This window comes from Segatella copri (assembly GCF_015074785.1).
Lineage (GTDB): Bacteria > Bacteroidota > Bacteroidia > Bacteroidales > Bacteroidaceae > Prevotella.
On record NZ_CP042464.1, the window covers coordinates 2681714 to 2739384 of the forward strand.

Sequence of the window (57671 nt, forward strand, 5' to 3'; positions counted from 1 at the left end):
CATCGGTCAGACTGTTCACCATATAAAGTGTAACCTTCAATCCACCCTCGGCTGTACCCAGAACCATGGTTCCGTTGCTGTTGTAAGCCGGACTACCAATCAGGTGGATTACTCTTGGCACATTGTGCTTCACGAAATCAGGTCCCAACACCTCGGCGTATGAATCGAGCCAAAGATACTTGATGATGATAGCCAACTTGGCAGACTTTGCCGAATCAGCTGGTGTCAGGGTATATTGATAGTCAGACTCGATGTCCTCCATCTTATACTTGAAATCGATGTTGTAAGGACTGGTGTAGTTCTTCTGCAACCACAAGTCCAGGTCGTCTCTCTGCGGAGAGGTAACAGGGAAGATGGTTGGATCGTCCGGGTCATTGTCTGAGCAAGACACGAAGCCCAGGCCCATCACCAATGCCAACATCAACATATATATATTATGTTTCATTTCTTACTATTACTTTATGATTTTTTACTTATTGCGAGGGTTTGGTGTAACACCTGCAGTGATTACATCCTGTGGCAACTGGATGGCAAGACGTGGGTCACGAGCCTCCATGGTGTCGGTTATGCCTGTAATCTTGTAGTTGCTCTTCACGTCACGGCGATAGATGGTGATGCCGTAGCGCTTCACATCCTGCATGCGCAAACCCTCGTGAACGGTCATGATTCGGCGCAGGTGAAGAATGCACTGCAACATAGGCTCCTCTGTATCCTTGTCGATAGCGAAGGTTGTGTGGAATGCCTTACGTGGAGTTGGCTTCTCAGGAGTATAATAAGCGGTAACATCATCGCTATAGAACTTCTTCACCTCATCCAGGGTAAGCTGCACGCCAGTCTTGGAGAAGGCAGCCAACTCGGTGTTCAAATCGTTCAAAGCCTCAGTGTAATGACCGAGCAAAGCCTGAGCCTCAGCTCTTACAAGCAAAGTCTCATCAGCCGTAAACTCTGCAAACACGGCGTGAGGAGTACCGATACCAGCCTGGATATCAGCATACTCAAAATCATAAGGAACCTTACGAAGGATGTACTTAGAAAGAGAGCCTGTATAGAATACAGTATAATTGAACACCTTGTCGCTAACTCCCCAAGGACCCTCAGACTGAATGGTCTCTTTGCTTGAAACGATGGCACTATGTGCATACTTGTCACCATACTGGAACGGACCTCCGATGGCTCCCCATTCAGAAGCAACCACCTGCAGCAGCAGATTTGCCTTCACAGATGAGCCGATGTAGGCATTAGGCTGAATCTGCTTGTTGGCAGAAAGAGCACCCCAGGTGTTCCAGTCTCTCAGCATACCCTTGGCGTTGCTGCCCAATACCTTGTTGGCATACTCCACAGCCTTGTCATACTTCTGGTAATAGAGGTAGAAACGGGCTGCGAAAGCGGCAGCAGAGGTTGATGTGAAGTGGAACTTAGGCTTATCGTAGGTAGAACCTACCAGCTTCAAGCCTTCCTGCAAGTCCTTGTCAATCTTGGCATAGAGTTCTGCCAGGGTACCACGGTCGTACTTCACGTGTACATTGGTCTCAACCACCTCAGGGTAAGGAAGACCCAGGTCTGTGGCAGCAGTGGTCTCGTCGTAAGCCATGCAGAATACGTTGGCCAACTGGAACATGGCATAGGCACGGCAGATGAGCGCCTCGCCCTTCTGGGTAGAATAAGAGCTCTGGTCTGCCTGACTGTTGATGTACTCCAAAGCGATATTGGCTGTGGTGATGGCCTCATAGTAGGTTGACCAGTAAGTAGAAGGAGCCTCGTAAGAACTGGTCTCAGTGATGTCGGCCCATTCGTATGCCTGCTGCTGAAAGCGGTCGGCAGCATCCCAACCGGTGTTCAGGTTACAATCGGTATTGTCAGAATACATCTCCAGCAGATAGGCAGGATGCACCTGTGGGTAGGCATTAACCAGAAGCTTCGACACATCGGTAGGGCTCTGCAGGTCCAGACGGCTATCTGGCTGCTTGTCCAGATAATCGTTGCAGGAAGTCATGCCAGCCGACAGTGCCAACGCTACAATGGCGATATATAATTTCTTTATTTTCATTTTTATTTTCTACAATAATTAAAGTCCAAGTTTCAATGTAAGAGTAAACTGCTTTGGCATTGGCGAAGCCACACCACCCGCATTCATGAACTCAGGATCCTGACCGTTCAGCTTCTTGTCTGCATAGAGCAGCATGAGGTTGGTAGCCTGAAGCTTCAATGAGATGTTGTTCACTGGTGAGTTCTCCAACCAGCGGTGTGGGAAGTCGTATGCCAGTGAAATCTCCTTCAGGCGGATGAAGTCACCCTTGGCTGTGCGAACAGAAGTATAGTTGTAAGCATTGTAGGCAGTGTTCAGCAATGTACGGTTCAGCTCATACTCATAACGGCTCACTACACCAGGCACATTGGTAGCATTCTCATCACCAGGCTGCATCCAGCGGTTCTTGAAGTCGTGGGTCATTGATGTCAAGTCGTTATACTTGACTTTGAAAACCGGGTCAAGGCGCACCACGTTGCCGAAGGCGTATGTAAGGAACAGGTTCAGATGGAAGCCCTTATAGTTAAAGGTGTTACCCAGGGAGCCATTGTAGATAGGGTCTGTAGAACCCTCATAAATCAGATAATCTGTATTATCACGCTCCTGGAAGTCCAGGTCACCCACAGTAGTCTGACCCTTCTCGTTGATGCATACAGGATAGCCCTTCTCGTTGATGCCCACGAATGGGATGGAGAACAAGGCACGGGCTGGATAACCCTGCTTCGCAAAACCGGTACCCTGTACCAGGTCGATGACGCGACCCTGATTGTAGAGGTCGGTAATCTCCGTGCGGTTGTGAGAGTAGATCAGACTGGTCTGCCAGCTGAAATCGTTGGTCTTCACGTTGGTAGAAGAGATGCTCAACTCCTCACCCCATGACTTCATGGAACCCACATTGGCATAGGCTTTGCCATAAAGCTGGTGAACGGCAGGAGCAATCTCATCGAAGTTGCGACGCTGATATACATCGAAGGTCACGTTCAGACGGTTATTGAAGAAACCTGCATCCACACCGAAGTTGAACTCGTGCTTCTTCTCGTAGGTAAGCTCATCATTTCCGAGTGCTGCCACTACGAATCCCAACTCCTTGTCGGAAGTAGTAGGACGATAAAGGGTATTCATCGAGAGCTTGGTGAGCGCACTGCAGTAAGATGCATCAGGAGGAGTACCAGTCAAACTGTAAGACACACGGAAGGTGAGGCTTGACAATGGCTTGAGCTTAGGGAAGAAGCTCTCCTCGTGTACGTTCCAGGCACCAGACACGTTCCAGGTAGGCATCCAGCGTGCCTTGGTGGTACGGCCCATCTGGTTAGAACCTTCATAGCGGAATGTTCCGTTCACTACATACTTGCCGTTGAAAGAATAGGTTGCATTGGCATAGAATGCGGCACTACGTGAATCGGTGTTGCGCAAGCTGTAATAGTTTGAGTTCTCCTGGTCCAACTTCTTGAAATAGAGATACTCGAAGTAAGCTGTCTCACCACGGTAGTTCATACCCCAACCGTTAAACCAACTGCGGTTACGGCTGATGCCGGTAGTTTCAAGACCACCAAAGAGGTTGACGATGTGCTTCTGTGCAAAAGTATGGTTGTAGTTGGCTGTGGCACGGAAGTCATAGTCCACCATACGGTTTTCTGTACGCTGATAGATACCACCCTGTTTCAATACTGATACTGGCAAGGCATAGAGGTCGGTCTTATCAAGGAAGAGCAGTTTGTTGGCATCACGGATCAGTGCGTTGTCCATGGCGCGATAAGCCAAAGCTTGGTTGGAATCTTCCAGAATGTTGTGCTCCTGTGAAGAAGTGCTATACTTGATGGCACCCAGTGTAGAGAGTTCCAGATCCTTGAAAGGCTTCCACTTCAACTCCAGCTGGAACTTGGCATCAGCCACGTTCAGGTCGATGTAGTTGCTCTCCAGCTCATGCAGGATATTGAATGCAGCATAGTTGGCATGATAATAAGTATAAGGATCGAGCGCACGTGATGTGTTCAGGGCGTAAGAATATGGGTTGATATCGAAGTCACGCTTCACCTGACCAGATACCACATCCACATCCTGTCCCAAAGTTCCAGGTGCTCTCTGCTTACGGTAAGAGCCACCACCAATCAAGTTAACTGAAAGATTATCAAGAATATGATGGGTCATATTCATGCTCACGGTATAACGGTTCACCTTGCTATCCTTGTACCATCCTGGGTCAACCATAGCAGAAAGTGAAGCATAATAGTTACTCTTCTCGGTACCACCGCTCAAGCTTACAGAGTGGTTCTGCATGATGGCAGAAGAGAAAAGCTGCTTGAACCAGTTGGTATTGCGATACTCAGCCTGCTGGAGATAAGCATTCTGAGACTCCTGATTGTTGGCAAGTCCGAACATACCAGAAGTACTGTTGTAGGTATTGATGAGCTCATACATCTTTCCATATACACCATAGTCGCTACCATTGAGAATATCAGAAAGATTGAGCCATCCCTTATCCCTCAACTCCTTGTAGATGGCCATCTGGTCCTGAGAGTTGAGAATATCAAAATTGTCATAAGATGGAATCAGGCGGGTAGTAAACTCACCGGTATAGTTCAGATGAGCCTGTCCCTGCTTACCCTTCTTGGTAGTAACGACGATGACACCTGCCATCGCGCGCGCACCATATATAGATGTAGCGGAACCATCCTTCAGGATCTGGAAACTTTCGATATCATCAGAGTTCAATCCTGCGATGGCAGAAGAAATCAGGGTCTCCGGATCACCGGAAGCCAAATCATCTGCGCTCACATCGGATACGTCCTCCATGATAACGCCATCCACCACCCAGAGAGGCTTGGATGAACCATAGATAGATGTTGCACCACGCACACGGATCTTCGGAGCAGAACCAAAGGTACCACTCACGTTCTGCACAGACACACCGGCAGCACGGCCTTCCAAAGAACGGCTGATGTCAGCAACACCATTCAATTTTGCTTCCTCGGCATTAACACGGTCGGTAGCACCGGTAAATAAGCGTCGGTCTGTTTTCTGTAAACCAGTAACAACTACCTCCTGCAACTGCGCTTCTGGATGAAGCACCACCTTCATGTGGGCAGAGGCAAGCACTGTCTGACTTTTCATTCCCACGTAACTAAACACGAGTTTAGTTCCATTAGGAACGTTCAATTTAAAGTTACCGTCAATATCTGTGACTGTACCCTTAGTGGCTGCCCCCCCCAGAAATTAAAACAGAGGCACCAATAATCGGTTCGTTGTCATCCGCAGATATTACGGTTCCAGATACATCAATCTGGGCAAACGCTGCTCCGATGCTCATCAAGAGACAAACAAAGAAGAGCGAGAGTCTTTTTTCCATAATTTCTCGTCTTAATTTAAAATTATTATGTAATAATGTGATATCGGCTGCAAAATTACAATAAAAATATGAAATATTATCTTTTTTTTGCATAAAATCTGCAAAAATATTCCATTTTTCCTATTTTTAGTAAGATAAATCGAGAAATTAATAAAAAATAGATAGCATAAAGCCGCAATAGGGCAACAAAGTATCATCTTGTCATTATACATTCGTTAAAAGCAAAAAGTATGCTGAGTGCCTTCCTTCACCATGATACCCTTTTCGCAGAAATGGTTGAGCCACTTCTGAGCCATGTATGGAGTCAAGCCGAAGTGGATGCAAATGTCGTATTTCAGTTCCATATTTCTTGTTGTTTGATGGTTCGTTGTTTTCTATATTCTTTGTCTTCTATGAAAGATGATGCAAATATATATAATGATGATGCAAATCATATATAATAATGTGATAACTTGTATCTTTTGGTGTAAAATATTAGGCAGGGCAAACGCATTAAATTGCGCTGCCCTCCAAAAGTTTTGACAGGTACTCTTCATCCCAGCCTGCCTTCAATCTTTTCAGGTTGAGACTTCCCTTGGTCGTCTTGTCATTTTTCAAGATGGAGAGGACCATTTTGCTTATGGTAGAGAAGTTCCTCGCTGCATTTTTGACTTTCTTACTTTCGTCTTCTCTGAAAGTAATGTCCAATTGCCAATGCAAGTTGTTTTCTATGGACCAATGTTGCCTAATGGCGCTTGCTATCTTTTCGGGGTCTTCATTACTTAAGGAAGTTATATAGTATCTTGTTTCCTCAGATGTTTCACCAGATGTCGCAACAGATCTTCTTGAGGTAATCCCGACAACAGACCTTAACCCAACAAACCTGTTCTTAAACATTCTCTGCATTATGTCCCCATAGCTTACAACAATGCAGGTTCTTTCTTCCTGACGACCATGTCCCTCATTAAAGGAATAATGTTTTGTCACTACATTACAATTGCCTCTATACTCATGCTCGTAAATCATGTCCTTAGCAAATTCGTAACTTTTCTTCTGATTTTCCTTCAAGGCGATAATATAGTCCCCCTTGCCTTCTATGATTTTCTCTGTTATAGAAGTTTGGCATCCCATAGCATCTATTGTCACAATGGCATTTGACACGTCTATAGCACTAAGCAACTTGGGAACGACCGTGATTTCATTTGTTTTTTCACCGACTTTCTCTTGCCCAAGTGATATGCTGTTGTCTGCTGACCAAGCAGATACGATCCATGTGCGGAAGTCAGCTTGACCAATAGTGTGCTCGGCATCACACTTGCTTGATCCACGCATAAGCTTGCCATCAATGGCAACAACACCTTTGACTTCCCCTACAATTTCTCTAACCCAGTTTCTGAAGATCTCTTCAAATCCTTTTGGATCAAAGATAGAAAAGAAACGATTGAAGGTGTCATGGCTTGGAATAGTCTCCAACCCCTGCAAACGCTTTTTGAAGAAGTCTAACTTACTTTTTCCAAACTCTGCAATTTCGTTCCAAGATTGAGCTCCTGCAATTACCGCAGCGATTGTAATGTAAATGATATGTTCCATTTTATGGACAGTTCGACCCGCAACTCGTGGGTCGGCTATTTGTTTAGATAACTTAATAATGCTCATTTTGTACCTTTTATTTGTTAATTATTTCTTTACAAAGGTACAAAAAATATTTCATATATACAAATATATAATGTTAATATTCAGTAAGTTACAACTGCACAACGCAGATGTTAACGAATAAAATATTTAATGCGTCTGCCCTGAAATATTAGGTTTATTTAAACATTGGTATATGTCATGTGATTATACGGCATTTGTCATACGACCGTATGATAAGTGTCGTATAATCGCATGACAAATGTCACGCAATCGATATAATTGCTTCCTTGCATCGTTATAATTGCTTCCTTGCATCATATAAGTCACAACATTACCTCAGTTCGGGATAACGAACTGAGGTATTATTTTATACCTCTTTTGTGTAATTCTCCACATTTTCCACACTTGAGTCCATAATTATGGGGCAAAAATACTAAAAAAACAAGCAACGAAACAAACTTCCTCACGTTCTTTATATTACTTTTAACCTACTTTACCATATTCCCGGAACAAAAAAAGAGTGCACTGTAACAAACAATGCACTCTTTTTTATTATATCAATTCCTTATCCAGGAAATATTATCTGATAAACAGCAGCTCACGATACTTTGGCAATGTCCAAAGTTCATCGGCTACGAGAAGCTCGAGCTTGTCTATCTGATAACGGATTTCCTCCATCTTTGGAGCTACCGTGTCGTGATATGCTACTGCCTTCTCGCGCTCGCTCTCTATCTTGTTGGCTACCTTGCGGGCATCTACCAATGCCTCTACACCACGCTCTATTGCCTCGGTGCGCTCGGCTATCTCACGGATAATCTTCACGTTGCGGGCTGTCAGCTTCTTGCCTTCCTCGCCACCGAAGATGTGAATCATGCCCTCTACGTTCTTTGCCAGACGGCTCTGATAGTGGGTTGCCACAGGGATGATGTGGTTCATGGTCAGGTCGCCCATCACACGAGCCTCAATCTGAATCTTCTTGGTATAGGTCTCCCACTTCACCTCGTTACGCGCCTTCAACTCGCTCTCGCTCATCACGTTGGTCTTGGCAAACATCTCGATGCTTTCCTTGTCCAGGTAACGGTCGAAGACTACCGGGCAGGATGCCTCGCAGTCCAAGCCTCGCTTCTGAGCCTCTTCCTTCCACTCATCTGAATAGCCGTTGCCGTCGAAGCGGATAGGCTTGCAGGTCTTGATATCCTCGCGTACAATATCTATAATAGCCGATGTCTGGTCCTCGCCCTTTGCTATCAAGGCATCCACGCGAACCTTGAAATTTTCGAGAGCCTCAGCTACGGCAGCATTCAGTACGATGAGAGATGACGCACAGTTGGCCTCTGAACCTACGGCACGGAACTCGAAACGGTTTCCGGTGAAGGCGAATGGAGATGTACGGTTGCGGTCGGTGTTATCGATCATCAGCTCCGGAATCTCAGGGATATCCAGCTCCATACCCTTCTTGCCAGCCAGGGCGAAGAGTTCTTCCTTGTCTGCCTTCTCGATATGGTCGAGCAGGTCGGTGAGCTGCTTTCCGAGGAATGAAGAGATGATGGCTGGTGGTGCCTCGTTGGCTCCCAAACGGTGCGCATTGGTAGCACTCATGATAGAAGCCTTCAGCAGTCCATTGTGCTTGTAAACGCCCATCAGGGTCTCTACGATGAAGACTACGAAGCGGAGATTGTCCTCCGGTGTCTTGCCTGCTGCATGGAGCAGTACGCCGGTATCGGTGCAGAGACTCCAGTTGTTGTGCTTGCCCGAACCATTCACACCAGCGAATGGCTTCTCGTGAAGGAGCACACGGAAACCGTGCTTGTGAGCCACACGCTTCATCAGACTCATCAGGAGCATATTATGGTCTACGGCAAGATTGCACTCCTCATAGATAGGTGCCAGCTCAAACTGGTTTGGTGCCACCTCGTTATGACGGGTCTTGCAAGGGATGCCGAGTTCGAGCGCCTGTACTTCCAGATCCTTCATGAAAGCCTGCACACGCTCAGGGATTGTTCCGAAATAGTGGTCGTCCATCTGCTGGTTCTTCGCAGAGTCGTGTCCCATCAGGGTGCGGCCTGTGAGCATCAGGTCAGGGCGAGCCGAATAGAGACTCTCATCTACCAGGAAGTACTCCTGCTCCCATCCGAGATTGGTCTGCACCTTCTTCACCTGAGGGTAAAAATAGTGGCACACCTCAGTAGCCGCCTCACTCAGGGTATGGAGCGAGCGGAGCAATGGAGCCTTGTAGTCCAAAGCCTCACCGGTATAAGATATAAAGATGGTTGGGATACAGAGGGTATCGTCGATGATAAACACAGGCGATGTAGGATCCCATGCAGAATAGCCACGAGCCTCGAAGGTGTTGCGGATACCGCCGTTAGGGAATGAGCTGGCATCAGGTTCCTGCTGGACAAGCAATTTGCCAGAGAATTCCTCAATCATACCACCCTTTCCGTCATGCTCCACGAAGGCATCATGCTTCTCGGCAGTACCTTCTGTCAATGGCTGGAACCAGTGAGTATAATGTGTTACCCCGTTTTCCTCAGCCCAGAGCTTCATGCCGGCAGCCACGGCATCAGCGATGGAACGGTCCAGACGAGTACCGTTATCTATCACATCGATGAGTTTCTCATACACATCAGATGGCAGATACTTGTACATCTTCTGGCGGTTGAATACATACTTGGCGAAGTACTCCGAAGGGCGCACCTTGGGAGCCTCTACCTCTACAGGTCTTTTCTTAAAGGCCTCGGCTACAACCTCAAATCTCAAATTAGCCATTCTTTCTTTTATTATTAATTATAAGTTTGCGGGTGCAAAGTTACGAAATAATTGGCTAACTGCTACCATTTTGCCCGTTTTTTTATGTATAATTCAAACTTTTCTTATTCTTTGTACTTCCCTGAAAAAGGTTGTCACTTAGGAACAAACAGAAGTGACAATGAAACGTAAGACAAGAATTGAACGTGTGTATAATGAGGACACAGGTTGGTTTGAGACCCGTGAGGTAGAGTTGAATAGCTACTCTTTTACAGATGATGATCGTATCATGATAGTTCGAGAGTATATGGAGAGTGGGCTCCCAGCAGAAGAAATCATCAAGAAATACTATATAAGCAGTCGTACAGTGCTATTTTCTTGGATGGATAAGTTCTTAAATGAAAAAGATTTGTTATCTTTGCCGCCAGAAGACCAAAACCGTGACGATATGGCAAAGACAACAAATGAACAGTTGAAAGAGAAAGATGCAGAGATTAAGCGTCTCCGCAAGGCTTTGGAGTTAGAGAAGCTTCGCTCTAAGGCATTCTCCACCATGATTGACCTCGCAGAAGAAACCTTCAATATTCCTGTGAGAAAAAAATCTGGTACCAAACAGTAAGCTTGCTCCGCACAGAGTGCCAGAGCCAAGGTTTAGGCACTCTATGCGGGCTGTTTGGTTTCACCCGGCAAGCATATAATAAGCGCAATGTCTCTGACGGCTTTGCTGAAGAGGCCATTGAGTCTATCATCATTGAAAAGGCACGTGAGTATCGTAAGTCGAATCCTGGCTTAGGAGCTGCAAAGTTGCATGCCATATTGAAACAGATGTTTGAGGATACTGGCTGCTTCCCTGGTCGTGACGCATTTATTGAGATGCTGCGTAAGCATGGACTCATGGTACGTATAAAGCGCCGTAGGCGCTATAAGACAACAGATTCCGACCATAATTATCGCAAATATCCAAACCTGATTAAGGGAGTAGTTCCTACCCATCCGAACCAGATTTGGGCAAGTGACATCACCTATGTTGAAACCAATGAAGGTGTGTGCTATCTCTCGCTTATAACAGATCTGTATTCCCATAAAATCGTTGGATGGGCTGTTGGTCCAACATTAGAAACTGTATATCCATTAGAAGCGCTTAAAATGGCATATAAAAGCATTGATGAAGAAACTGCAAAAGGACTCATTCATCACTCTGACAGAGGAAGCCAGTATTGCAGTCAGAATTATGTATCTATCCTAAAAAGTCATGGCTCACAAATAAGTATGACTCAAACAGGAGATCCTTTGGAGAATGCTATAGCAGAACGTGCAAACGGCATTTTAAAAACAGAATGGCTTTATAGAATGACAATTCCTACTCGTAAAGTATGTAAGAAGGAACTGACCAGGATTATTGCGTTTTATAACGACGAAAGACCGCATATGAGTATCGGTAATCAAACACCATCAGTTGCACATACTCAAGTGGGGCCACAGCAGAAAATGTGGAAAAATCCTTGGGAAAATTCTTCTAATTAGTTGAAAATGTGTATCTTTGCATTTGAAAGAATATCATCACCGTAACCTTTCTAGGGATAGCTCCTTAAAAAGAGTAACCTAGTTAGGTATAATGGGTATTCGCTGACAACCCATATAGTGATAAAATTAAAAATGCGTAACTCATTTAGTGATACAAAAAATAGATAGTAACAAATTTAGTTTAACCATCCTAAAGGTGACAACTTTTTCACGTATAAGACACTTAGCCTGCAAAAGATAAGACAATTCACGCATATTATTTCTCGGATTTGAGTATTTTATCGCCGATTATTTCTCGGATTTGAGTATTTTAACGCGATTTATTTCTCGGATTTGAGTATTTTCGCTATATTTGCACCTGTTATTCAAACAGTTACGATTATGGAAGAATATATACATAGAAACATAGACTCAGAACTCATCGCCTGGAAGGAAGATTCCATGCGGAAACCCTTGCTGCTTCGTGGTGCCCGTCAGGTTGGGAAGTCATCAGCAGTTAAAAACTTGGGAAAGCAATTCGAGTATTTCGCCGAGGTAAACTTCGAACGTAACAAGGCAATCAAAACCTTCTTTCAGGGGGATATTGACGTACGATTGATTGCTAAAAAAATCAGTAGCTATATCAATGTCCCTATAGAAGCAGGTAAGACGCTCCTCTTTCTCGACGAAATCCAGGAATGCCCTGAAGCCATCATGGCACTACGCTTCTTCAAGGAAGATTATCCTGAACTGCATGTCATAGCCGCAGGATCACTTCTGGAATTTACGCTTCAGGAACTCCCTACTTTTGGAGTAGGAAGGATTCACTCGCTCTTCATGTACCCGATGACTTTCGATGAATTCCTGTATGCCAATCACGAAGAAGGACTCATTCTTCTCCGTAATGAAGCATACGGAAACCAGTCTTTAGATCAAGCCTTCCATGATAAACTCGTGGAATACTTCCGCACCTACCTGCTGGTTGGAGGCATGCCGGAATCTGTTCTGGCATGGACCAAGACACACGATTTCAACCGATGCAGAAACATCCAGGAAGACATTATTCTGACATACGAAGATGATTTCAGCAAGTATAAAAAGAGAGTCAACCCAGATTTACTGCGCACAACGATGCGTGGCATCTGTCATCAGGCAGGAGAGAAGTTGACATACAAGCAAATATCAGCAGATTATCAGAGTTCACAAATCAGAGAAGCCCTCCGCCTGTTGACACTTGCAGGAATCGTTACTCCTGTGGTCGCTACCTCGGGCAATGGTATTCCGCTGGATGCGGAAGCTGACGAGAAAAACATGAAGGTCCTCTTTCTGGACCCAGGATTACTGTTAGCCGTGCTTCAACTGGAAGGCGACCTGTCTCAGCAGCTCATAGAACTTATTTTAGCCGGCACTCCTCAGGAACTTGTCAATAAGGGAGGCGTAACAGAAATGGTTGCCGGACTCGAGATGATGCGTTACAAACCATGCATCCAGCGCCAGAAGATGTTTTATTGGGAGCAGAAGGGGAAGAGTGTTGCCGAGATAGACTATCTGGAAATCCACAACATGAAGATTACCCCTATCGAAATCAAATCGGGCACTCAGGGCGGCATGAAGAGTCTCTGGCTATTCATGAGAGAGAAAAAGCTCACCGAAGCATTCCGTTGTTCCTTAGAGAATTTTGGATCATTTGATTACATTGACAAGCAGGACGATAATGCCATAAGGCATGTCACCATACTGCCTCTCTATGCATTATCCCTATTGAGAAGCCGTTGATAGTCTGCCAACAAGCAGGATTAGGAATAAAAGTGCCTTTTTCCTACATGACGACGTAATCTTTCCTACGTCCTGACACAAAAACTCCTGCGTCGCCATGTAATTTCAAGGGCATTAGAAGAGAAAAAATCCCTTGCAACCACTAGAGTCGCAAGGGATTCACATTATCCACTTATCTATTTGTACCTTAAGGGTTTATTGAAGATTGGAGGTAGGCAATTAGAAACGGTATACAACAAAGCTGTTTGGCTTCATCTTCACGTTCAACACATTGCCCTGAACCTGTGCATCTGATACTACAGGAACAACCACATTTTTATTGTCTATCTTGTTTTCTGCCTGAATATCGTCGGCATGGAGAACGGTTACCTTACCTGGGTTCAACTTCTTGATACCATTGAAGGTAACGTTGATTTCCTTCTCCTCCTTAGAGGTGTTGGCAATCTTAACGATGTAGCTCTTGGTTGTCTTATCGAAACAAGCGGTGGCATAGAGGCCGTTCTCACCTGCTACAGCTTTGCCGTTCTCGGTAAGCTTCAACACATTGGTACCCTTGTTCTCGCCGTAGAGCTGCTGAACATAGTAGTTGGCAGAACGGACAGAGCTGAGGTTATCGAACCAGATGAGGTCCGGACGCCACTGCCATCCCTCTACATGAGCGAAGAGAGGTGCATAGGTAGCCTGATAAACCACATCAGCATTACGCTCCAAACCGGTCATGAAAGCTGCCTCAGAAAGGGCTGCCTCCCAAGAGTTTGGATCATTCTCGGCATGAGCAGCATACTCACCGGCAAAGACCTTAGGACCCTTGCGGTCGTACTTGTCGTAACGGCTGGCATTGCTACGGAACCATTCTGGACTCTTGTAGTAGTGCTCATCCACCATGTCTACGCCCAACTTGCGCATCTGCTCCCAACCGTAGTCGAAGTCCTTTCCATCAGCAGATGGACCTGATGAACCGCAGATCTTGATCTTTGGATACTTGGCATGAATCTGCTCCATGAACTTCTGCAGACGCTCAGGGTACATAGGTCCCCACTGCTCATTACCGATACCAATCTGCTTCAGATTGAATGGAGCAGGATGACCCATATCGGCACGGAGCTTACCCCACTTAGAGGTGACAGGACCATTGGCAAACTCGATGAGGTCGAGTGCATCGTCGATATAGCTCTGGAGATCCTTGACTGCTACATGTGCATTAGGATCCTTATCATCGTTCTGATACTGGCAAGCCAGACCTACAGAGAGAATAGGCAATGGCTCAGCACCAATCTTCTCAGAAAGGAGGAAATACTCATAGAAGCCCAAGCCCAATGACTGATAGTAGTTAGGGAAAAGGCGATGTGGGAAGGTATCTCTCCAGCGGTTCTCGTTCAGAGGACGGTTCTCAGGAGCACCCACAGAGTTCTTCCACTCATAACGGGTATCGAGGTCGGTTCCCTCTACGATACATCCGCCAGGGAAACGGAAGATGCCTGGCTTCAGGTCAGCAAGATCCTGTACGAGGTCGGCACGGAGACCATTCCAGTTGTCCTCAGGGAAGAGAGAGAGATGGTCGAGGTCTACGCTCTCAGAACCCTTCTCCAGATAAACACGCATCAAACCCTTGGCATCGGTCTGAGGAGAAGTAAGGGTAGCAGTAAGCTTCTGCCATTTATTATTGGTGATGTTGATGACCTGCTTGGCTATGACATCATTCTTGGAATTGACGAGTTCTACGCGAATCTTGCCCTGCTTGCCATCGATGAGATGAAGACGGCCATATACGGTGAAATCGTACTTCATATCCTTCTTCAAGCCCATGCCGAAGAAACCGCGGTTCTCCAAACCGGTCTGCTTCTCACGTGCGCCTGCGCTCTCAAGTGTTACATAATGAGGATTGCGATCGAAGGCAGGTTTAACATCGCTGAGGGTTACATTTCCGAATGTATTCCATCCCATCAGGCGCTGTGGGAATTCGAAGGAACGGTTCTCTACCATCTCTGCATAGAGTCCACCATCGGCACCGAAGTTGATATCCTCGAAGAAGATACCATACATGGTAGGCTGGATTTCTGCTCCAGGCTTGTTAGCCTGAACAGTAAACTGATGCTGTGCGAAAGCTCCGAGTGAAGACATCGCCAGCAATGCTGCTGCGAAAAATTTTGCTTTTCTCATATTGTTTGTTATTGTTTTATTTTTAGGCTGTACCTACACTTTTCCGTGATAGGTGGTGCAAAGATAAAAAAATCCACCCCGAATGAGGTGGATTTTCTGTTTAAATATATTGGATTTTCGTATAAATCCCTGCTTTTCTACTGTTTATCTAATGGAATGAGCACGAAAGTGAAGTTCTTATCGCCATAATGAAGGCGATATTTCTCCAATGGCCATGCACCCCAAGAGTTCTCACCAGCCACACCAGAATGCTCTGCATCGAGGAAGAGATTGGTGAATCTTGACTTCTTCAGGTTGAAACTGTGACGCTGATCCTTGTCATCACCATCATCCAGTTCTTCGGTGTCGAAGTGGATAGCGGAAGCATAGAATGGCTTGCAGCTCTTCACCTTGAATCCGAAGCCGGAAGCATCGGTCTGGTTCCACCAGCGCATATCACCCTTGGTTCCACTCTCCTGTGGACGGATGTATGGGAAGTACTGGTTATCGGCATCATCGCTGTAGATTCCGATGCGCATGCAGTCCTCACGGTCAGAATAATTCTCGATAGGACCACGTCCGTAATACTGGCTCTTGTCCATATCGTATGGCAACTGCATCAGCATACCGAAACGGAACAGATCGCTGACCTTGGCATCATCAGAAGCATCAAACTCCTGGCTTACCTTCATCGCACCTGTGTTAGGCATGATGAGATAATCGATTTCCAGCTCGCCTTTCACTTCTGGCATCTCATAGGTTGCACAGATATTGATGGTGTTTGCCTTCTTGTCCTTCTCTACGGATACACCCTTCAGGTTCATGATAGGGTCCTTCCAAACCTGGAACTTCTTCTGCAGGCCGGCACCGAAATCATTATCGGTAGGAGCACGCCAGAAGTTTGGCTTCAGGGTACCGCCCTCGCCGAGGAGCGACTTGCCACGATAGGTATATTCAGAGATGAGACCGGTGGTACGGTTCACCTTCACAGTCAGATCAGGAGTAGTGACGGTGATATTCTGCTCGCCCTTCTTGTCGATGAGCTTAGCCTTCACCTTCTTGCCGTTCTGAGCCTTAGCCATGTTGTCTGCACAATGACCGCAGCACTTGCCTTCCTTCACAGCCAGCTGGGCATAAGCCACAATCTGACCAGCCTCCATCAGAGGCTCAGCCTTCTTCAGGCGGAAATCGATGTTGAGGAACACCTCCTTGCCCTTTACCTTAGAAAAATCGTAAGGGATGGTGAAGTTCTTGGTTTGCTGGGCAGCCACTTCGATATCAGCGATGGTACCATTCTGAGTCTCCACGCCATCCTCAATGAGGCTCCATGCCAAGGCATAGTTGTTCAAATTGCGGAAGAAGTTCTCATTGTATACACTTACTTCGCCCTTCTCTGCATTCACCATCTTAGCCCAGATGTTCTGATACTGGTAAGCTACCTCGTAGGCATGAGGATTGAGCTGACGATCAGGACCGATGATACCATTGCAGTTGAAGTTGTTGTCGCTAGGGTCGTAATTGTTGTAATCGCCACCATAGCAATATTCTATCTTGCGGAGCTCTTCATTGCTCATCTTCTCAGGATTCTTGATGGTCATCGGCTTCAATACCTTGCGGTGCAAGCCCTGGTCAACGAAATCCCAGTCGAAACCACCCTGGAAGATAGGATACTTGCGTACCAGATCCCAGTAATCCTTCAGGTTACCACCCGAATTACCCATGGTATGGTTGTACTCGCACTGGATGAGCGGCATCGGACTGTTAGGGTCCTTCGCATACTTTTCGCAAGCACTTACAGGATAGTACATAGGGCAGAAGATATCGGTACCCTCGCCTCTGCGAGCCTGCTCATACTGAACCGGACGGCTCTGGTCCTGGCTCTTGATCCACTTGTAAGCCTGCAGGAAGTTATCGCCCATCACAGTCTCATTACCCATACTCCAGGTTACGACACTAGGATGATTGAAGTACATGGAAACATTGTGCTGGTTGCGCTCCATAATCTGCTTGGCAAACATCGGTTTCTTGGCAGCTGCATCATCGCCATACTGGAAGCCGTGACTCTCCTGGTTAGCCTCAGCTACCACATAGATACCATACTCATCGCAGAGTTCGTACCAGCGTGGATCATCAGGATAGTGGCAAGTACGGACAGCGTTGATATTCAGGCGCTTCATAATCTTGATGTCCTGAATCATGCGCTCCATGCTCAATACGTAACCGCCGTCTGGATCAATCTCATGACGGTTGGCACCCTTGATGAGCACAGGCTGACCATTGACAAGGAACTGCTTGTTCTTGATTTCCACCTTGCGGAAACCTACCTTGACAGGAGTCATGCTAGCCGCCTTCATAGCGTCCTTCTTCTGAGCACCCATCAGGGAAACCTGCAGGGTATATAAATAAGGTGTCTCAGCACTCCACTTCTGAGGATTAGCTACCTGCAGAGAGAAATTGGCAGTACCGTTCTTTGCCATGCCGGTGGTGGTTGCTACCTGCTTGCCGTCCTTATCGAAGAGGGTGAAGACGAGCTTGCCGTTACCCTTTACCTTGGTAGAGATATTGAGCACACCATCCTTGTAGTTGTTTACAAGGTCAGGAGTAACACGGATATCCTCCAGCTGCAGCTTGGCATCGCGGGCAAAGAGATAGCTTTCACGAGCCACACCACTCAAGCGCCAGAAGTCCTGATCCTCATCCCAGGAACCATCGCACCAGCGGAAGGTTTGGAAGGCAATCAGATTCTTGCCCTTCTTCAGATAAGGAGTGATGTCAAACTCGGCAGCTACCTTGCTATCCTCTGCATAACCGGCAAACTTGCCGTTTACATAGAGATAGATGTTGGAAGTAACGCTACCGAAATGAGCTACAACCTGCTTACCATCCCAGTTGGCAGGGATGTCGATGATACGGCGGTAAGAACCTACATGGTTATCCTTGGTAGGAACTGCTGGTGGCTGCTCATTGAAATGTTCACGCCATGCAAAGCCATTATTTACATACTCCGGATCGCCGAATCCGTTCATCTCCCAGTTGCCTGGAACATTCATGGTCTTCCAGTTGGAATCATCAAGATCTTCCTTGTAGAAGTCGGTAGGACGCTGGTCGGCATTAGCCACCCAGTAGAACTTCCAGGTTCCGTCGAGCGAAAGGAAATACTTGCTCTCCGTCTTGTTCATGTGCAGGATATCCTTGCTCACGATCTTACCGTCTTTCTCAGAAACCCAGTCATCTGCCGGATAGGTGAAGAAATTGGTGTGCAACGGAAAACGATTGATGGCATTCACCTGAAGGTCGTGCCATTCTGTGTAAGCTGGCTGTTGGATGGTCGTCTTATTCAACGCCTTAATGGCAGTCTTTGGTTTGGTTGCACCAAAGGTTGCCATTGCTAATCCTGCCAAGCTCAATGTTACGAACAGTCTCTGTTTCATGTTTGTTAGTTATTTATACATTAGATTGAAATTACACCTTATTATATATAGGCTATTCTATACCTTATTATATATAGGCATATCCTTGAGCATCTTATATGCCTCCATGTTGCCGGTAGCCTCAGCTAAGCAACTGCAAATATATGAAAATTAAGTTAGAAACAAGCAGAACGACCGTATTTTTTATTGTTTTTTCAACACCGGAGCACCATTTTCCCAAGAAATAGGTACCCATACCATCATAGAAAGGCATATAAATATATAAAACTTTTTCAATATCCGCTAAAAGAAAATGACAAAAAAGTTTGGTGTTTCCAAAAAAATGCATTACCTTTGCCATCATAAAATAAACAACGAAACGACATAAAAATTATGATGACAATCGAAGAATACAGAGCAGCCATCTTACAGGCTTTGCTCGATGCTAAGAACGAGGACGGCACTCCAGCCATTACTCCAAGGGAAGCACAGGAAGCACTCAACGGATTTACCGACGACGAGTTGCAAGACGGACTCCTATGGAATTCGCCCGAAGACGTGGCATCAATTATCCTTGAGGGATAAATCACGGAAGTTATATTCAGCTACCAACAGATAAGAATAGGAGCAAAGACCCTTTTTGCGGGGTCTTTGCTCCTATTCCCATTTATACTTTCTGTTCTTTCCTTTAAAGACAGTCTTCAACAGCCCCGCAATACTTCATTTCTGTTGCAAAAGCAATAAAAAACTAAAGAATGCGACAAAAAACAAAAGAATGTGCAATTTTTCTTTCACAATTCAATTATTATTTGTAAATTTGCAGCCGCATAAAAGGAAAGGGAACTTGCAAATCCCTCTTCAATCAGTTTAAAAAGATAATTTTACCGGTAAAAAAGATATATTAAATAATGAAGATAGAAAACGAAATCATCAGCTCGGTCATCGCTGCGGTGAAGGAGCTTTATGGTCAGGACGTACCAGAGAAGATGGTAGCCCTGCAGAAGACCAAGAGTAATTTCGAAGGTAACCTTACCCTCGTCGTATTCCCATTCCTCAAAATGTCGAAGAAAAAGCCTGAGGATACAGCACAGGAAATCGGCGAATACCTGAAGAAAAACTGCGCTAACGTTATCGCAGACTTCAACGTGGTTAAGGGTTTCCTCAACCTTTCTATCGCTCCTGCCGCTTGGGTAGGACTCTTGAACACCATCAACGCTGACCCTAAGTTTGGTGAGAAGCCAGTTACTGAGAACAGTCCGCTCGTCATGATTGAGTACTCTTCTCCTAACACCAACAAGCCTCTCCACCTCGGTCATGTGCGCAACAACCTCCTCGGCTGGTCATTGGCCCAGATTATGGAGGCTAACGGCAACAAGGTAATCAAGACAAATATCGTTAACGACCGTGGTATCCACATCTGTAAGTCTATGCTCGCCTGGCTCAAGTGGGGCAATGGCGAAACTCCTGAAACTTCCGGCAAGAAGGGCGACCACCTCATCGGCGACTACTATGTAGCCTTCGACAAGCACTATCGTGAGGAAATCGCAGAGCTCAAGGCTCAGTACATGAAGGAGGGCATGGACGAGGAAGCTGCCACAGAGAAAGCTAAGGTAGAGGCTCCGCTGATTAAGGAGGCTCACGAGATGCTCGTAAAGTGGGAGAACAACGACCCTGAGGTTCGTGCACTCTGGCAGAAGATGAACAACTGGGTTTACGCTGGCTTTGATGAGACTTACAAGATGATGGGTGTAAGTTTCGACAAGATATATTATGAGTCAAATACTTACCTCGAGGGTAAGAAGAAGGTAGAAGAAGGATTGGAGAAGGGTCTCTTCTTCCGCAAGGATGATAACTCTGTTTGGGCTGACCTCACCAACGAGGGTCTCGACCAGAAACTCCTGCTCCGTTCTGACGGTACTTCTGTTTATATGACTCAGGACATCGGTACTGCCGACCTCCGTTTCAAGGACTTCCCTATCGACAAGATGATCTACGTAGTAGGTAACGAGCAGAACTACCACTTCCAGGTGCTCTCTATCCTGCTCGACCGTCTCGGCTTCAAGTGGGGCAAGGACTTGGTTCACTTCTCTTACGGAATGGTAGAGTTGCCTAACGGTAAGATGAAGAGCCGCGAGGGAACCGTAGTAGATGCTGATGACCTGATGGCAGAGATGATTAAGGATGCTCGCCAGACAAGCGATGAGCTTGGCAAGTTCAAGGACATGAGCGAGGAAGAGCGCCAGGAGATTTCACGCATCGTGGGTCTCGGAGCGTTGAAGTACTTCATCCTCAAGGTAGATGCCCGCAAGAACATGCTCTTCAACCCAGAAGAGAGTATCGACTTCAACGGTAATACAGGTCCTTTCATCCAGTATACCTACGCTCGTATCCGCAGCATCATGCGCAAGGCAGCAGCCGAGGGCATCGAGATTCCTGCTGAGTTGGGCGCAGATGCTCCTATCAACGAGAAGGAGATTGACCTCATCCAGAAGATGAACGACTTCGCAACAGCCGTAGCCGATGCCGGCAACAACTACAACCCTGGTGGTATCGCTAACTACTGCTACGAGTTGACCAAGGAGTTCAACCAGTTCTACCACGACTACAGCATCCTGAATGCTGAGAGCGAGGCTGAGAAGATTACCCGTCTGGTTCTTGCAGCCAACGTGGCAAAGATCTTGAAGAACGGTATGTCTCTGCTCGGCATCGAGGTTCCAGAAAGAATGTAATATATACATAAGATATAATAACCTACAATTTAAAAATAAAAAAATATTGACTATTTGACATAATGAGCATGGCCCTGGAGCTCGACTCCAAGGCGCATGCTCATTTCAGTTTTAGCCAATCCTTTTTGTTTTCCAACCCCAAAAAGAAAAAATATGAATAAAATGCCCGTAAATCCTCCTTCATGGAGAAACGATACCGTTTTGCCTCTGCCCAACGAGGTAAGAGCCAACGCCTGGGCTGTGGATGCCGCCTGTTCCGGCAATCCCGGTCCGATGGAATACCAATGCATCGACCTTCAGACCGGTGCCCAGGTTTTCCACTATGGCCCTATCCACGGCACCAACAACATCGGCGAGTTTCTCGCCATCGTCCACGCCCTCGCCCTGATGCAGCAGAAGGGCATTACCGACAAGATAATTTATAGCGACAGCGTGAATGCCCAGCTCTGGGTAAGCAAGAAACAATGCAAGACCAAACTGGAGCGCACTCCCCAGACCGAACAGCTCTACCAGGTCATCGCCCGAGCCGAGAACTGGCTCCGCACCCACCCCATCAACATACCTATTATAAAATGGGAAACGAAGAAATGGGGCGAGATTCCAGCCGATTTCGGAAGAAAGGGATAAAAAGGACATTTTTATGTGCCTTTCTCGAAATAATGCCCGCAAAAGCTTGCAATTTCAGATATTTTGTTTAATTTTGCAGCTATTATCGTATTAAACATACATAATCGCAAGAATGGAAATAGAAAAAGAAACAATATTATTAATGTCGAAAGGAGACAAGAAAGCATACGAAACGATGTTCCGCAGGTTCTATCCTAAGGTACACCGTTTTGTGGCCATGCTCTTGAAAAACGAAGATGATGCTGATGACGTCAGCCAGCTCATCTTCTTAAAGGTATGGAACAAACGCGAGAAGTTTGCCGATATCCAGGACTTCGATTCCTACCTCTTTATTTTGGCAAAATATACTGTCATCAACTATATTTCCTCCAAGCACATCATCCCAATAGATATTGACAGTCTGCCAGACAGATACGCCAACGAATCTTCGCCACATGACGATGTGGTGGCAAAGGATACCCAGCTGCTCATCGACATGGTGGTAGAAAGCATGCCGCAACAACGCCAGCAGATTTATCGCATGAGCCGCGAACAGCATCTCAAGAACGAAGAGATAGCCCAGCGGCTGGGTATTCAGAAGAAAACGGTAGAAAATCATCTTAACCTAGCTCTTAAAGAAATTAAAAAAGCCTTATATTTGATGATTTTGTTACCTTGGCATTGGGTGTAACACCATTGAAACATGTCTTAAAAGTAAATGAAGTTTTTATTATGGCAACAAAGATAAGGGATATCATAGATTATTATAGCGGGCACAATGTGCCGGATGAAATAAAAGAAAGGGTATTAGATAGGATTTCCAATACACAAGACGATAAAGAGGCGAACGAAGCATTTAGAGAATTATGGGACAAGGCTGATTCAGCCTACATGGAAGAAGAAGAAATTTCTGCTGCATACAACCGCCTCTTCGAAACAGAAGAAACAAGAGAAATTGAAAAGAAAAAATCGCTTCGAATCTTCAACTTTGCCAAACTGGCTGCCGTCTTCGTACCGCTGCTGATGCTGATTGTATTCGGCAAGCTCTACGTCCAGATGAACAACCAACTCAAGGATATAAAACTGGCAACCATGCTCCAGGAACATACCATCAACGAAGAGAGCAAAGTCATCGCCTTGGCAGACGGAACGAAAGTAAGACTCAGCCAGAGTTCCGTACTCCTCTATCCTTCCTCTTTCAAGGGAGCAGAAGAACGCAAGGTTTTCCTGTCGGGAGAGGCATTCTTCGACATCAGGCATGATGATGCCCAGCCGTTCCACGTCAGCACTCCTCATTTCGAGATTACCGACTTGGGCACCTCTTTTACGGTTTCATCTTATTCAAATACAGATGAAGTATCTGCCACACTCAAAACCGGCAAGATAGAACTCCGCATCATAGGTCAGGAAGACAAGGTTTACAGCATGAAGCCTAACGACCAGTTAGTATATAATGTAAAGACCAAGGCAGTAAACCTCCGCAAGGTTTCGGCCGAAGAAGATGGTACAAGCTGGCGCAACAAGGAGATTGACCTGAACGATGTAACGCTGGCAGAAGCTGGTAAGATTCTGGGTAATGCATACGGAGTGAAATTCACCTTCCGTTCAAAGATTCACCAGAAGACGAAGGTTACAGTTCATTTCAACCGTGGCGAAACCCTCTCGGGAGCCATGTTTGTCCTGAAGAACCTGGTTCCTGGTCTGGAATATGAAGTGAAGAAAGATGAAGTAATCATCAGGTAGGCATATATTATAATAGGTAAACAAAAGGCGCATTATATAAAAATGATGCGCCTTTTTTCATAAAAGAGTATCTCTGCACGGGATATGAAAACAGAAATAATAACATAAACTGGAAATATCATGATAAAGAATTTGATTTTTGATTTTGGAAAAGTACTCGTAAATTACGAATACTTTGAAACGCTTGACCAGATATTCAAGACCCACGAACAGGCTGAAGAATTCTATCATCTCCTGATAGACGGCAAGTGGAATGAGAATATGGATCGCGGAGATTCTTTCGAAGAAACCTTCTGCAAGATGCAGCAGATCATGCCGCAATATAAGGAAGAAATAGCAACCGTAGCCCAGCGCTTTAACGATTTTGTAAGGGGCGAAAAAGAAGGTATGCGCACCTTGCTGACCCAGTTGAAGGCAGAAGGCTACCACCTTTACGGACTTTCCAACTGGTGCACCAAGGTTCACGAAACGATGGCACAATATCCCATCTTCCAACTTCTGGAAGGACAGGTGATTTCTTCAGAAGAGAAAATCATCAAACCCGACAGGGCGATTTACGAAAGAATCTGCCAGAAGTACAATCTGAAACCGGAAGAATGCCTTTTTGCTGACGACAGAATAGAGAATGTAGAAGCCGCCCAGCGTTTCGGAATGCAGGCCATCTGCTTTGAGGATGCTGCGCAGTACGAGCGGGAATTGAGAAAAATCGTTATAAATAGTTAATAACCTTCCCAAAAGTTTCCATATATAGATTCTTTTGCTTATATTTGCACATGTTTTAAATATAAGACAGATAATGAAAGAAAGATTTAAAGTTCTGTTTTCAAAAGACGCTGACGACTTTTTGGAAAGTCTTTCACAAAAAGCAAAGGATAAGATATTGTCAAATATCCGAAAGGCTAAATATGTCTTAAATCCTAAACTCTTTAAAAAACTGGAAGGAACTGATATATGGGAATTCCGTACAAAATATGATGGAATCCAATATCGTTTGCTTGCTTTTTGGGACACTTCAACTAATTCATTAGTCGTAGCTACCCATGGGTTTATCAAGAAGGTGCAAAAAACGCCAAAGCAACAGATAAAGCGAGCAGAGGAAATCAGAGCATTATATTTTAAAATGAAAAGAAAGTGACTATGGAAGAAATGAAATTTTATAGTGAAGAAGAAATGCTAGATAAGCATGTTGGAAAGATTGGAACTCCTCATCGTGATCAATTTGAGGATGAAATCAACACATTCTTAATTGGTGAAGCTATTAAGGAGGCTCGTAAAAACAAAAAACTTACGCAAGAACAGTTAGGCAATCTTATCGGAGTAAAGAAGGGACAGATATCTAAGATTGAGAATGGCAAGAACCTTACACTCAATACTATTTCCCGAGTACTTCATGCTATGGGATTACAGGCTCATCTAAATATTCCGACAGTAGGACAATATGCAATTTAGATCCTACATTTAAGATACTCAATCGAAAGAAGACAAGGGCAAGAACTCCCAGTTCAGGAAATCATACTGAACTGGGAGTTTCTGCCCTTTACCTTGCTTTTCTTTCGGCAACCATTAGTTCTGGATATGTGATGCTTTGCAAGAAAAAAGTCAATCATATATTATAGGTGAGAAAATAAAAAAGAAAAACACAATTGTTTGCGAACACAAGACATTTTTTTCAGAAAAACTTCATTTTAACAGTTTTGTAATTGGGTGTAACTCTCTTTTCCGTTGTCTTCAAGACGTAACAAGCAAATTATTATTAACTTAAAAAGATAAAGTATGAATCTTAAACGAATCTCTGCGTCATGCTTCTGTTTGCTCCTGGCAGGCCAGATGACCCTTTCGGCTCAGAACGTCAGCTTCAGCTCAAACAAGGTAACGCTTAAGTCAGCTTTTGAGAAGATTGAAAAGGAATCTAAGTACAAGATTGCCTACAACTCCTCACAGTTGGATGCTAACCGTTCGGTTACATTAACCAAGAAAAGTGATGATGTCTTTGGTATGTTGAACCAATTGCTCAAAGGTACCAATTTTACCTATGAGATGGAAGGCAACTACATCGTCATCAAGCCTCAGCAAAAAGCTAAATCTCAGGCTCATGGCAAGAAAATCAAGGTACGTGGTGTAGTGAAAGACGAAACTGGCGAGCCAGTTATCGGCGCTACCGTCATGGAGAAAGGTACCACCAACAATGGTGTTGTAACCGATCTTGACGGAAACTATACCATCGAGATTCCTGCCGACGGTATGTTGGCTGTATCATACATTGGCTGCAAGGACCAGGACATCAAGGTAAATGGTCGCGAAGTAATCAATGTTAACCTGGCAGATGATAATAAGGTATTGAGCGAAGTTGTAGTTGTTGGTTATGGTACTCAGAAGAAAGCTAATTTAACTGGTGCTGTGTCAATGATTACTGCAGATGACATAAACAATCGCCCAGTATCAAATGCAGCTGGCGCATTACAAGGTGCAGATCCTTCTGTAAACTTGACTTTTAATTCAGGAAGCTTGGATTCTGGTTATAGCATTGACATTCGTGGTGTCGCTTCCATTAATGGAGGTAGTCCATTGGTGTTGGCTGATGGCATGGAGGTCAACTTGAGCCAGATAAATCCTAATGACATTGAATCTATCTCAGTTTTGAAAGATGCTTCTGCTTCTGCAATTTATGGTGCCAAAGCCTCTTCTGGTGTTATTTTGATTACTACAAAGAGTGGAAAAGACTCAGAAGGTAAAGCTTCCATATCATATAATGGTCGCGTAGGTTGGAAACAGAATACAACATCAACAGATTTCATTCATACAGGTTATGACCATGTAAATCTTGTCAACCAATTCTATGAGGCTTACCAAGGCAAATTGATGGCAAATTATACAGACAAAGATTTGCAGATGCTTTATGATAGACGTAATGATAAGACCGAAAATCCAGATAGACCATGGACCGTAGTTGGCGATGACGGAAAGTATTATTATTATGGCAACTTTGACTGGTATGATTATTTCTATCGTAAAACAAGACCAGAGCAGGAGCATAATGTTTCTGTGACAGGTGGTAATGATAAGGTTAATTATTTTGCAAGCGGCCGTTTCTTTACACAGGATGGTATCTTTAATATCTACAAAGATAATTATCAGAATGTATCCTTTAGAGGAAAACTGAATGCCAAGTTGTCTAAACATTTGACGTATTCTGTTAATTTCAATTATAACAAAACGGCCTACAAATATGCAGGTTTCTATAATGAGCAGCAGACTATTTCTAGTTTGCAGTCAAACATTTTGTCTTCTTTCGTACCAAGAAATCCTGATGGCTCTGTTGTACAGTATACAAACCAATTGACCTCCAATTCACCTTTGGGCTCTGGCCATGCAGGTTTCCTGACAGCAAACGAGGCGCGCAACTCTCGTGAAAACAAGTACTGGATTGTTGCAAATCAACTTGATTATAAAGTATTTGACGATTTGGTCTTGACGGCTTCATACGCTTATAATAACAGAAATTACATTTATAAGAGAAGAAGCATGCCTTTTGAGTATTCACGCGCAGAGGGAGCAACTTCAACATTTACTTCTGGTACTATAACAGATTACTATCAGGAAGGGCACATGCAGATAGACGACAACAACCTGAATATATATGGTACCTATACTCATATATGGGACAAAAAGCATAACTTTAAGGTTGTAGCAGGTGGTCAATATGAGGATTATAGAACAACAGATTTATCTGTAAAAAAGAATGATCTTCTTTCTAAAGATTTATCTTCTTTCACCGTCGCACAAGGTGAAACTACTGTTGGACATGACATATCTGCATATAGAACCTTAGGATATTTTGCCAGAGTCAATTACGACTATGAAGGTAAATATTTGGCTGAGATTAGCGGCCGATGGGATGGAACTTCTAAGTTTGCGTCAAAAGACCGCTGGGGATTTTTCCCTTCTGCTTCAATTGGTTGGCGAATGAGTTCTGAGAAATTCTGGAATAAGTTATTGCCTGTAGTAAATAATGCTAAGTTCCGTTTCTCTGTAGGTAGTCTTGGAAACCAGCAAGTAAACAACTATGCTTATTTTGACCAGATTTATACAGACAACAAGATGTCTTATACATTTGACGGTTTGAACAAGGCATATTATGCAAGTGTGTCTTCTCCGTTATCTTCATCTTTAACTTGGGAGACAGTTTCTACCTACAACTGGGGTTTGGATTTGGGTTTCTTGGATAGTAAATTAACTTTGACAGCGGATATTTACATCCGTGACACCAAAGACATGCTAACCCATTCTATAACATTACCATCTGTATTTGGAGCAACTACTCCAAAAGAAAACTGTGCAGATTTGAGAACAAATGGATGGGAATTGTATATTGGATGGCAAGATAAATTTAATTTAGCAGGCAAGCCATTCCATTATAATGTATCAGCGACAATCGGAGATTACAAGTCAAAGATTACCAAATTTAACAATCCTGATAAGTTGATTTCTGATTATTATGAAGGAATGACTTTAGGTGAGATTTGGGGCTATAAGGTAGCAGGTCTTTTTGCAACGGATGAAGAAGCAGCAGCTTATCAGGCAAAGATTAACGATAAGGCTGTTAACGGTCGTGTATACAGCTCTAAGAAAGATAACCATTTGATGGCAGGTGATGTAAAATTCATGGATTTGGATGGTGATAATGTTATTTCTGAAGGCTCTGGTACAGTTGCAGACCCAGGAGACAAGAGAATTATTGGTAATAGCTTACCACGCTATTCTTATTCTTTCCGTTTGGGAGCAGATTGGAACGGAATTGATTTTAATGCATTCTTCCAAGGTGTAGGTAAACGCAATTGGTATCCTACAACCTATGCATATGATTTCTGGGGACCATATTCTTTCCCTTCACTGTCATTCATCCACAAGGATTTCACGGATAATGTTTGGAGCGAAGATAACCAGGGAGCTTATTTCCCACGTCCTCGAGGATATGCGTCTTATAGTGGAGGCGCATTGGGTGTTGTTAATGATAGATATTTACAAAATGCTGCTTATTTGCGCTTGAAGAATTTGACTGTAGGTTATATAATTCCTATTAGCAAGAAAATTATCAATTCTTTGAGAGTATATTTTACAGCAGAGAACTTATTCTATTGGTCTCCATTGAAGAAGTACTGCAAGACGGTTGATCCAGAAATGATTTATGCTTCATCATATAATTCTGGTTCGGGAGTTGGTTATAGTTATTCTAAATCATTCTCTTTTGGTCTTGATATAAAATTCTAAATATAAAAAGGTAATAACAATGAAAAAGTTAATAAATATATTGGGGGCTGCTTTACTCATTACAAGCTTAACATCTTGTGATAGTTTGTTGGATATGTCCCCTGAAGACCCAATGAGTCCTGAGACCTATTTTAGTTCTACACGAGAATTGAAATTATGGACAGATGGATTTTATAGCCAGTTGGAAGGTGCAGATGACGTGATTGGCATCAATGCGGATGACAATATTGATACCGAGTTAGGTGCTACTTTGCTTGGGCAACGTTCTGCTGCTGATGAAAATGGTTGGAACTGGACACAACTTCGTTCTATAAACTATTATTTACAGCATTCAGATAGATGCAAAGACGAAGTTGGTCGTAAGGAAAATGATGGAGTTGCTTACTTTATGAGAGCATACTTCTATTATGTTAAAGTCAGAAGATATGGAGATGTACCTTGGTATGACCAAGTCTTGAATTCTGACCAAGATGAACTTTTGGCTAAAGCACGTGATGATCGTGAAGTTATTATGGATCATGTCATGGAGGACCTTGACAAGGCAATAAACATGCTTCCGTCAACCAAGAGTGTCTATTACGTAACGAAATGGACAGCATTAGCCCTTAAGACTCGTGCAGCTCTGTATGAGGGAACTTATCGTAAATATCGTAATATGCCTAATGCAGAAAAGTATCTGAATCAAGTAGTTGATGCTGGTGAAAACTTTATCAAGAATAGTGGTTACAAACTTTATACAACAGGTGATACTCCTTATCGCTCCTTGTTTAATAGTTTGGATGCTTGTTCTGATGAAGTCATCTTGGCAAGAAGATATAGTTCTGATGCAAATGTAATGCATGGTGTTCCTTTTGCTATCAAGAATTCTCGCCAAGGTTTTACCAAGCGATTCATGAATCACTATTTAATGGCAGATGGCTCTCGCTATACTGACAAACAAGGCTGGGAAACAGATGACTTTGTAGCAGAAACTAGCAATCGTGACCCTCGTATGGCTCAAACAGTTTTATGCCCAGGTTACATTCAGAAAGGCGCAACAAAGGTGACAGCAAACAACTTAAATGCTCTAACAGGGTATCAACCGATTAAGTATATTGCAGAGTCTAAATATGATGGCGCAAATAAGGCATTTACAGATTGGTCTTTGTTTAGGACAGCCGAAGTGTATTTGAACTATGCTGAAGCTAAGGCAGAGTTAGGTACATTAACACAAAATGACTTGGATGTTTCTATCAATAAAATTCGTGACAGAGCAAGAATGCCACATCTCAACATGAGTGCGGCTAATGCCAATCCAGACCCATTGATGTTGAAATATTATCCTAACGTGACAAGAAGTACCAATACTGGTGTAATCCTGGAGATTCGTCGTGAACGTACTGTTGAAATGCCTTTGGAGGGATTCCGTCTGTGGGATATATTCCGTTGGAAAGAAGGTCAGCAGTTGACAAAACCTTTCTATGGTTGTTATTTCCCATCAGAAGGACAATACGACATGGATAATGATGGAAAGAAAGATCTGTTATTGTACACAACTGATAAGGGTACCTTTAAGGGTACTGCTAAGAAAATTGGCAAGGACTTGGAGCTATCTAATGGTACTTCCGGATACATCTATCCATTTAGCCAGATTACTATAACTTGGGATGAGAATAGAGATTATCTTTGGCCAATTCCAGCAAGTGAAAGAGTCTTAACTGGTGGTAAGTTGACACAGAATCCTGGTTGGACGGATAGTACGAATTTTAATTAAACTGATATGGTTAGTGGGCTAGTCCCACTAACCTCTAATATTATAATGAGATGAGAAATATCATTGTTACTTTGGTGAGCATGTTCTTTATATTGAACGTGTCTGCACAAAACAAAGGTTTTGATTTCCTTCAGAAAAAGATGTATGATGGGGGAAAGTCTAATTATGTGATGATTTTTGCACATCGCGGAAATTGGAGAGGCGCACCAGAAAACTCTCTTCAGGCATATAAGCAATGTATAGATGGTGGCATTGATGGTGTGGAGATTGATGTCCATATGACTAAGGATAGTGCCATTGTAATGATGCATGATGATACTGTGGATAGAACTACCACCGGTACGGGATTGGTTTCTGATTATACTTTGGAAGAAATTAAAAAACTGAATTTGAAATCTCCGATAGGTGTTATTACTCGTCAGAAAGTACCAACTCTAGACGAAGTCTTGGAGCTTTGTAAAGGAAAGGTATATATTCAGATTGATAAATGGCAACCTTGTAAGGAGAAAGTCTTAGAAATTATTCATAAGCACAAGATGCTGAAGCAGTGTATCTTCCGTGGTACTTTTAATAGTAAGGTATATGAGGAGAAATATGCTAAACTCTTGAAAGGGTGTATCTTTAGCCCAGTTGTTGTTTGTAATGGCAAAACTGATGACCAAAAGTTGGATGATTATATGAATCATATTAAGACTCCAATTATGAGCTTGTCTTTCAAGAGAGATGACTATCCTATCTTAAATCGTGCGGAAGAAATGAAGAAGCATGGCTATCGTATCTGGTATAACTCACTTTGGGATACTTTTAATGGTGGTCATGATGATGAGATGGCTTTGGATGATCCCGATGGAAGTTATGGTTGGCTTCTAGACAAAGGAGCAAACATCATCTTCTGCGATAACTCATTCTTATTGCTGGATTATTTGAAAAAGAAAGGAAGAAGATAATTTTTTTGCTTCTTTCGTGTAATACGTGTTAAATTTTAACTAACCAAAAATATGAAACAGAAAGTTTTATTATTGCTTTTAGCAATTGTATGCAGTGCAAATATCTTTGCACAAGACAGAGTTAGCAAGATTCGCGCTAAACTCTTGAATCGTGATGAGTCTTCAGTGATTGTGGCTTCACATCGTGGTGACTGGCGTAACTTTCCTGAAAACTCTTTGGAGGCGATAGACAATGCAATCAAAATGGGCGTTGACATTGTCGAGATAGACTTGCAGAGAACCAAGGATGGGGTCTTGATTTTGATGCACGATCCAAAGATTGACCGTACCACAACGGGTAAAGGTACAATTTCCGAGTTGACCTATGATTCTATTGCAAAGACTCACTTGAAGAACGGATGTAATATCCGTACCATCCATAGAGTACCAACTTTGGAAGAGGCACTTGTGCATGCTCGTGGTAAGATTATGCTGAACCTTGACAAGGCAGACAGATATTTCGAGCAGGTTTACGAATTGATGAAAAAGACTGGTACGACAAAGCAGATTATCATGAAAGGAACAAAGTCTGCTGAACAAGTGAAGGAACTTTATGGCTCATATCTGAATGATGTTATCTATATGCCTATTGTAAATTTGGACAAGTCTAATGCAGAGCAGCAACTCAACAAGTTTATGAAGGATATGAATCCTGTGGCTTTTGAATTGTTGTTTAAGAGTGATGAGAATAAACTTCCATTGTCATTGCCAAAGAAAATGAAAGGTAAATCTTTGATTTGGTATAATACCTTATGGGATACTATGGCAGGAGGACATGATGATGATATGTCTTTACAAGACCCTAATAAGGGATATGGTTATCTCATAGATACTCTGGGAGCTAGAATTATACAAACAGATAGACCTCAGTACTTATTGGATTATTTGCGTTCTCGCAACCTTCATGATTAAATGTTATGTGGAAGAAAATCATAGATTATTATAAAATTCCAGAAGCAGCTAAAGAACCGAGTACAGATAGTGCTCGGTTCAAAAAAATACGCCTTATTTCATTCCTTACTGCAACTTTGGGATATGGTATGTATTACGTTTGTCGTTTAAGCATGAATGTAATTCGTAAACCAATGGTTGATGATGGTGTTTTTACAGAAACAGAAATAGGTATCATAGGCTCTTGCTTGTTCTTTACTTATGCTATAGGTAAATTCTGTAATGGTTTTATAGCAGATAGAAGTAATGTGAAAAAGTTGATGTCAACAGGTCTTTTGATTTCGGCTTTGATAAACTTGGCGCTTGGATTCACCAATTCGTTTATCGTGTTCGCAGTACTTTGGGGAATCAATGGATATTTCCAATCTATGGGAGCAGCATCTGGAGTAGTATCCCTATCCCGCTGGTTTGATGCATCAAATCGTGGTACTTATTATGGTTATTGGAGCGCAAGTCATAATTTAGGTGAGGCTATCACTTTCATATCCATTGCTATTCTTGCTACTAATTTTGGGTGGCGATATGGATTGATTGGAGCAGGCTTAATCGGCATTGCTTATTTTTTCATTATGCAATGGTTAATGAAAGATACACCTCAGAAGTATGGCTATTTATTAGAGGATGCGACTTCTAAAAAAGAAGAAAAGAACAAGGCAGATTTCAACGCAAGTCAGAAGACCGTCTTATGTAGTCCTGCTATATGGATTCTAGCTTTAGCAAGTGCGTTTATGTATATAAGTAGATATGCTGTAAACAGTTGGGGAGTCTTTTATCTGGAGACGATGAAGGGATATTCTACTCTTGACGCAAGCTTTATTATTTCCATCAGTTCTGTTTGTGGTATTGTAGGAACAGTTGCTTCAGGTTTAATCTCAGACAAATTATTCAAAGGATCAAGAAACATACCGGCTTTGGTCTTTGGCTTGATGAATGTTTTGGCGCTATGTTTATTCTTATTAGTACCAGGTGTTCATTTTTATATTGATGTTATTGCTATGGTATTATTCGGACTAGGAATCGGCGTTCTGATTTGTTTCCTCGGTGGTCTTATGGCCGTAGATTTAGCTCCTAAGAACGCAGCAGGTGCAGCTCTTGGTGTTGTCGGCGTGGCAAGCTACATTGGTGCCGGTATCCAAGACATTATGAGCGGTCTGCTCATCGAGGGCAACAAGCATCTGGTAAATGGCGTAGAGACCTACGACTTTACCTACATCAATTATTTCTGGATTGGTGCAGCTTTGATGTCTGTACTATTGACACTTTTGGTTTGGAATGCGAAACCAAAGACTGTTTAAGAAATAAACGAAGCTATCATCAAAATACTCTTCACTCTTCACCTTTCGGCCGGAAACCCCTGTGTTTATCGGCATTCCGAGGGGTGAAGAGTTGTTTTTATCTCTTCACCCACTCTTCACCACTCTTCACCTTCAGAAACGGAAACAGAGGAGAAAGACTGATAGGTGGATTGCAAATCAGCCAGAACTGAAGGGTGAAGAGTGGTGAAGAGTAGGTGAAGAGTGCCCGAATACTCTTCACCCCTCGGAATGCCGATAAACACAGGGGATTCGGGGCTTTTGGTGAAGAGTGAAGAGTATTTGGCAGGAAGCCTATACGAAAACAAAATAAAGGAGGTTTCGATAACTGTTCCAGTAAAACAGCCGACTAGCGACTCTTGCGCTAGTCGGCTGTTTGCGTTTTGCCAGTTGGCTGTTTATATTTTGCCAGTTGGCTATTTCCGGTAAAGCTCAGAAGGCTTCTGCATATACAGATATTTCTTTGCCACGTATGCCGCCAGCTGCATCATCTGCTCATTCTGGAGATAGGCTCCATAAGGAAAGAGGATGTTGATATTCGGAACATTCTGAGCCTGGGCATCCGAGAAATTCACGAAGGTAAGGTCGTTGATATACATCGTAGTGATGAATCTGCCCATATTCTCCACCTTTTTCTTCTGAGCTTCATTTAATGTCAGTACTGCCTGCTTAGGAGCAAACTGCATGAAATAGAGCGATGAGGGTACGAAGAAGCATTATTTATGCTGCCCCTCAAAAAGTAGACACAGAAAGGTGGAAAACTGATGGAAAATGATTACCTTTGCAAGCAGATAGAGTTGTGTGCCCTGTAGAGAGGGCGTAGCCCGAACGTAAGGGCACACAACTTGCCGAAGCACGGTTATCTTATCGTCAAGTATTCACCAGAAAGGAAACTTTTTATGGCAAAGCATTTAAATCCATTGGAAAAGGAGTTCTTGATTCGTAAGTTCAAGGGAAACTCCAAAGTTAAGCTCAGTGATTTCTGCAGGGCAAACAATGTCTCGGAAACTTCTTTTAAGAAGTGGCTGAAGCAATATGAAGAAGCAGGCATAGAGGGGTTGGCTCGTGCTGATGCTGAGATTGGGAACATACTTCCTGAGGGCATTGACAAAACCAAGGAGGGGTATAAGCGAGAAATCCTACGCTTGCGTATTGAGAATGAACGGCTCAAAAAAAAATATCTGGTGAGGCAGAACGAGGATGGGCAAACGGAGTATGTTCGTTTAAAAATGAAGAGTTCAAAATAGTGGACATGCTATCGCACGAGTATCCTGTCAAGGATATCTGCAAGATGATGGGAGTAAGTCGGTCGGGGTATTACAAGTGGCTTAGAAGAGAGCCTTCATCCCGTGAGATCAATCGTGAGTTCATGGTGGGTGTGGTTGAGGACATACACTCGGAACACCCTACACATGGCTACAGGTGGGTGGCAGCGTACATAAGAATCAATTTACAGTTGAGTATCAGCGACAATTTCTCTTATAAATGCTTCCAATATCTTGGTATTCAGTCACAAACGAGACACAAGATACATTACAAACCACGTAAGGTAAAGGATAAGTACCCCAACCTCATTTATTCCACGTGGGACACGGTAGACAGACCTCGACAAGTTATCGTCTCTGACATGACAGTCATCAAATACTCTTGGTTCTTCTTTGAGTTGACCATGTATTTCGATGTCTTTACGAAAGAAATCCTAACGTGGCATGTGGCTGAGAGACGTGGACATAGAGACCAGTACATTGATGGGCTAAATGATGTCATCAACCTGTTGAAGGGCACAGATGAGCCAACTGTTCTTCATACGGACCAAGGTAGCGTGTATGCTTCGCTCGCCTATAATGAGCTGATAAAGGACACCTTGATTGTGAGGTCTATGTCCAGGGCAGGAAAGCCTACAGACAACCCTGTGAACGAATCCCTCAACGGATGGATAAAAGAGGAATTGTTCATAGACTTCAAGATTGAGACATGTAATTCAAGAGAGGAGTTCGAGGAGGCCTTGGACGCATACGTGGATTATTACAATGAGAAAAGACCATGTTATGCTATCGGCTATGATACGCCAAATAATTACAGGAAGAGGTTTTATAAAGGGGAGCTTCCAAGAAAGGACACTTTTGGGAAGCGAGAGGCTAATGCAACACCGAAGTTCATCACAGAACGGAAGAAAATGGCTGGAAATGAGAAAAATAAAGAATAATGTTCACTTTTATAAAGAAAAACTTGCAAATATGGATGAGATTGTCTACTTTTGCAAATGAAAAGGAACGAAATTTGATAGATATGTGTACTTTTAAAAATATAAATAATTAATAATCATTTTTTGTGTCCACTTTGGGGAACTGCTACATTATGGGTCAAACATTTGGGGGATTTGGAACATCTTAGCAAAAAACATTTGGGGGATTTGGAACATTTTAACAAAAAACATTTGGGGGATTTGGAACTTATATGTATCTTTGCGCTCAAAATCAGCAAGTTATGAGAAAAAGAATTTTTAAAAGAAAAGTATACGACAAAATGCTCGAATGGAAGCTAGAGAGAAATGGTAGCACAGCTCTCTTGCTCAAAGGAGCACGCCGTGTAGGAAAGTCAACGGTAGCCAAAGCTTTCGCAGAAAAAGAATACAAAAGCTATATCCTTATAGATTTCGCACAAGCATCTAAGGAAGTGAAACAGTTGTTTGACAACCTCATGGACTTGAACTACATATTTTTACGCCTCCAATCAATCTACCAAGTAATCTTGGAACCACGCAAATCAGCCATCATTTTCGATGAAGTACAAATGTGCCCACAAGCTCGGCAAGCCATCAAATACCTAGTAGCAGACGGAAGATACGACTACATAGAGACAGGCTCTCTTATCAGCATCAAAAAGAATGTAGAAAACATTTTGATTCCAAGCGAAGAGACACGTTTGGATCTCTATCCGATGGACTACGAGGAATTTCGATGGGCAATGGGCGATACTGCTACATTTCCCCTACTCAAGCAGTTTTTCGATGCAAAAGTTCCATTGGGAGCAGCGCATCGAGAAGCTATGCGCAACCTTCGTCTATATATGCTCGTAGGCGGAATGCCACAAGCCGTAAACGAGTACTTAGACACCAACAATCTGAGCAAAACAGATGCCGTAAAACGAGAAATCATAGAACTTTATATTGACGACTTTAGAAAGATTGACAAAACAGGAAGAGCTGCCAAGTTATTCGAGAACATCCCTTCCGAATTAAACAAAAATTCAGCCAGATACCAGGTAGCAAGCGTATTAGATGATGCAGGCAGAAAGAACCTTATGGGAGTCTTGGCAGACATGAAAGACAGCATGGTAGTCAATTTCGCCTATCACGCAAATGATCCCAATGTTGGTTTTTCATTACATAGTGACGAAGACTACTATAAAATGTTTGTTGGAGACACAGGGCTATTCGTCACACTTGCTTTTTGGGATAAAGACTACACGGAGAACACCATTTACGAAAAGTTGTTGAGTGATAAACTGAGTAGCGATATGGGGTATGCCTATGAAAATCTCGTTGCCCAAATGCTTACCGCATCAGGAAACAAACTGTTCTATTACACATTTCCCCATGCAACAAGCCACAAGAACTACGAGATAGATTTCTTGCTATCTCGTGGCAAGAAGATTTATCCGATAGAAGTGAAATCGTCAGGATATAACAGTCACAAGTCGCTAGATGAGTTTTGCCTGAAGTTCTCTGATAGAATCGACAAAAGATACCTATTATATACGAAAGATTTTAAAAAAGATGGACAGACCTTATTGATGCCAATATATATGACACCCTTGCTATAGATAAAATATAGAGAGGGTGTATCATAAGTCCATGACGCACCCTCTTCTTGATTTTAAAAAACTATTTATTATTTGTCCAATACATTCAAGTTCTGATAGAACCAGACATTCATCTGATTGGCACCACGATGATTCCAAGCATAATAAGGAATCAGAGTGAGCTTCTGGTTCTTGACAGAAACGGTGCCATCAGCAGCCTGATCGAGCACCTGAGAAGAGGTCTGGATAGCCTTGACAGAGAAGGCTGGAGCACCCTTGGTCTCGGTGTTCTGAATGCTGTAGTTATCCACCACAGAGAAAGCAGGCTTCTTGGCCATGACGGCACGGAGCACTGGCTCATTCTGATTATCCACAGCCTCAGCGCAATATACCAATGGTCCACGCTCTACGGCAACCTTGCCCTTATCATCTGCTACCTTACCGTTAGCTACAACTGTACGGATAGGCATATCGAAGTGGATGCGGATGACATCACCCTTCTTGATGTTCTTGACAGGCAGATAACCCTTGTTGGCATCGAGATCAGCCTCTACAGCCTTGCCGTTTACGGTTACTGTGTAAGCAGGCTTCTCGGCATCGCTATACTTATAAAGATCGCTAGGCACCACCTGATTGCGAACCCATCCAGGAATACGGACCAGGAGGTTGGCATTCTTCACACCGCTCTTCTTCACAGCAATCTTGATATCGCCATTCCAAGGATACTCGGTAGTCTCCTCCAGAACCACATCCTTACCATTTACCCTGATGGTAGATGTATTGCCGGCAAAGAGGTTAACGTAGATATTGTTATCCTTCACGCCATAGAGATAGCCAGGAACAGAAGGGATGAAGCGGCTCAAATTACTTGGGCAGCAGGCACATCCGAACCAAGGCTGGCGGGTAGTATTGCCATCGGCATTGAACTTGTACTTGCCATCGCTAGACAATGGGTTTGGATAGAAGAATCTACCACCGTCCATGCTCATACCAGATATGACACCATTATATAAGGTACGCTCCATGCAGTCGATATACTTGCTCTCGCCGTGAAGCAGGAACATACGTTCGAAAAGGTAAACCATAGAGATGGCTGCACAGGTCTCGTTATAGGCAGTCATGTTTGGCAACTCATAGTTCTCGCCGAAAGCTTCACCTGCATGGCGGGCACCTACACCACCTGTAAGATAGTATTTCTTACCAATGATGTTTTCGAAAATACGGTCAATCACCTTCATATAGGCAGAATCCTTGGTCAGGGCAGCCACATCGGCGATACCGGCATACATATATCCGGCACGAACAGCATGACCCACAGCCTCTTTCTGCTCCAGGATAGGAGCCTGGCTCTGAGAATATGGGTTGCGGATATGAGTCTTGCCACGATAATCGAGCAGATACTTAGCCTCATCCAGATACTTCTTCTCACCGGTCAAGGTATAGAGACGAGCCAAAGCCATCTCGGCAATCTGATGTCCAGGAACGATGGTAGCCTGTCCAGCCTTAGGACCTACTTCCCTTACCACGCAATCGGCATAGCGCTTGGCGATGTTCAGGAACTTGGTGCTACCCGTAGCCTGATAGTGAGCACAGGCTGCATCTACCATGTGACCGAGGTTGTAAAGCTCGTGACTCAATTCCTCATCCTTCACCCAACGCTTATTTCCCGACCATCCGTGTGGATGTTTTGGGTTGATGGTACGGGCTGTATAGAGATAGCCATCTGGCTCCTGTGCAGCACCCACCACATCGAGCACACTGTCGATGTAAGCCTTCAACTTCTTGTCAGGGTAAGTCTGGAGAATATAGCTGGCACCTTCGATGGTCTTATAAACATCGGTATCATCGAAAGAGAAGCCCATGAACTTGCTCACATCCCACTCCTTGGTATCCAAGCCCGGGTGGTTAGGATGCTGCAAGGTATAAGCAGCCATCTCGAAGTTCTTGTAACGGTGCTCGCTCTCGCACTTGCTGAAAGCCAATGGCACAGTTACCTCGCGGGCAGCCTTCAAGCGGGCACCCCAGAAAGTATTCTGTGAAATCTTCACACTGGTGAAAGGAACCTGAGTAAACGGATAACCATTGCCCAATGTCTTTGCATTCTTCGCCATGGTTGGCACAACTACGGCTGCCGAAAGCAATACTGCAGAAATTAATCTCTTCATTTTCAAATAGGTTTTATTAATTTTATATTATTGTTTGTTATTTCAGTTGCAAAGATAAGAAAACTTTCCGACTATAGTGTATAATAAACAATAAAAAGCAGGTAATTATCAGTCAAACACCTATATTTATATCATATTTAACGCTTTTTTTTGTTACAATCGTTTTTTTATCTTACCTTTGCAGTCAAATTAGAAATACAATAATATATCAAATATGAATCATCTTCCATACCGTGCCATCGCTCTTGATCTGGATGGCACCCTGACCAACCACGACAAGGTGGTTACCCCGAAAACCCGCGAAGCGCTGCTCCAGGCAGAAACCGAGGGTGTTGTTATCATCCTTGCTTCAGGCAGACCGACCTACGGCATCGAACCGGTGGCGGAATGTCTGGAACTGGATAAGCGAGGCGGATACATCCTATCTTATAATGGCGGCAACATCGTGAATGCCAAGACTGGCGAAAAACTCTTCGCCCAGTTCCTGCCTGATGAGGTGATACCTATATTATATAGGTACGCGAAGGAGAAGAACCATGCCCTGCTGGGCTACGCCGAAAACGAGATTATCACCGAGATGCCCGACGACCAGTATGTGAAGGAAGAATCGCGTATCAACAAGATGAACATCCGAAAGGTAGAAAACCTGTTCGAAGCCCTGGAGCCTCACCCTACCAAGCTCCTCATGACAGGCGACCCGGCAGATATGCTCAAGGCAGAAAACGAGCTTTCTGAGATTCTGGGCGACAGGATGGACATCTTCCGTTCAGCCCCATTCTTCCTGGAACTGGTTCCTAAAGGCATCGACAAGGCAAAGTCCCTGCTCCGCCTTCTGTCGAAAATCAATCTCACCCCAGCCGATATGATTGCTTTCGGAGATGGCTACAACGACCTGAGCATGCTGAAACTGGCAGGCATGGGTGTAGCCATGCAGAATGCAGCACCAGAGGTTAGAGCCGAAGCCGACTACATCACGCTTTCCAATGAAGAAGATGGCGTAGCTGCTGCTTTGGAACATTTCTGTAAAAAGGATTTTTAAAGGTAAAAAAGTAAAAAGGTAAAAAAGCCTAGCGGGGTATAATCTCCCTAGTTTCTTTTTACCTTTTTACTTTTTTACCTTTTTACCTTTTTACTTCCTTTTTACTTTTTTACCTTTTTACTTTTCAACAATCAGTCCACCCTTAGGCTGCATTTCCACCTTCAGGTTTCCCTTCTTATCCACCTTTACGGTCTTCATCTGAGAAACAGGCCAGAGAGCCTTCTTGTCCTTGCTGGCTGTTTCATGATAATAGGTAACGCTCTTGCCGGCAAGCATTGGCAGATTCAGGGTGAGCTTCATCACCTGGTCGGTGCCGTTCAAACCGGCAACATACCATTTATCACCATGGCGACGGGCAACAACGGCATATTTTCCAGGATAACCGGCGATGAATTTGGTCTCATCCCAGGTCGTAGGAACGCTCTTCAGGAAATCAATCTCGTGCTGAGGAAGCTCAGAGAGATTATTCGGATAGATGGCGATGCACTGGATGGCAGCCTGGTTCATGATAGCCGATGCCATCTCGAAAACATCGGTGGTATAACGACGATGACGACTCTTGTTGTCACGAGACAAGTATTTGTTCATGATGGTACCACCCCAATCCATCGCAGCCACGGCATTGCGGCAGAATGGATGCATGGTCAGCTCAAAGCCCTCCTGCTTGGCATGATAATCAGAGAAGAATACATTCTCTGAAGCCAATACAGCCTCACTGGAAATATAGTTTGGATACATGCGCTCCCAACCTCTTGGCAGGGTGCAGCCATGGAAGATAACGTGAATGCCGTAATCGTTGGCATCGCTGAGGATGTCTTCATACTGCTGCATGGTATGCTGCTTGTCGCCACCGAAGAAATCTACCTTGATACCCTTGATGCCGATACTCTTCATCCAGGCCATCTCCTTCTTGCGGGCCACGATGTTATCCATGATGCCACGAGGTCCCTGAGGTGCATCGTTTGCCACACCATTGGAATTATACCAGAGCATCAGACTCACATTCTTGCTCTGCGCATACTTGCTCAACTCTGCTATCTTGTCTCTGCCAATCTGCGTATCCCAGAGTGCATCAACCAGCACATATTCATATCCCATGGTAGCAGCCAGGTCGATGAACAGCTTCTGGTCGTTATAGTTGCAGGAGCCATCCTGCCAGATGAGCCAGCTCCAGGCATATTTTCCCACACCATACTTCTGGGATGCCTCATAGCGAGGCTCTACTACATCGTATGGAATGGTGGTCTCTACCAGAGGCTTCAAATCAGAACCCATGGTGATGGTTCGCCATGGAGTGGAACCCGGAAGGATGAAGGTGCCCGATGTAGAACCGATGCCATCAGCCTCTTTCTCCATTGGGAAGGCGATCTGATAACCCTTAGCAGCATCGTAATCGCTGATATGACAACCCGGATAGTTGCCGTGAGTACCCGTCTCACTGACCAATACCCAGCCATCGCCACCTACCTTGAAAAGGCATGGGAAAGTATAGCCCTGACCATAACCCGACTTGGCTGTGAGCGGAGCATCTGGCTTGTAATCCTCCTCATAACTTGGCTTGGTTCGGGCGAAACCGATGAGCGGATCCGACTGTGGGCAGAGGAAAGAGGTGGAAATCTTTGGCAAATTGAATGCCGTCTTCTCCTCATTAATAATAATATGCTGTGCCTTCAAGCCATCAAAGGTATAACGGAAAGCCACGTCATTGTTGGACACATTGAAGGTAACGGTCATGGGTTCTTTCCTGCCATTGAGATAAGTCACGTTGAGCTGGTTGGCATGATAATCTACATGCGAAACCTTGGCGGTGCGGAGGTCATAGCTCTTCTCCACCTTTATCTCATTCTTACCCTGATAGGTCAAGCCCTGACTGAAATCGCCTACATTGGCAAGGAGTCCGAGCTGTGATTCCTCCATCATTCGCTTGCCTGCATAGTCGATGGAATAATAGAGTTTACCATCGCGGTCTTCCACCACGACATTCAACTTACCATCAGGAGAGCTGACAGTATTCTTCTCTGCGTATGCACCGATGCTTGCCATCAATGCCAGCGCTACTACTAAAACGTTTTTCTTCATTTCCAGATAAAAGTAATTAGTTTATTTGTTACTATGTTTTTATGCTTAATTACATCGGCAAAGTTAAGCAATATTATCGAATAAACAAAAATTAAACCGAATTATTTTGTATTTTCTTCAAATAATAGTAACTTTGCACGAAATAAACTATACACATATCAGCAGTTATGTTACAACTTGACAATTTCTATAAGGCTCGCTTCGTGCTGAGCAAGGTAATAAGAAAGACTGAGCTGGTTCACACGCCAAGAATCAACCCAGAGAGTGATGTTTATTTGAAACCAGAGTGCCTGCAGAAGACCGGTTCGTTCAAGATTCGTGGTGCTTACTATAAGATTTCACAACTCACCGATGAAGAAAAGGCGAAGGGTGTGATAGCCTGTTCTGCGGGCAACCATGCACAGGGTGTAGCGCTGGGAGCTACAGCCATGGGCGTTAAGAGCCTCATCTGTCTGCCTGAAGGTGCTCCTATCTCCAAGGTAGAAGCCACCAAGCGACTGGGTGCTGAAGTCTGTCTGGTACCTGGCGTCTATGATGATGCCTACCAGAAGGCGCTGGAACTGAAAGATGAGCATGGCTACACCTTCGTTCATCCTTTCGATGATGAGAACGTCATTGCCGGTCAGGGCACCATCGGATTGGAAATCCTCGACCAGCTGCCTGAAGTAGAAGCTGTAGTAGTACCAGTTGGTGGTGGCGGTTTGATTTCCGGTATTGCCTTTGCCATTAAATCACTGAATCCTAAAGTTAAGGTTTATGGTGTTCAGGCAGAAGGAGCAGCAAGTATGGTACAGAGTCTGCACGATCATAAACAGGAGAAGTTGCCTTCTGTAGCGACCGTTGCTGATGGTATTGCCGTGAAGGAACCGGGAAAGATTACCTTCGAAACCTGCTCCAACTATGTAGACGAAATCGTAACCGTGAGCGAAGATGAAATCTGTGCAGCCATTCTGAAACTTATAGAGAGCGAAAAGATGGTAGCTGAGGGTGCAGGTGCGGCAAGCGTGGCTGCCGTGATGTACAACAAGATACCTGTCAAGGGAAAGAAAACCATCTGCGTGGTGAGTGGCGGCAACATCGACGTGACCATCCTGAACCGTGTCATCAACCGTGGTCTGGTCAAGAGCGGCCGTCTCTGCACCATCGAGATGGAGCTTGACGATAAGCCAGGCGAATTGGTTGAGGTAGCATCCGTCATCGCAAGCCTTGGCGGAAACATCACGGGAGTTCATCACGACCGTTCTGCCAATCGCAACAAGGTGAATGCCTGCGTACTCCGACTCACCATGGAGACTCGCGATTCTGAACATGTAAAGGAAATCAAGGGAGCCTTGGAGCAGAAGGGATTCCATCTCTGGATAGTATAACCGTGCAGAGACTTACAAAAATCCATAAAATATAAAAAGAGGGTGCGCCGTCAGTTGATAGCGCACCCTCTTTTTATATATCATTAAAAGCTTTATTACCATCAAGCTCTTTTGTTATTGAGCTTTATCTTTAATAGAGCTACTTTACTTCCTTGAGCAAGCAAGGGCGAACCTTCTCGGTTACACCAGCTTCCTCAGTAATCACGGTAGTGAGAGGCTTGAGATCGGCAGCATTCTTTGCCACCATCACCTTGTAATTACCAGCCTCAACCTGCCACTGACTATCAACCTCATTGAAAGAAGCCAGGTTCTTGTATGGAATGTCGATAGTAACAGTCTCCGACTCACCAGGCTGCAATTTCTTAGTCTTGGCGAAACCACGAAGTTCCCTGGTTGGTTTATCCATATCCTTGCCAGGAGCTGCCACATATACCTGAACAACTTCCTTACCAGCTACCTTACCAGCATTCTTCACAGTCACCAGGACCTTGATATTGCCCTGTGCATCCTTCGTTACCACAGGTTTGCCATACTTAAAGGTAGTATAGCTCATACCATAACCAAAAGGAAAAGATACAGGCACATTCTTAGTCTGGTAATAACGATAACCTACATAAACACCATCATTATACTCGGTGTAATCCACATTCTTCACGTCACCCTTGCTACCGATGCCCTTGCCCATGAACATACCAAGCACATCGTCAACCTTGACAGTCTCAGGGTTAGGGAAATCAGCCTTAGAAGGAACATCGTTATAACTTACAGGCCATGTCATAGGAAGACGACCAGAAGGATTCTCCTTACCCGTCAAGATGTCAGCAACACAGTTACCACCCTCCTGACCAGGCAACCAAGACAGCAATACAGCATCAGGACCGCCAATCCAACTCTTGGTCTCAATAACGCCACAAACATTCAAGATGACAACCACCTTCTTACCAGCCTTATGGAAAGCGTTGCAAACGCCAGAAATCATATCCTTCTCCTCCTTGGTAAGATTGAAGCTATCAGAAATCTTTCGATCCAAGAACTCACCAGACGACTTACCAATAGTGATGATTGCCAAATCGTTGTTCTTGACGGCAGCAGACATATTCAATTCAGCAAGGCTCATCTCAGGGATGAAGTGACCAGGCAAGAAAGCCTCCAAAGGATTCTTTGGCTTTGGCAAATTTGCCTTTGCCTTTGGAGCATACTCTATGTATGACTTCTGGATGTCGCCATCCACCTGATAGCCAGCATTCTTCAAACCATCCAACAAACTTACCACATAAGCATGGTTAACATTGCCGGAACCAGTACCACCAGCTATGAAATCATAAGAAGTATTGCCGAAGAGAGCGATGTTCTTAATCTTCTGAACGAGTGGCAATACATTCTTGTTATTCTTCAATAACACCATTCCCTCGGTAGCGGCATTGCGAGCTACCAAAGCATGTCCCTTCAAATCAGGGTTGTTGTCAGCAACATACTGCTTGAAACGAGGAGTCTGCATGATATACTCCAAGATATGGCGTACATTGCGGTCGAGGATTTCCATCGACAGGCGACCATTGAGCACAGCCTTGCGAATCTCCTTCACCTGGTCTGCCTTACCTGGCATCAACAGGTCGTTACCCGCTTCCATCTGGGCAGCTGCGCTAATACCACCAAACCAGTCGGTCATCACCATACCCTTGAATCCCCACTCATGGCGAAGAATCTCTGTTATCAAGTCACAACGCTCACTAGACATCGTACCATTGATGAGATTGTAAGAAGTCATCACTGTCCAAGGCTGAGCCTCCTTGATAACGATTTCGAAAGGTTTCAAGTAAATCTCACGGAAAGTACGTGGATTACCGATAACATTGTTACGAGTACGATTGGTCTCCTGGTTGTTCAGTGCGAAGTGCTTCAACGAAGTACCGACATCGTTGCTCTCGATACCATTCACCATAGCAGCACAAATGGTACCAGCCAACAATGGGTCTTCTGAATAATACTCAAAGTTACGACCACAAAGAGGATTACGCATAATATTGGTAGCAGGTGCCAACAAGACATCTACGCCATAATGCTTCACCTCGTCTCCCATAGAGGTACCTACGGAATACACCAAGTCTTTGTTCCAGGTAGAGCTCATCACTGTAGCCACAGGGAAGTGGGTACAGTAGAATGTCTTATCGGTATTCTTGCGCTTAGGGTCGATGCGAAGACCAGCAGGACCATCGGCTACAACCGTAGCTGGAATGCCCAGACGCTCAATACCATTCACCTGACCTGCGGCACCCTGTACCAACTGACCTTGGTTACCAATGGTAGCCTCCATCTGGCTCTCATACTTACCCGAAGAACCTACCACCAACTGAATCTTCTCATCGAGAGTCATCGCATTGATGACATCCTGGATAGGAGACACACCCAACTTCGGGTTCTGTGCTTGCACTACGAAAGTCGCAGAAAAAAGCACACATGAAGAAACTAATAATTGTTTTATCATTGTCTATACCTTGTTTTAAAAAAAATATTTTATTAAGCTATTACTTGAAAAACTTATTTTATCATTTGAAAATCTTCTGTGCGAACTCTGTAAGATACACACGCCAGTTGCGCCAGATGTGGCCGCCCTCGGTCTCCATATAGGTATATTTATACCCCTTCTCATCGAAATAGCGACGCAAGCCGGCTGTACTCTTATACAAGAAGTCGGTCTTTCCCATACCTATCCAATACAATTTTGGCTTGTTCTTAAACAAGGTTGCCAACTGCTGCTTCGCCTCCTCGTCCTCTTGCAGCATCTTATAGAAATCGGTGCGAAAATCGCCAGTCTTTCCCACATGCAAACCAGCGGAGAAGAGACCAACGTAATCAAACTTATTAGGGAAACGGCGAGAGATGTCAAAGGAGTGTCCACCACCCATTGACAAACCGCAGATGGCACGATGCGCCTTATCCTTGCCCACCTTGTAATGGCTCTCCACATAGTTCATCACATCAGGGAAGCTCTCATCCATCGTAGCCACCGCCTTGGCACCTTGGTAACCATTGAAAGAAGGCACATACATACCTGCCGACCATTCGCCAGGAGCAGCCTGACAGTTAGGGTTGCCATTGGTCATCACCACGACCATAGGCTTTGCCTTGCCCGTGGCAATCAAATTATCAAGAATATGCTGTGCACGTCCTAAAGTAGTCCAGGCATCCTCATCGCCACCAGCGCCATGGAGCAGATAGAGTACAGGATAATCCTTGCCCTTGTCATAACCTGCTGGAGTATAGACCGTCATACGACGCTGCATCTTGAGCGTAGGACTATCATACCATACCTTAGACACATTTCCGTGAGGCACTTCGTTAACGGTATAGAGGTCACCACAGTCGCCTTTCTTGTCAGACAAGATAAAAATATTGGTTTCCGAAGTGATGTCACGAGTGATATAGACGCTTCCTGGATCCACAATCTTCACACCATCCAAGATGAGATTATAAGAATAAAGCTCAGGAGAAAGATTAGTGCTGGTAAAGCTCCATACTCCCTTGTCATCCTTCACCAAGTCTGCCACTCCCGGTGCATCATACTTTCCCACAGGGGTATCAATCTGCTTGGTAGGCAAGAAGTCGCCCGTAATCTGCACTTTCTGTGCATTGGGAGCCTTGAGACGGAAGGTTACTGTATGGTTGGCGTTTACCTCTGGAGATACCACAGGTACGTTGTCGAACAAAGCTTGCTGTGCAAAGCTGCTCATACTCAAGAGCAAGGCTGTTGCCAAAAATGTTATCTTTTTCATTGTGATGTTATTTGAAGTTACTTAAAGATTTTCTGGGCAAACTCACCCAGGTAGATGCGCCAGTTGCGCCAGATATGACCGCCATCGGTCTCCATATAGGTGAACGGATAATGGTTCTTGGTCAGTTTCTCTCTTAAGGCAGTATTGTCCTTAAAGAGGAAGTCGGTGTTGCCGATACCAATCCAGAAGAGCTTTGGCTTGGCAGCAAACAAGTCTGCCAACTTCTTGTCGAAGTTATCATAGATGTACTCGTTGGCGCCACCACTTCTTTGTTCCTTGCCAATGGCTGCCGAGAATAAACCTACATAACCAAAGGTCTTAGGATTGTTGATGGAAATATAGAGGGAATGGAATCCACCCATAGACAAACCTGCTATGGCACGGTTCTGACTATTTGCCAAAGTGCGATAACGGGCATCCACAAACTTCACTACCTCAGGGAAAGATACCTCGAAAGAGCCCTCCATGGTCTTAGGCAATCCCAATGTAGGTACTATCAGATTATCCGAAGTCTGTCCTGGAGCTGCCTCCTGAGAGATATTGCCATTGGTCATGACGACGATCATTGGCTTCGCCTTGCCTTGCGCAATGAGGTTATCGAGGATTTGCGAAGCACGTCCCAAATCCATCCACGCTTCCTCGTCGCCACCGATGCCATGCAAGAGATAAAGCACAGGATATTTCTGCTTGCTGGTCTCGTAACCAGCAGGAGTATATACTGTCATACGGCGAGTAAGGCCAGCTTTGGCATCATCATACCAGACCTTTGATACGGTTCCATGCGCTACCTTGTTGACCTTGTAGAGATCTGCCTTTCCCCCACCTATCAAGAAATAGTTGGAAACGTTGGCGATGTCACGCACGGTATAGACGTTGAGATGGTCGGTAACACTGGCGCCATCCACCATCATTGTATAGCTATAAAGCTCTGGTGCCAAAGGAGCAGTGGTTGTAAATGACCACACACCCTTCTCATCCTTCTTCAAATCGGCTACTCCAGGCATATCATACTTACCCATCGGGGTATCAACTTTCTTGGTTGGCAAGAAGTCACCTGTTATCTGTACTTTATGTGCCTCTGGTGCAATGCAGCGGAAAGTAACGGTCTTGTCTGCATGAATCTCAGGAGACTGTGGCATTTGCCCTCCGAAGAGGGCTTGCTGTGCCGAAGCACTGCCACAAAACGCACACAATGTTATTGCTAATATCGAAAATCTTTTCATTGGATATAACGTTTTACTTTTTATATTAATTACCCAAACTCTATTATCTTTTTCAATATTACCATCCCGTATTCTGCTGGATATTAGGATTCAATTCTCTTTCCTTCAAAGGAATAGGAAGCAACATGTGCTTGTCTTGGAATCCGAAAGTAGAATTGGTGAAATCCCAACTTACGCCCTTGGAAGAGTAGTTAGGAATTTCCTTACCCTGTGAAGCCAAGGCTTTCTTGGCATCACCCCAACGTACCAAGTCCTGGAATCGGGTACTTTCCAGACAGAGTTCCAAGCGCTTCTCCGTCTTGATGTCGTCCAAGGTAACGCTAGTCAATGGAGTTTCCTTGGCACGTTCACGAATCTGGTTGATGTCATAGAGAGCCTTGTCTGGCTGACCAGCCTGTAAGTTTGCCTCGGCAGCCAGAAGGAGAACTTCGGCATAACGCATAATCTTTCGGTCGGTATATTGCACTACCTGGAACCCGGGATTATCCATGATGTTGTCACTCTTCAATATGCGGTTCTTAAAGAAGAGGTATCCTTCACATCCATAGAGGTACTGACCAGGCTCCAACTTCACACCGTATGCTGCCATCTGATCACTGTTGAGCAGGGTCTTCTGCAAACGATATCCATTCTTGCCCTCTGCTTTTACAAATGCATCATAGAGAGACTTGCGAGGGTTCAAGAAGCCCCAGGTTCCCTGAGCCACTTCGTCGGCAGCCTTTCCTTCGAACGTCATATTGCCAGTACGCCATCCTTGCATCACGAAGGTAAAGTCATACCAGGACCAAGCCTGCTCCTGGTCGTTACGCGACTGCAATTCGAGCATAGACTCACAGTTGTTGTTGTTGACGGCATGAAACTGCATGTCATAGTCGCCACGGAAGAGGTCGTACTTTTTGGAATCCACCACCTCATTGAGTACGGATGCAGCCTCCTGATACTTCTTCTGGAAGAGATAAGCCTTGCCCAAATAAGCCTTTGCCACTTCCTGGGTAACACGCATACCCGTCTCCTGATCGTCCTTGTTCTTCTTGGAAGGCAAGGCATTCATACCGATAGCCTTTTTCAAGTCTGCCTCCACAATAGCCCAAAGTGCCTCTGGAGTACTGTTTGGCTGACGGTACTCATCTGTAGCCAAGAGATGATCTACCAATGGAGCTGTACCCCAAAGAGTAACCAGCTCGAAGTTAGCCCAAGCACGGAAGAAATAAGCCTCGGCTATGGCACGTTTCTTGACTTCCGTATCATTAGCCACCTTCTCTATGACGAGGTTTGACTGATAGATGACACCATAGAGACCAGAGAACAGGCCCTCGATATTACTGTTGCTAGAATCGAAGGTATATTCATTCAACTGCTCGTGGAAGTTGTTGTCGCCACGATTACCACCGCCACACCAAGCATCATCCGAAAGCAGATTCTTGGTAAAGAACCAACTAAAATACAATCCCTTCACACGGCTATACATGGCAGCCACCGCCTGCTCGGTCTGCTCATTGGTCTTGTAGAAATCATCCTGACCACCCATATTGCCATGCTTTGCTATATCGAGTCTGTCTTCACAACCGGCAAATAACACTGCCACAACGAGAAGCAGACTATATATGATATTCTTTTTCATAATTTCCTAATGTTATTATATATTATGTATAGTGTTAGTTATATGAACCTCCAGACCTTAGAACTCCAAGTTGAAGCCCATCACTACCTTCCTTGAGGTTGGATAACCGCCTTTGTCGATACCCATACCCACTACATCATTGGTAGAAACCTCAGGGTCGAAGCCTGGGTACTTGGTGATGGTGAAGAAGTCATCAAGAGACACATAGAGGCGCAAGTTACTGATTGCTACCTTCTTGAGAAGAGTCTTCGGCAAACTGTAGCCCAACTGAATCTGCTTAATCTTGAAATAAGATCCATCATATACCATTGCGCTGGATGTAGCATACTTGTCCATATTGTTGGCACCAGCACGTGGCTTGCTTCCATTAGGATTGCTCTCCGTCCAACGGTCGTCATAGAAGAGTTCCTTCATCTTGTTGACCATAGGGAAGTCGGTACGGTTGATACAGTTGAATATCTTGTTGCCTGATGCACCAGAACCAAATACTGCCAAGTCGAAACCTTTGTAAGCTGCGGTCAAGGTGATACCATAGGTGAAGTCTGGAATGGCACTACCCAAGTCCATCTTGTCATCATCGGTCAAATCACCACTATCGTTCAGGTCGGCAAAAGTTGGATCGCCCGTCTTTGGGTCTATGCCTGTAAACTTATAGCCACGGAAGTAATACACAGGATAGCCCTTCTCGAAGTATGTGAGAGGCACATTCATAAAGGTAGTACCCTGCAAACGAGTCAAGGATGGGTCGAGATAAGTAACCTCGTTCTTCAAGGTAGCGAGGTTGCCACGTACACTGTAGCTGAAATCACCGATGTTGTCTCTCCAACCGAGTTCAAACTCGAATCCCTTGTTGCTTACGTTACCAGCATTGATAGGAGATGTAGTACCGCCGATAACCAAAGATGGAGTGGTACCACTCACGAGCAAGTCCTTGGTCTTCTTCACGAAATAGTCCATGCTGAAGTTCATTCTGCCAGCGAAGAGGAGCGCATCAATACCCAAGTCGGTCTGCTCTGATGTTTCCCACTTCAGTTTATCGTTACCCATACTAGATGGAGTAACAGAAGTTGTATAATTATTACCAGGAACTAACGGATAAATGCTACCCTGCGCCATATCGGTGCTGTAGGCATAGCCACTCAAGGCAGCCAAGCTACCATTCTGGCCCCAGCTGGCACGCAATTTCAAACTAGCCACAACATCTCTTAAAGGCTCGAAGAACTTTTCCTCAGAAATGGTCCAACCTCCAGACACAGCTGGGAAATATCCCCAACGATTGGTAGCTGGAAGCTTAGATAAGTCGGCAGCATCTGCACGGAGGGAAGCCTGCAGATAATAACGATTTTTATAATCGTAACTCAAACGACCAAAGTAAGAATACTTGGCTGAGCGAGTTTTCTCACCACCTACAGACTTGGTAGCAGAAGCGGATGCGAAATTCAGATAGTAGAACAATGGATTGTTTTTCTTGACAGCGTCTTCACCATTAGCCTGCAAACCACCCTGCACGTAATCATAGGTAGATTCTTGGAAAGACATACCAACCATGGCATTCACGGTATGGTCACCAAACTTCTTCATATAGTTGGCAAAGTTTTCCCATTGATAATAAATAGAGGTAGAAGAAGTTGCACTCTGATCTACATAATTACGGCTTTGCGTTTGATTTCCATAGTAAGGAAGTGAAGTGGAAGAACTGCGAGTACCCGACAAACGGTAACCAAAGCGAGAAGTAATCACAAGATCCTTGATAGGCTTGAAATCTGCATAAATGGAACCATTCACATTGAATCCACTGTTGCGAGATATGCCATTGTCACGCATCACGAATGGGTTGTATTGCTCACCGTTATAGAAAGCAGACACACCATAGTAGTTACCATTGGCATCTGTCAAGAGGTGCTTGCCATCGGCCAAAGCTTTTGCCATGTGGGCTGGGAGATTATCTGGAGCATAGGTGACAGGAGTCAATGGATCCATAGAAAGCACAGCTGCCATCATAGAACCATACTCAGTACCCTCTGAAACAGAACGAACGTTATACTTTTCAATCTGGTTAGTAGTGCCCACCTTCAACCATGGCTTGATCTGATATTCAGCATTGATGGTAGCGGTGAGACGACGATAGAGGTCATTATTACCTCTTACCATACCATCATTGTCAAGATAAGTAAGCGAAAGATAGTAGTTGCCATTTTGGTTACCACCCATAAAGCCCAGGTTGTGCTTCTGCATCTTACCCTTACCATAGATGGCATCTACCCAGGAGGTATTGGTTGTTCCATCCCAATTCTTCAAGAGATAATCCTCGGTAAAGGTCTTACCTTCTTTCATATATTGGATATATTCTTCGGCATTGAGCAACTTAGGCTTTTTAGCAAGCGATTCGATGGTATATTGGAAATCATATGTTATCTTTCCACTACCCACAGTACCTTTCTTCGTAGTAATGAGAACCACGCCATTACCTGCCTCAGCACCATATATGGCAGCAGAAGCGGCATCCTTCAACACTTCCATAGATGCTATGTCATTAGGATCGATACCACTAATATCGCCTAGGCGCACACCATCTACTACATAGAGAGGATCGGAAGAACCATTGGAAGAGAAACCACGGATACGAACGGTTGGTGATGCACCCGGACGAGCAGAAGAAGAGACAATCTGTACACCTGCGGTCTTACCCTGAAGAGCAGACTTGGCATTGGTGATGGTACGATTTTCCATATCCTCTTTCTTCACCTGAGAGATGGCACCTGTTACAGAACTCTTCTTCTGTACACCATATCCTACTACTACAACCTCATCCAGCACCTTGTTGTCTTCCTTCATATTTACCTTCAACTTGGAGGTGATGGCTGCCACCTCTTTAGTCTGATAACCTAGATAAGAGAAGACCAAGGTCTTTCCTTTTTGTACCATGATGGAGAAATCTCCATCCAATCCTGTGACGGCTCCACCCTTGGGGTCGTCCTTTACCTTGATGGTAACACCGATCAGAGGCTCAGCATTCTGGTCAACAACCAGACCCGTCACTTTCATCAGTTCCTGCGCCAAGGCAGCAGAACCGGAAATCATCAATAAGAACACGAAGGTCAGGAACCTTCTGTAATCATTCATTTTTCTCATAGATTTTACTCATTAAAGATAATACTTTATTAGTTAAGCTTTTATTCTTGTAAATCAGTTAATTGTTTACGGCTGCAAAGGTAGTACTTTTTATCATACACCTTTTTCTAACTTGTTTTTTTGTGTTACGTTTTTGTTCAAAATGGGGTTTTCTATATGTTCAAAAACTTGCATATTTGTTAAAAAACTCTTATAAACCTTGTATATATCAAGGTTTTATAGTACTTTTGCAGCAACTATCAAAACCATCGATTATGAAACGAACAAAGGTATTTTATAACGTACTCATCCTCTTGGCAGCCCTTCTTCTTACTGCTTGCCAGGACCAAAAAGACATCCCCGAAGTCTCTTCAACCGAGAAGAACCTCGTCCTGTCTGATCATATCTCCAACCAAAAGGTGATGAGCATCTGCGAAGACAAATACGGACAAATCTGGATAGGTACCTTCCGTGGTCTCAACAAGTATGATGGCAACCAGTATCACCAATACTACTGCGTGGACGATTCACTGGGATTGCCCGACAACCATATTACCGACATTTATCGTGACTCCCACAACCGACTCTGGGTAGCCACCGTCTATGGCGTATGCCTATACCAGGCCAATGGCAATTTCAACCGAGTAAGTATCAATGGCTCTAACAAGAACATCGAAAAAATCCTGGAAGACAAGGAGGGAAGAATCTTCTTCCTCACGATGACAGACCTATATCAATATGACGAAAATACCAACACAGCCATCATCAAGCTCTCCAAGATGGTGGAGAAGAACTGCTATAACTACTCTTGCCATATAGACCGAAAAGATGTGATGTGGATTGTTACCTCTTACTCTGTCAAGGGATATCGCACCCAAGACCTCAAACTTATCGTCCAAAGCCCTGTACAGAGTTATCCCATCGCCTCTTTTCTCCTCGATGGGCATCAGCTCTACATCTCTGGCTACAATGGAATGCAGCTCTTTGATACGGATACTAGGAAATGGGGGGTCTTCCTGCAGCATTGCAAGGCTTGCAAATCCCCAACGACATGGTCAACTGCATCCATCCGTATGGCGCAAAAGGCAACCTTCTGCTTAGCACCACCAAGCACGGATTACTCTATTTCAATGCCCAGGAGGGAACCATCCTGCCACAAAGCGACAAGAATTTCCCATTCGAAGAGCCTGATATGCAAGTCAACAAGATGTTAACCGACTCCAAGGGCAACCTTTGGCTCGGGTCTGAAGACGATGGCGTAAAAACCATCTACAGATACAAGGATATGTTTAACAGCATGCCTGCCCTTCAACGTGCCATCGGCAAACAGCCCGTACTCTCCGTAGCCGCCGACAGGAATCACCACCTTTGGATTTCTACCAAGAAGAACGGACTCTATATGTATGACTTGCAAACCCAGCAACTCAAGGACATACCGATGGTTTCCTACAGCAACGGCAACAAGAAGAATGCCATCATCAACATCTTTGTGGATAGCAGCAATCATCTATGGCTAGCCAATGGCGACCATGTGGCAAAGTACCAATACGATGGCAACAATCTCAACAAGGTAGCCTCCTACCCTTGCTTCATGCCTATGGACATCAGCCAAGATGCAAAGGGAAACATCTGGGTATCCACGGCATCCGTCAACATCTACTGCATTTCAGCACAAAGTGGAGAGATGACCAAAAAACAACTCTTCCCTACCACTTTCTGCTTCATTCCCAGCATCATGCTCTTACAGAATGGCAGCATGCTCATATCTGCCTTCTACAAACCTATCCTGGAAATGAAGGGAGACAACTTCGATGTCCAAGAGTTTAAAGTGAATCCGGATGACTGGAAGAAGTGCATCAAGCGAAATGTGTATATCCCAACCAAGAACTATCAAGACCGCAAGGGCAACATCTGGTTGGGTACAGTTACCAACGGACTCTTGAAGTATGACGCAAAGAGCCGCAAGCTGACCACCATAGCAGGAATCTCCTGCTCCGACATTTCAAGCATCGAGGAAGATAGAGATGGAAACATTTGGGTCAGTACGCTGTATGGACTCAACAAGGTAGATGGAAAAACAGAAAAGGTAATCACCTACAACGAGGCTGACGGTGTGAAAGGCTTCCAATTCTACGATAGGGCATCGTGCAAGCTGTCAGATGGAACTCTCATCTTCGGCGGTACCCAGGGACTCACCATCTTCAATCCACAAAACGTAAACACGAACCAAAAGATAAGTCTGCTTTTCGAAACACTCAAGGTACATAATGAGATTATGCTTCCTAGCAAGAATGGATGTATCGAGGAGAGTATGGAAGAATCACCCCATATCCACCTAAGCTACAAACAGAACAGCTTCAGCATCGCCTTTTCTGCCATCGACTACAGCGACTACAAGCACATCCATTACTTCTACCAAATGGCAGGATTCGACAATACATGGATTGATGCAGGCAATAACAACGAGGCGTACTACTCTAATCTGCCAGCTGGCAACTATACCTTCAAGGTCAAGATGGTAGGCAACGACTCCGACAATATCATCGCCGAAAAAAGCATACAGGTAAGCATCGCCCCTGAGCCTTGGAACTCTTGGTGGGCATGGTGCCTATACCTTATTATAATGGGATGCGTCGGCTTCGTGATCTATCGGCAGAAGATGCGCATCAGCATCGAGAAGAACATGGTTCAAAAGGCTAAGGATGAGAAGGAGCAAGAACTGCGCGTCAACAAGATGAACATGAGTTTCTTCGCTAACATCTCGCATGAGTTCCGGACACCACTCACCATGATTTCGGGACCAGTGGAACAACTCTGTGAAAGTGAAAGCATCAACAAGCATGACAAGTTGCTATTGAACATCATCAACCGAAGCGTGGATAGAATGCTGAGACTCGTCAACCAGTTGCTCGACTTCAACAAGTTGGAGAACGACACGCTCCGCTTGCACGTCAAGCAAACCGACATTATCACCGAGATGAAGCGCATCATGGACCTCTTCATCGTGAATACAGAGGAGAAAGGTATCACCTTGAACTGTCACGGACTAGAAGGTTCTTACCTGATGCTTCTGGATTCCGACAAACTGGAAAAGATTATCAACAACCTGATGTCCAACGCCATGAAGTTTACCCCTCGTGGCGGTAAGATAGATGTATCTTTCGACACCGGTACCACTAACAAGGGAGAACAGATTATCACCATCACGGTGGCTGATACAGGCAAGGGAATCCCACAGAATGAGGTGGAGAATATCTTCAAGCGATATTATCAGTTGAACAACCAGTCCACAGGCACCATCAACTGGGGTACTGGCATCGGACTCTACTATGCCCGCAGCCTAGCCGTCCTTCACCATGGCGATTTAAAGGCGGGCAATCGCAAGGACTGCCAGGGAGCCATCTTCACCGTTACCCTGCCTACCGATGAGAGCCTCTATGCCACCAACGAGAAAGCCCCTTTGGAGCAAGACCAGAAGATGGCTTTTCCACTGCACGACAGTCAGAAAGTGGCAGACAAGGTAAGTCAAGATAACAGTACAGACAACCGTCCGAAAATACTCATCGTAGATGACGACA

At 44.5% G+C, this 57671-nt stretch carries 38 protein-coding genes and 2 pseudogenes (2 of these 40 running past the window's edge); 23 read left to right on the top strand and 17 right to left on the bottom strand.

The genetic code is table 11. The annotated features are described in order from the left end of the window. The 6 genes and pseudogenes from FO447_RS11170 to FO447_RS11190 all read right to left on the bottom strand — a co-directional run. A protein-coding gene (locus FO447_RS11170; RefSeq protein ID WP_200756393.1) for a zinc-binding metallopeptidase crosses the window boundary here: on the bottom strand, positions 1-445 show its 5' end (the start). Its footprint begins 452 nt before the window's first position; 445 of the gene's 897 nt are visible here — the first part of the coding sequence; it begins with the start codon at positions 443-445; its stop codon lies off the left edge, out of view. 24 nt (positions 446-469) lie between these two features. After that, entirely contained in the window at positions 470-2047 is a 1578-nt protein-coding gene (locus tag FO447_RS11175; RefSeq protein ID WP_200756395.1) for a RagB/SusD family nutrient uptake outer membrane protein, read from the bottom strand. A gap of 18 nt (positions 2048-2065) precedes the next feature. Then, positions 2066-5372 (bottom strand): annotated as a pseudogene (locus FO447_RS11180) (SusC/RagA family TonB-linked outer membrane protein). Positions 5373-5587: 215 nt separating this feature from the next. Continuing rightward, a complete protein-coding gene (locus FO447_RS16215; RefSeq protein WP_259326356.1) occupies positions 5588-5716 on the bottom strand; it encodes a hypothetical protein in 129 nt (42 codons plus the stop codon). Positions 5717-5864: 148 nt separating this feature from the next. After that, the gene (locus tag FO447_RS11185; RefSeq protein ID WP_118139234.1) at positions 5865-7007 is read right to left on the bottom strand and encodes an ISAs1 family transposase; all 1143 of its coding nucleotides are present in this window, start codon (positions 7005-7007) and stop codon (positions 5865-5867) included. A 558-nt stretch (positions 7008-7565) separates the two neighbouring features. Continuing rightward, positions 7566-9755 carry a glutamine synthetase III family protein gene (locus FO447_RS11190; RefSeq protein ID WP_200756396.1) on the bottom strand — a complete coding sequence of 730 codons (2190 nt, stop codon included), beginning with the start codon at positions 9753-9755 and terminating at the stop codon, positions 7566-7568. Positions 9756-9915: 160 nt separating this feature from the next. Between FO447_RS11190 and FO447_RS11195 the strand changes: the two genes are divergently transcribed. From FO447_RS11195 to FO447_RS11205, 3 genes are all read left to right on the top strand, one after another. Beyond that, complete coding sequence (locus tag FO447_RS11195) at positions 9916-10353, top strand: transposase (protein ID WP_089543290.1); 438 nt, start codon at positions 9916-9918, stop codon at positions 10351-10353. A gap of 2 nt (positions 10354-10355) precedes the next feature. Then, entirely contained in the window at positions 10356-11258 is a 903-nt protein-coding gene (locus FO447_RS11200; protein WP_153083943.1) for an IS3 family transposase, read from the top strand. Between the two features lie 381 nt (positions 11259-11639). Beyond that, entirely contained in the window at positions 11640-13013 is a 1374-nt protein-coding gene (locus FO447_RS11205; RefSeq protein WP_118190234.1) for an ATP-binding protein, read from the top strand. Between the two features lie 219 nt (positions 13014-13232). Here FO447_RS11205 and FO447_RS11210 read toward each other — a convergent pair whose 3' ends face one another. Further along, the gene (locus FO447_RS11210) at positions 13233-15173 is read right to left on the bottom strand and encodes an alpha-L-arabinofuranosidase C-terminal domain-containing protein (protein WP_200756397.1); all 1941 of its coding nucleotides are present in this window, start codon (positions 15171-15173) and stop codon (positions 13233-13235) included. Positions 15174-15310: 137 nt separating this feature from the next. Continuing rightward, positions 15311-18583 (bottom strand): glycoside hydrolase family 2 TIM barrel-domain containing protein, encoded by a 3273-nt coding sequence (locus FO447_RS11215; RefSeq protein WP_200756398.1) that lies wholly within the window; start codon positions 18581-18583, stop codon positions 15311-15313. Positions 18584-18955: 372 nt separating this feature from the next. On the opposite strand from FO447_RS11215, the gene FO447_RS11220 reads away from it, so the two are divergent. The 13 genes from FO447_RS11220 (at position 18956) to FO447_RS11280 (ending at position 33893) form a co-directional block, all read left to right on the top strand. Beyond that, complete coding sequence (locus FO447_RS11220; RefSeq protein WP_006848022.1) at positions 18956-19147, top strand: hypothetical protein; 192 nt, start codon at positions 18956-18958, stop codon at positions 19145-19147. Positions 19148-19470: 323 nt separating this feature from the next. Then, complete coding sequence (argS, locus tag FO447_RS11225; protein ID WP_153091511.1) at positions 19471-21291, top strand: arginine--tRNA ligase; 1821 nt, start codon at positions 19471-19473, stop codon at positions 21289-21291. Positions 21292-21444: 153 nt separating this feature from the next. Beyond that, entirely contained in the window at positions 21445-21918 is a 474-nt protein-coding gene (locus tag FO447_RS11230) for an RNase H family protein (protein ID WP_117727337.1), read from the top strand. Positions 21919-22060: 142 nt separating this feature from the next. After that, positions 22061-22588, top strand: a complete 528-nt coding sequence (locus tag FO447_RS11235) for an RNA polymerase sigma-70 factor (RefSeq protein WP_234698992.1) — start codon at positions 22061-22063, stop codon at positions 22586-22588. A gap of 41 nt (positions 22589-22629) precedes the next feature. Further along, a complete protein-coding gene (locus FO447_RS11240) occupies positions 22630-23640 on the top strand; it encodes a FecR family protein (protein WP_118081394.1) in 1011 nt (336 codons plus the stop codon). A gap of 120 nt (positions 23641-23760) precedes the next feature. Beyond that, positions 23761-24363: an HAD family hydrolase gene (locus FO447_RS11245; protein ID WP_200756401.1), complete on the top strand. Its 603-nt coding sequence runs from the start codon at positions 23761-23763 to the stop codon at positions 24361-24363. A 73-nt stretch (positions 24364-24436) separates the two neighbouring features. Next, positions 24437-24775 (top strand): type II toxin-antitoxin system RelE/ParE family toxin, encoded by a 339-nt coding sequence (locus FO447_RS11250; RefSeq protein WP_117727341.1) that lies wholly within the window; start codon positions 24437-24439, stop codon positions 24773-24775. A gap of 2 nt (positions 24776-24777) precedes the next feature. Beyond that, complete coding sequence (locus FO447_RS11255; protein WP_117727342.1) at positions 24778-25089, top strand: helix-turn-helix domain-containing protein; 312 nt, start codon at positions 24778-24780, stop codon at positions 25087-25089. A gap of 324 nt (positions 25090-25413) precedes the next feature. After that, the gene (locus FO447_RS11260; RefSeq protein ID WP_200756402.1) at positions 25414-28908 is read left to right on the top strand and encodes a TonB-dependent receptor; all 3495 of its coding nucleotides are present in this window, start codon (positions 25414-25416) and stop codon (positions 28906-28908) included. 19 nt (positions 28909-28927) lie between these two features. After that, positions 28928-30661, top strand: a complete 1734-nt coding sequence (locus FO447_RS11265) for a RagB/SusD family nutrient uptake outer membrane protein (RefSeq protein WP_200756403.1) — start codon at positions 28928-28930, stop codon at positions 30659-30661. A gap of 50 nt (positions 30662-30711) precedes the next feature. Further along, on the top strand, positions 30712-31608 hold the full coding sequence (locus tag FO447_RS11270) for a glycerophosphodiester phosphodiesterase family protein (protein WP_118151433.1): 897 nt from the start codon (positions 30712-30714) through the stop codon (positions 31606-31608). A 51-nt stretch (positions 31609-31659) separates the two neighbouring features. After that, positions 31660-32559 (top strand): glycerophosphodiester phosphodiesterase family protein, encoded by a 900-nt coding sequence (locus tag FO447_RS11275; RefSeq protein WP_118151435.1) that lies wholly within the window; start codon positions 31660-31662, stop codon positions 32557-32559. Between the two features lie 5 nt (positions 32560-32564). Next, entirely contained in the window at positions 32565-33893 is a 1329-nt protein-coding gene (locus tag FO447_RS11280) for an MFS transporter (protein ID WP_118151437.1), read from the top strand. Between the two features lie 97 nt (positions 33894-33990). On the opposite strand, the gene FO447_RS11285 is transcribed toward FO447_RS11280, so the two are convergent. Both FO447_RS11285 and FO447_RS11290 read right to left on the bottom strand, forming a co-directional pair. Further along, positions 33991-34134 carry a hypothetical protein gene (locus tag FO447_RS11285; RefSeq protein ID WP_006848025.1) on the bottom strand — a complete coding sequence of 48 codons (144 nt, stop codon included), beginning with the start codon at positions 34132-34134 and terminating at the stop codon, positions 33991-33993. 193 nt (positions 34135-34327) lie between these two features. Continuing rightward, on the bottom strand, positions 34328-34597 hold the full coding sequence (locus FO447_RS11290; protein WP_118151439.1) for a hypothetical protein: 270 nt from the start codon (positions 34595-34597) through the stop codon (positions 34328-34330). A gap of 213 nt (positions 34598-34810) precedes the next feature. On the opposite strand from FO447_RS11290, the gene FO447_RS11295 reads away from it, so the two are divergent. From FO447_RS11295 to FO447_RS11305, 3 genes are all read left to right on the top strand, one after another. Further along, positions 34811-35158, top strand: a complete 348-nt coding sequence (locus FO447_RS11295) for a helix-turn-helix domain-containing protein (RefSeq protein ID WP_117695123.1) — start codon at positions 34811-34813, stop codon at positions 35156-35158. A gap of 5 nt (positions 35159-35163) precedes the next feature. Further along, positions 35164-36117 (top strand): IS3 family transposase, encoded by a 954-nt coding sequence (locus tag FO447_RS11300; RefSeq protein WP_118417203.1) that lies wholly within the window; start codon positions 35164-35166, stop codon positions 36115-36117. Between the two features lie 281 nt (positions 36118-36398). Continuing rightward, on the top strand, positions 36399-37736 hold the full coding sequence (locus FO447_RS11305; RefSeq protein WP_200756405.1) for an ATP-binding protein: 1338 nt from the start codon (positions 36399-36401) through the stop codon (positions 37734-37736). A 68-nt stretch (positions 37737-37804) separates the two neighbouring features. On the opposite strand, the gene FO447_RS11310 is transcribed toward FO447_RS11305, so the two are convergent. Next, positions 37805-39880, bottom strand: coding sequence for a glycoside hydrolase family 127 protein (locus FO447_RS11310; RefSeq protein ID WP_200756407.1), 2076 nt, complete (start codon positions 39878-39880; stop codon positions 37805-37807). A 214-nt stretch (positions 39881-40094) separates the two neighbouring features. Here FO447_RS11310 and FO447_RS11315 point away from each other — a divergent pair, with 214 nt between their 5' ends. Next, complete coding sequence (locus FO447_RS11315; protein WP_200756409.1) at positions 40095-40919, top strand: Cof-type HAD-IIB family hydrolase; 825 nt, start codon at positions 40095-40097, stop codon at positions 40917-40919. Between the two features lie 117 nt (positions 40920-41036). Here the strand turns inward: FO447_RS11315 and FO447_RS11320 are convergent, their stop codons facing one another. Beyond that, positions 41037-42998: a glycoside hydrolase family 97 protein gene (locus FO447_RS11320; protein WP_200756411.1), complete on the bottom strand. Its 1962-nt coding sequence runs from the start codon at positions 42996-42998 to the stop codon at positions 41037-41039. 167 nt (positions 42999-43165) lie between these two features. Between FO447_RS11320 and ilvA the strand changes: the two genes are divergently transcribed. After that, positions 43166-44365: a threonine ammonia-lyase gene (gene ilvA, locus FO447_RS11325; protein ID WP_117727351.1), complete on the top strand. Its 1200-nt coding sequence runs from the start codon at positions 43166-43168 to the stop codon at positions 44363-44365. Positions 44366-44504: 139 nt separating this feature from the next. On the opposite strand, the gene FO447_RS11330 is transcribed toward ilvA, so the two are convergent. The 5 genes from FO447_RS11330 to FO447_RS11350 all read right to left on the bottom strand — a co-directional run bounded on the left by FO447_RS11330 (position 44505) and on the right by FO447_RS11350 (position 54114). Continuing rightward, a complete protein-coding gene (locus tag FO447_RS11330; RefSeq protein ID WP_437181465.1) occupies positions 44505-46847 on the bottom strand; it encodes a glycoside hydrolase family 3 C-terminal domain-containing protein in 2343 nt (780 codons plus the stop codon). Positions 46848-46911: 64 nt separating this feature from the next. Beyond that, positions 46912-48138: an esterase gene (locus tag FO447_RS11335; protein WP_117587035.1), complete on the bottom strand. Its 1227-nt coding sequence runs from the start codon at positions 48136-48138 to the stop codon at positions 46912-46914. A 17-nt stretch (positions 48139-48155) separates the two neighbouring features. After that, positions 48156-49361: an esterase gene (locus FO447_RS11340; protein WP_200756413.1), complete on the bottom strand. Its 1206-nt coding sequence runs from the start codon at positions 49359-49361 to the stop codon at positions 48156-48158. Between the two features lie 58 nt (positions 49362-49419). After that, a complete protein-coding gene (locus FO447_RS11345; protein ID WP_200756414.1) occupies positions 49420-50982 on the bottom strand; it encodes a RagB/SusD family nutrient uptake outer membrane protein in 1563 nt (520 codons plus the stop codon). Positions 50983-51039: 57 nt separating this feature from the next. Continuing rightward, entirely contained in the window at positions 51040-54114 is a 3075-nt protein-coding gene (locus FO447_RS11350; protein WP_200756416.1) for a SusC/RagA family TonB-linked outer membrane protein, read from the bottom strand. 401 nt (positions 54115-54515) lie between these two features. Here FO447_RS11350 and FO447_RS16110 point away from each other — a divergent pair. Further along, positions 54516-54665 (top strand): annotated as a pseudogene (locus FO447_RS16110) (two-component regulator propeller domain-containing protein); the annotation flags it as partial. A gap of 479 nt (positions 54666-55144) precedes the next feature. Next, positions 55145-57671: the 5' portion of a hybrid sensor histidine kinase/response regulator transcription factor gene (locus FO447_RS11355; RefSeq protein WP_234698993.1), read on the top strand. Its footprint extends 728 nt past the window's final position; only the first 2527 of its 3255 coding nucleotides appear in the window; its start codon is at positions 55145-55147; the stop codon falls past the right edge of the window.

Bases quoted from the DNA above. Each gene is read 5' to 3' on its own strand.
- FO447_RS11175 (WP_200756395.1), bottom strand. From the start codon at position 2,047: ATGAAAATAAAGAAATTATATATCGCCATTGTAGCGTTGGCACTGTCG.
- FO447_RS16215 (WP_259326356.1), bottom strand. From the start codon at position 5,716: ATGGAACTGAAATACGACATTTGCATCCACTTCGGCTTGACTCCATAC.
- FO447_RS11185 (WP_118139234.1), bottom strand. From the start codon at position 7,007: ATGAGCATTATTAAGTTATCTAAACAAATAGCCGACCCACGAGTTGCG.
- FO447_RS11190 (WP_200756396.1), bottom strand. From the start codon at position 9,755: ATGGCTAATTTGAGATTTGAGGTTGTAGCCGAGGCCTTTAAGAAAAGA.
- FO447_RS11195 (WP_089543290.1), top strand. From the start codon at position 9,916: ATGAAACGTAAGACAAGAATTGAACGTGTGTATAATGAGGACACAGGT.
- FO447_RS11205 (WP_118190234.1), top strand. From the start codon at position 11,640: ATGGAAGAATATATACATAGAAACATAGACTCAGAACTCATCGCCTGG.
- FO447_RS11210 (WP_200756397.1), bottom strand. From the start codon at position 15,173: ATGAGAAAAGCAAAATTTTTCGCAGCAGCATTGCTGGCGATGTCTTCA.
- FO447_RS11215 (WP_200756398.1), bottom strand. From the start codon at position 18,583: ATGAAACAGAGACTGTTCGTAACATTGAGCTTGGCAGGATTAGCAATG.
- FO447_RS11220 (WP_006848022.1), top strand. From the start codon at position 18,956: ATGATGACAATCGAAGAATACAGAGCAGCCATCTTACAGGCTTTGCTC.
- argS (WP_153091511.1), top strand. From the start codon at position 19,471: ATGAAGATAGAAAACGAAATCATCAGCTCGGTCATCGCTGCGGTGAAG.
- FO447_RS11230 (WP_117727337.1), top strand. From the start codon at position 21,445: ATGAATAAAATGCCCGTAAATCCTCCTTCATGGAGAAACGATACCGTT.
- FO447_RS11235 (WP_234698992.1), top strand. From the start codon at position 22,061: ATGTCGAAAGGAGACAAGAAAGCATACGAAACGATGTTCCGCAGGTTC.
- FO447_RS11240 (WP_118081394.1), top strand. From the start codon at position 22,630: ATGGCAACAAAGATAAGGGATATCATAGATTATTATAGCGGGCACAAT.
- FO447_RS11245 (WP_200756401.1), top strand. From the start codon at position 23,761: ATGATAAAGAATTTGATTTTTGATTTTGGAAAAGTACTCGTAAATTAC.
- FO447_RS11250 (WP_117727341.1), top strand. From the start codon at position 24,437: ATGAAAGAAAGATTTAAAGTTCTGTTTTCAAAAGACGCTGACGACTTT.
- FO447_RS11255 (WP_117727342.1), top strand. From the start codon at position 24,778: ATGGAAGAAATGAAATTTTATAGTGAAGAAGAAATGCTAGATAAGCAT.
- FO447_RS11260 (WP_200756402.1), top strand. From the start codon at position 25,414: ATGAATCTTAAACGAATCTCTGCGTCATGCTTCTGTTTGCTCCTGGCA.
- FO447_RS11265 (WP_200756403.1), top strand. From the start codon at position 28,928: ATGAAAAAGTTAATAAATATATTGGGGGCTGCTTTACTCATTACAAGC.
- FO447_RS11270 (WP_118151433.1), top strand. From the start codon at position 30,712: ATGAGAAATATCATTGTTACTTTGGTGAGCATGTTCTTTATATTGAAC.
- FO447_RS11275 (WP_118151435.1), top strand. From the start codon at position 31,660: ATGAAACAGAAAGTTTTATTATTGCTTTTAGCAATTGTATGCAGTGCA.
- FO447_RS11280 (WP_118151437.1), top strand. From the start codon at position 32,565: ATGTGGAAGAAAATCATAGATTATTATAAAATTCCAGAAGCAGCTAAA.
- FO447_RS11290 (WP_118151439.1), bottom strand. From the start codon at position 34,597: ATGCAGTTTGCTCCTAAGCAGGCAGTACTGACATTAAATGAAGCTCAG.
- FO447_RS11295 (WP_117695123.1), top strand. From the start codon at position 34,811: ATGGCAAAGCATTTAAATCCATTGGAAAAGGAGTTCTTGATTCGTAAG.
- FO447_RS11300 (WP_118417203.1), top strand. From the start codon at position 35,164: ATGCTATCGCACGAGTATCCTGTCAAGGATATCTGCAAGATGATGGGA.
- FO447_RS11305 (WP_200756405.1), top strand. From the start codon at position 36,399: ATGAGAAAAAGAATTTTTAAAAGAAAAGTATACGACAAAATGCTCGAA.
- FO447_RS11310 (WP_200756407.1), bottom strand. From the start codon at position 39,880: ATGAAGAGATTAATTTCTGCAGTATTGCTTTCGGCAGCCGTAGTTGTG.
- FO447_RS11315 (WP_200756409.1), top strand. From the start codon at position 40,095: ATGAATCATCTTCCATACCGTGCCATCGCTCTTGATCTGGATGGCACC.
- FO447_RS11320 (WP_200756411.1), bottom strand. From the start codon at position 42,998: ATGAAGAAAAACGTTTTAGTAGTAGCGCTGGCATTGATGGCAAGCATC.
- ilvA (WP_117727351.1), top strand. From the start codon at position 43,166: ATGTTACAACTTGACAATTTCTATAAGGCTCGCTTCGTGCTGAGCAAG.
- FO447_RS11335 (WP_117587035.1), bottom strand. From the start codon at position 48,138: ATGAAAAAGATAACATTTTTGGCAACAGCCTTGCTCTTGAGTATGAGC.
- FO447_RS11340 (WP_200756413.1), bottom strand. From the start codon at position 49,361: ATGAAAAGATTTTCGATATTAGCAATAACATTGTGTGCGTTTTGTGGC.
- FO447_RS11345 (WP_200756414.1), bottom strand. From the start codon at position 50,982: ATGAAAAAGAATATCATATATAGTCTGCTTCTCGTTGTGGCAGTGTTA.
- FO447_RS11350 (WP_200756416.1), bottom strand. From the start codon at position 54,114: ATGAGAAAAATGAATGATTACAGAAGGTTCCTGACCTTCGTGTTCTTA.